Annotated in this window: 56 protein-coding genes, 1 tRNA gene and 1 pseudogene (2 of these 58 cut by a window edge); 32 read left to right on the top strand and 26 right to left on the bottom strand. The window is 69.2% G+C overall.

The window, feature by feature from the left end:
* The 3 genes from Asi03nite_RS11100 to Asi03nite_RS11090 all read right to left on the bottom strand — a co-directional run.
* On the bottom strand, positions 1-352 hold the beginning of the coding sequence (locus Asi03nite_RS11100) for an alpha/beta fold hydrolase (RefSeq protein WP_203678661.1). The gene continues 446 nt to the left of window position 1, outside the view; only the first 352 of its 798 coding nucleotides appear in the window; its start codon is at positions 350-352; its stop codon lies beyond the left edge, outside the window.
* Between the two features lie 77 nt (positions 353-429).
* Positions 430-2,331 carry a purple acid phosphatase family protein gene (locus Asi03nite_RS11095; protein WP_203678659.1) on the bottom strand — a complete coding sequence of 634 codons (1,902 nt, stop codon included), beginning with the start codon at positions 2,329-2,331 and terminating at the stop codon, positions 430-432.
* 10 nt (positions 2,332-2,341) lie between these two features.
* Positions 2,342-3,748, bottom strand: a complete 1,407-nt coding sequence (locus Asi03nite_RS11090; protein WP_203678657.1) for an acyl-CoA synthetase — start codon at positions 3,746-3,748, stop codon at positions 2,342-2,344.
* A 167-nt stretch (positions 3,749-3,915) separates the two neighbouring features.
* Between Asi03nite_RS11090 and Asi03nite_RS11085 the strand changes: the two genes are divergently transcribed.
* Together Asi03nite_RS11085 and Asi03nite_RS11080 are read left to right on the top strand one after the other, a co-directional pair.
* Positions 3,916-5,121 carry an RNA ligase RtcB family protein gene (locus tag Asi03nite_RS11085; protein ID WP_203678655.1) on the top strand — a complete coding sequence of 402 codons (1,206 nt, stop codon included), beginning with the start codon at positions 3,916-3,918 and terminating at the stop codon, positions 5,119-5,121.
* A gap of 155 nt (positions 5,122-5,276) precedes the next feature.
* Complete coding sequence (locus Asi03nite_RS11080) at positions 5,277-6,752, top strand: hypothetical protein (protein ID WP_203678653.1); 1,476 nt, start codon at positions 5,277-5,279, stop codon at positions 6,750-6,752.
* Positions 6,753-7,203: 451 nt separating this feature from the next.
* Here Asi03nite_RS11080 and Asi03nite_RS11075 read toward each other — a convergent pair whose 3' ends face one another.
* Positions 7,204-7,974: a hypothetical protein gene (locus Asi03nite_RS11075; RefSeq protein WP_239102603.1), complete on the bottom strand. Its 771-nt coding sequence runs from the start codon at positions 7,972-7,974 to the stop codon at positions 7,204-7,206.
* Positions 7,975-8,202: 228 nt separating this feature from the next.
* Between Asi03nite_RS11075 and Asi03nite_RS11070 the strand changes: the two genes are divergently transcribed.
* Positions 8,203-8,859, top strand: coding sequence for a nucleotidyltransferase domain-containing protein (locus Asi03nite_RS11070; RefSeq protein ID WP_203678649.1), 657 nt, complete (start codon positions 8,203-8,205; stop codon positions 8,857-8,859).
* 141 nt (positions 8,860-9,000) lie between these two features.
* Here the strand turns inward: Asi03nite_RS11070 and Asi03nite_RS11065 are convergent, their stop codons facing one another.
* On the bottom strand, positions 9,001-9,894 hold the full coding sequence (locus tag Asi03nite_RS11065) for a DMT family transporter (RefSeq protein ID WP_203678647.1): 894 nt from the start codon (positions 9,892-9,894) through the stop codon (positions 9,001-9,003).
* A gap of 182 nt (positions 9,895-10,076) precedes the next feature.
* Here Asi03nite_RS11065 and Asi03nite_RS11060 point away from each other — a divergent pair, with 182 nt between their 5' ends.
* The 4 genes from Asi03nite_RS11060 to Asi03nite_RS11045 all read left to right on the top strand — a co-directional run bounded on the left by Asi03nite_RS11060 (position 10,077) and on the right by Asi03nite_RS11045 (position 13,360).
* Entirely contained in the window at positions 10,077-10,613 is a 537-nt protein-coding gene (locus tag Asi03nite_RS11060; RefSeq protein WP_203678646.1) for a GNAT family N-acetyltransferase, read from the top strand.
* A gap of 505 nt (positions 10,614-11,118) precedes the next feature.
* Positions 11,119-11,799, top strand: coding sequence for a (d)CMP kinase (gene cmk / locus Asi03nite_RS11055; protein WP_203678645.1), 681 nt, complete (start codon positions 11,119-11,121; stop codon positions 11,797-11,799).
* Entirely contained in the window at positions 11,796-13,235 is a 1,440-nt protein-coding gene (gene der, locus Asi03nite_RS11050; protein WP_203678644.1) for a ribosome biogenesis GTPase Der, read from the top strand. The genes cmk and der overlap by 4 nt, the downstream gene beginning before the upstream one ends.
* 51 nt (positions 13,236-13,286) lie before the next feature.
* Positions 13,287-13,360: transfer RNA gene (locus Asi03nite_RS11045), tRNA-Pro, on the top strand.
* Between the two features lie 69 nt (positions 13,361-13,429).
* On the opposite strand, the gene Asi03nite_RS11040 is transcribed toward Asi03nite_RS11045, so the two are convergent.
* The 14 genes from Asi03nite_RS11040 to Asi03nite_RS10975 form a co-directional block, all read right to left on the bottom strand.
* Positions 13,430-14,578 carry a site-specific integrase gene (locus tag Asi03nite_RS11040; protein WP_203678643.1) on the bottom strand — a complete coding sequence of 383 codons (1,149 nt, stop codon included), beginning with the start codon at positions 14,576-14,578 and terminating at the stop codon, positions 13,430-13,432.
* Positions 14,575-14,781 (bottom strand): helix-turn-helix domain-containing protein, encoded by a 207-nt coding sequence (locus Asi03nite_RS11035; protein ID WP_203678642.1) that lies wholly within the window; start codon positions 14,779-14,781, stop codon positions 14,575-14,577. The genes Asi03nite_RS11040 and Asi03nite_RS11035 overlap by 4 nt, the downstream gene beginning before the upstream one ends.
* A gap of 28 nt (positions 14,782-14,809) precedes the next feature.
* Positions 14,810-16,594: a replication initiator gene (locus tag Asi03nite_RS11030; RefSeq protein WP_203678641.1), complete on the bottom strand. Its 1,785-nt coding sequence runs from the start codon at positions 16,592-16,594 to the stop codon at positions 14,810-14,812.
* A gap of 1 nt (position 16,595) precedes the next feature.
* Positions 16,596-16,889, bottom strand: coding sequence for a hypothetical protein (locus Asi03nite_RS11025; RefSeq protein WP_203678639.1), 294 nt, complete (start codon positions 16,887-16,889; stop codon positions 16,596-16,598).
* Complete coding sequence (locus tag Asi03nite_RS11020; protein WP_203678637.1) at positions 16,886-17,752, bottom strand: DUF2637 domain-containing protein; 867 nt, start codon at positions 17,750-17,752, stop codon at positions 16,886-16,888. The genes Asi03nite_RS11025 and Asi03nite_RS11020 overlap by 4 nt, the downstream gene beginning before the upstream one ends.
* A complete protein-coding gene (locus tag Asi03nite_RS11015) occupies positions 17,749-18,039 on the bottom strand; it encodes a hypothetical protein (RefSeq protein ID WP_203678635.1) in 291 nt (96 codons plus the stop codon). The genes Asi03nite_RS11020 and Asi03nite_RS11015 overlap by 4 nt, the downstream gene beginning before the upstream one ends.
* Positions 18,036-18,347: a hypothetical protein gene (locus Asi03nite_RS11010; protein ID WP_203678633.1), complete on the bottom strand. Its 312-nt coding sequence runs from the start codon at positions 18,345-18,347 to the stop codon at positions 18,036-18,038. The genes Asi03nite_RS11015 and Asi03nite_RS11010 overlap by 4 nt, the downstream gene beginning before the upstream one ends.
* Positions 18,344-18,643: a hypothetical protein gene (locus tag Asi03nite_RS11005; protein ID WP_203678747.1), complete on the bottom strand. Its 300-nt coding sequence runs from the start codon at positions 18,641-18,643 to the stop codon at positions 18,344-18,346. Before Asi03nite_RS11005 ends, Asi03nite_RS11010 begins: the two co-directional genes overlap by 4 nt.
* Before the next feature lie 23 nt (positions 18,644-18,666).
* Positions 18,667-19,122 carry a DUF6197 family protein gene (locus Asi03nite_RS11000; protein ID WP_203678632.1) on the bottom strand — a complete coding sequence of 152 codons (456 nt, stop codon included), beginning with the start codon at positions 19,120-19,122 and terminating at the stop codon, positions 18,667-18,669.
* Between the two features lie 271 nt (positions 19,123-19,393).
* Complete coding sequence (locus Asi03nite_RS10995) at positions 19,394-20,281, bottom strand: FtsK/SpoIIIE domain-containing protein (RefSeq protein WP_203678631.1); 888 nt, start codon at positions 20,279-20,281, stop codon at positions 19,394-19,396.
* A 64-nt stretch (positions 20,282-20,345) separates the two neighbouring features.
* Complete coding sequence (locus Asi03nite_RS10990; protein ID WP_203678630.1) at positions 20,346-20,705, bottom strand: hypothetical protein; 360 nt, start codon at positions 20,703-20,705, stop codon at positions 20,346-20,348.
* 19 nt (positions 20,706-20,724) lie between these two features.
* Positions 20,725-21,648 carry a hypothetical protein gene (locus Asi03nite_RS10985; RefSeq protein ID WP_203678629.1) on the bottom strand — a complete coding sequence of 308 codons (924 nt, stop codon included), beginning with the start codon at positions 21,646-21,648 and terminating at the stop codon, positions 20,725-20,727.
* A gap of 90 nt (positions 21,649-21,738) precedes the next feature.
* On the bottom strand, positions 21,739-21,987 hold the full coding sequence (locus Asi03nite_RS10980; protein WP_203678628.1) for a hypothetical protein: 249 nt from the start codon (positions 21,985-21,987) through the stop codon (positions 21,739-21,741).
* 168 nt (positions 21,988-22,155) lie between these two features.
* Positions 22,156-22,473, bottom strand: coding sequence for a hypothetical protein (locus Asi03nite_RS10975; RefSeq protein WP_203678627.1), 318 nt, complete (start codon positions 22,471-22,473; stop codon positions 22,156-22,158).
* Between the two features lie 194 nt (positions 22,474-22,667).
* Between Asi03nite_RS10975 and Asi03nite_RS10970 the strand changes: the two genes are divergently transcribed.
* Positions 22,668-23,807, top strand: a complete 1,140-nt coding sequence (locus Asi03nite_RS10970) for an NsdA family TPR-like regulatory protein (RefSeq protein WP_203678626.1) — start codon at positions 22,668-22,670, stop codon at positions 23,805-23,807.
* On the opposite strand, the gene Asi03nite_RS10965 is transcribed toward Asi03nite_RS10970, so the two are convergent.
* Positions 23,804-24,379: an NUDIX hydrolase gene (locus tag Asi03nite_RS10965; RefSeq protein ID WP_203678624.1), complete on the bottom strand. Its 576-nt coding sequence runs from the start codon at positions 24,377-24,379 to the stop codon at positions 23,804-23,806. The two genes, Asi03nite_RS10970 and Asi03nite_RS10965, sit on opposite strands and share 4 nt — an antisense overlap.
* 659 nt (positions 24,380-25,038) lie before the next feature.
* On the opposite strand from Asi03nite_RS10965, the gene Asi03nite_RS10960 reads away from it, so the two are divergent.
* Positions 25,039-25,854, top strand: a complete 816-nt coding sequence (locus tag Asi03nite_RS10960; protein ID WP_203678622.1) for a DUF559 domain-containing protein — start codon at positions 25,039-25,041, stop codon at positions 25,852-25,854.
* 151 nt (positions 25,855-26,005) lie between these two features.
* Here Asi03nite_RS10960 and Asi03nite_RS10955 read toward each other — a convergent pair whose 3' ends face one another.
* From Asi03nite_RS10955 to Asi03nite_RS10935, 6 genes and pseudogenes are all read right to left on the bottom strand, one after another.
* Positions 26,006-26,158, bottom strand: a complete 153-nt coding sequence (locus Asi03nite_RS10955; RefSeq protein ID WP_203678620.1) for a hypothetical protein — start codon at positions 26,156-26,158, stop codon at positions 26,006-26,008.
* A 26-nt stretch (positions 26,159-26,184) separates the two neighbouring features.
* The gene (locus Asi03nite_RS10950; RefSeq protein ID WP_203678619.1) at positions 26,185-27,399 is read right to left on the bottom strand and encodes a tyrosine-type recombinase/integrase; all 1,215 of its coding nucleotides are present in this window, start codon (positions 27,397-27,399) and stop codon (positions 26,185-26,187) included.
* A gap of 3 nt (positions 27,400-27,402) precedes the next feature.
* On the bottom strand, positions 27,403-27,612 hold the full coding sequence (locus Asi03nite_RS10945) for a helix-turn-helix transcriptional regulator (RefSeq protein ID WP_203678618.1): 210 nt from the start codon (positions 27,610-27,612) through the stop codon (positions 27,403-27,405).
* Positions 27,613-27,671: 59 nt separating this feature from the next.
* A pseudogene (locus Asi03nite_RS38870) lies at positions 27,672-27,830 on the bottom strand (site-specific DNA-methyltransferase); the annotation flags it as partial.
* A 35-nt stretch (positions 27,831-27,865) separates the two neighbouring features.
* Positions 27,866-28,786 carry a TRM11 family SAM-dependent methyltransferase gene (locus Asi03nite_RS10940; protein ID WP_203678617.1) on the bottom strand — a complete coding sequence of 307 codons (921 nt, stop codon included), beginning with the start codon at positions 28,784-28,786 and terminating at the stop codon, positions 27,866-27,868.
* Complete coding sequence (locus tag Asi03nite_RS10935) at positions 28,779-29,459, bottom strand: hypothetical protein (protein WP_203678616.1); 681 nt, start codon at positions 29,457-29,459, stop codon at positions 28,779-28,781. Before Asi03nite_RS10935 ends, Asi03nite_RS10940 begins: the two co-directional genes overlap by 8 nt.
* Positions 29,460-30,164: 705 nt before the next feature.
* Between Asi03nite_RS10935 and Asi03nite_RS10930 the strand changes: the two genes are divergently transcribed.
* The 23 genes from Asi03nite_RS10930 to Asi03nite_RS10815 all read left to right on the top strand — a co-directional run.
* Positions 30,165-30,968 (top strand): hypothetical protein, encoded by an 804-nt coding sequence (locus tag Asi03nite_RS10930; protein ID WP_203678615.1) that lies wholly within the window; start codon positions 30,165-30,167, stop codon positions 30,966-30,968.
* Positions 30,969-31,230: 262 nt separating this feature from the next.
* Positions 31,231-31,638, top strand: a complete 408-nt coding sequence (locus Asi03nite_RS10925) for a pilin (RefSeq protein WP_203678614.1) — start codon at positions 31,231-31,233, stop codon at positions 31,636-31,638.
* The gene (locus tag Asi03nite_RS10920; protein ID WP_307833996.1) at positions 31,626-33,674 is read left to right on the top strand and encodes a TrbL/VirB6 family protein; all 2,049 of its coding nucleotides are present in this window, start codon (positions 31,626-31,628) and stop codon (positions 33,672-33,674) included. The genes Asi03nite_RS10925 and Asi03nite_RS10920 overlap by 13 nt, the downstream gene beginning before the upstream one ends.
* Positions 33,671-34,609 (top strand): PrgI family protein, encoded by a 939-nt coding sequence (locus Asi03nite_RS10915; protein ID WP_203678612.1) that lies wholly within the window; start codon positions 33,671-33,673, stop codon positions 34,607-34,609. The genes Asi03nite_RS10920 and Asi03nite_RS10915 overlap by 4 nt, the downstream gene beginning before the upstream one ends.
* Entirely contained in the window at positions 34,606-36,354 is a 1,749-nt protein-coding gene (locus tag Asi03nite_RS10910) for a VirB4 family type IV secretion system protein (RefSeq protein WP_203678610.1), read from the top strand. Before Asi03nite_RS10915 ends, Asi03nite_RS10910 begins: the two co-directional genes overlap by 4 nt.
* A 27-nt stretch (positions 36,355-36,381) precedes the next feature.
* The gene (locus tag Asi03nite_RS10905) at positions 36,382-37,791 is read left to right on the top strand and encodes a hypothetical protein (protein ID WP_203678602.1); all 1,410 of its coding nucleotides are present in this window, start codon (positions 36,382-36,384) and stop codon (positions 37,789-37,791) included.
* Positions 37,788-39,359, top strand: a complete 1,572-nt coding sequence (locus tag Asi03nite_RS10900; protein WP_239102602.1) for a type IV secretory system conjugative DNA transfer family protein — start codon at positions 37,788-37,790, stop codon at positions 39,357-39,359. Before Asi03nite_RS10905 ends, Asi03nite_RS10900 begins: the two co-directional genes overlap by 4 nt.
* A gap of 68 nt (positions 39,360-39,427) precedes the next feature.
* Positions 39,428-40,243, top strand: coding sequence for a replication-relaxation family protein (locus Asi03nite_RS10895; protein WP_203678600.1), 816 nt, complete (start codon positions 39,428-39,430; stop codon positions 40,241-40,243).
* Positions 40,231-41,292, top strand: coding sequence for a M23 family metallopeptidase (locus Asi03nite_RS10890; protein WP_203678598.1), 1,062 nt, complete (start codon positions 40,231-40,233; stop codon positions 41,290-41,292). Before Asi03nite_RS10895 ends, Asi03nite_RS10890 begins: the two co-directional genes overlap by 13 nt.
* Before the next feature lie 151 nt (positions 41,293-41,443).
* Entirely contained in the window at positions 41,444-41,797 is a 354-nt protein-coding gene (locus Asi03nite_RS10885; protein WP_239102601.1) for a hypothetical protein, read from the top strand.
* Positions 41,798-42,175: 378 nt separating this feature from the next.
* A complete protein-coding gene (locus Asi03nite_RS10880) occupies positions 42,176-43,222 on the top strand; it encodes a winged helix DNA-binding protein (RefSeq protein WP_203678593.1) in 1,047 nt (348 codons plus the stop codon).
* A 79-nt stretch (positions 43,223-43,301) separates the two neighbouring features.
* Complete coding sequence (locus Asi03nite_RS37760) at positions 43,302-43,979, top strand: hypothetical protein (RefSeq protein ID WP_239102600.1); 678 nt, start codon at positions 43,302-43,304, stop codon at positions 43,977-43,979.
* On the top strand, positions 43,976-44,545 hold the full coding sequence (locus Asi03nite_RS37755) for a hypothetical protein (RefSeq protein WP_239102599.1): 570 nt from the start codon (positions 43,976-43,978) through the stop codon (positions 44,543-44,545). Before Asi03nite_RS37760 ends, Asi03nite_RS37755 begins: the two co-directional genes overlap by 4 nt.
* A gap of 178 nt (positions 44,546-44,723) precedes the next feature.
* Positions 44,724-45,716, top strand: a complete 993-nt coding sequence (locus tag Asi03nite_RS10860; RefSeq protein WP_203678591.1) for a DUF932 domain-containing protein — start codon at positions 44,724-44,726, stop codon at positions 45,714-45,716.
* A 236-nt stretch (positions 45,717-45,952) separates the two neighbouring features.
* On the top strand, positions 45,953-46,528 hold the full coding sequence (locus tag Asi03nite_RS10855; RefSeq protein WP_203678589.1) for a hypothetical protein: 576 nt from the start codon (positions 45,953-45,955) through the stop codon (positions 46,526-46,528).
* A 70-nt stretch (positions 46,529-46,598) separates the two neighbouring features.
* Positions 46,599-47,258: a hypothetical protein gene (locus Asi03nite_RS10850; protein ID WP_203678751.1), complete on the top strand. Its 660-nt coding sequence runs from the start codon at positions 46,599-46,601 to the stop codon at positions 47,256-47,258.
* Positions 47,255-47,584 (top strand): hypothetical protein, encoded by a 330-nt coding sequence (locus Asi03nite_RS10845; RefSeq protein ID WP_203678587.1) that lies wholly within the window; start codon positions 47,255-47,257, stop codon positions 47,582-47,584. Before Asi03nite_RS10850 ends, Asi03nite_RS10845 begins: the two co-directional genes overlap by 4 nt.
* Before the next feature lie 14 nt (positions 47,585-47,598).
* Positions 47,599-48,069: a hypothetical protein gene (locus Asi03nite_RS10840; protein ID WP_203678585.1), complete on the top strand. Its 471-nt coding sequence runs from the start codon at positions 47,599-47,601 to the stop codon at positions 48,067-48,069.
* On the top strand, positions 48,066-48,578 hold the full coding sequence (locus Asi03nite_RS10835; RefSeq protein ID WP_239102598.1) for a hypothetical protein: 513 nt from the start codon (positions 48,066-48,068) through the stop codon (positions 48,576-48,578). The genes Asi03nite_RS10840 and Asi03nite_RS10835 overlap by 4 nt, the downstream gene beginning before the upstream one ends.
* Positions 48,579-48,688: 110 nt before the next feature.
* Positions 48,689-49,237 (top strand): hypothetical protein, encoded by a 549-nt coding sequence (locus Asi03nite_RS37750; protein WP_239102597.1) that lies wholly within the window; start codon positions 48,689-48,691, stop codon positions 49,235-49,237.
* Between the two features lie 220 nt (positions 49,238-49,457).
* On the top strand, positions 49,458-50,108 hold the full coding sequence (locus Asi03nite_RS10825) for a hypothetical protein (protein WP_203678583.1): 651 nt from the start codon (positions 49,458-49,460) through the stop codon (positions 50,106-50,108).
* 280 nt (positions 50,109-50,388) lie between these two features.
* Positions 50,389-50,562: a hypothetical protein gene (locus tag Asi03nite_RS10820; protein ID WP_203678749.1), complete on the top strand. Its 174-nt coding sequence runs from the start codon at positions 50,389-50,391 to the stop codon at positions 50,560-50,562.
* A gap of 529 nt (positions 50,563-51,091) precedes the next feature.
* Positions 51,092-56,452, top strand: the 5' portion of a protein-coding gene (locus tag Asi03nite_RS10815; RefSeq protein ID WP_203678581.1) for an RHS repeat-associated core domain-containing protein. 735 nt of this gene lie beyond the right edge of the window; only the first 5,361 of its 6,096 coding nucleotides appear in the window; the start codon lies at positions 51,092-51,094; its stop codon lies off the right edge, out of view.

The following is a 56,452-nucleotide window of genomic DNA, read 5'->3' as shown; positions in this document are numbered from 1 at the left end:
GCACCAGCCCGGCGATCCGCTCCGGGAACAGCCGCCAGCACTCCATCACGATCTGCCCGCCCATCGACAGGCCGCCGAGCACCACCTCCTCGTCGATACCCAGGTGGTCGATCAGCGCGAACGTGTCGCGGGCGAAGGTCTCCAGGGTGGTCAGGCCGGGCACCACCGTGCTGCGGCCGTAGCCGCGTAGGTCGGCGGTGATCACCCGGTAGCCCTCGGCGGTCAGCACGGGCACCTGCGGCCACCACATCGAACGGTCGAACGGGTGGCCGTGCACCAGCACGAACGCGGGCCCGACGCCCTCGTCGTCGTAGCCGATGGTGATCCCGTTGATGTCTGCCGTGCGAGTCATGGCCACACCGTAGAAAAGCCGCCGGCGGATTGGGAAGATCCAATATCGGCGGGATGGACTCCCGGCGCGGGTGGCCGTCAGTGCGCGAGGAGTGCGCGGGACGTCCGCCGGAGCGTTATCCGATCGATCTCGGTGTACGGCTTCCGGCTGCCGGGCAGGGCGTCGGCGAGCGTGCGTACGGTCAGGGTGGTGCTGGCGCCGGCCGCCGCGGGCGGTTCCACGTCGACAGCGATGAACGCGTACCCGTCATAGCGCACCTGCGACCAGTCCACCGACTCCGGCACCCGCCCGCCGGTCGGCGCGCTCTTGCCCTTCTTCGGGCGGCCCTTGTCCTTCTTCCAGAAGTAGCTGTTGGTCACGACCGTGGAGGTGTTCTCCTTGCCGTCCGGCTTGTGCCCGCGGTACCGCTCGCCCTCGGGCAGCTTCTGCTCGCCCTTCGGGGTCACCCCGGCCGGCGCGGGGGCGTCCGCGCCGGGCGCGGGCCGGAACGGATAGCGCGGCCGTCCGCCGGACCCGACGCAGATGTAGATGGTGCCGTCCTCGGCCGGCTGCACGGTCGCCCCGTCCGGCGCGGACTTCGTGCGCCGGCCGTGCCGGATCGGGTCGGTCCGCTCGAAGAGGTGGTTGTGCCCCTGCACGGCCAGGTCCACGTGGTACTTGGTGAACAGCGGGTCGACAGCGGCGCGGACCCCGCCGTCGGAGGCGTGGTTGTGCGCGGTGGAGAACGCGCACTGGTGGAAGAACACGACGATGAAGTCCACCCCCGAGCCGGCCCCGCGCCAGCGCTTCAGCGTCTCGGTCAGCCAGGCGACCTGCGCGCCGCCGGAGTACCCGGTGTTCGACTGCAGCTCCCAGGAGAGCTCGTTGGCGTCCAGCGAGATCAGGCCCACGTTGCCGTAGACGAAGCGGTAGACCGACGGGCAGCCCTTCGGGCCGGTGTCCGGGAAGTCCAGGCGCTGCACGTGCCCGCCGTACCCGTGGGTCGGGCTGCCGCCCAGATAGGTGGTGTCGCCGTAGACCGGTTCCATGTCGTGGTTGCCGGTGGCGAACATCCACGGTGTGAAGGCGGCCTGCGGTTCGATCTGATTGAGGAACACATCCCAGACGTACGGGTTGTACAGGTTCTTCCCGACCGGGGCCCGCCTGGTGGCGAACACCGTGGTGTCGTCGGCCGGCAGGCCGGTCCCGGACGGGTTGGCGTAGCAGATGTCGCCGGCGAGCAGCGTGAACGCCGGGCGCTGGGTGTCCATCAGCCTCGTGATCGTGGCGGCGGGCGTCCGGTCCCGGCCGTGCTTGCCGGCGATCGGGTCGCCCGGACTGTACGCGTTGTTGTCGAAGACACCCTTCGGCCAGGCCGGCACGGGTTTCTTTCCCCAGGCGTAGGCCGGGTCGACAGGCGTGGTGTTCGTGCCGACGTCGGCGAACGCGGTGAAGGTGAACGGCTTCGCGGCGGCCGGCGCCGTGGTGAAGTGCGCGTCGCCGGTCACCGTCCCGTCGGAGAGCCGCACCCGGTAGTGGTGGACGGTGCCCGGACGCAGCCCGGTGACGCTCGCCTTGGCGTAGAACTGGCTGCCGACCGGGCCGCCCGGGATCGCGTACTGGCCGGTCAGGTGGCGGATCGAGGCCTCCACCCGGGTGCCGTACCGGCCCGGTGCGTCACCGACGTCGACGAACGCCCGCAGCCCACCAGGGAGCCTCCCGGTCCGGCTGACCAGCTGGGCGGTCACCGCCATGGCGTTCTTGGGGACGTCCCCGGCGCCGGGCACGAAGGACAGGTGTCTGCCGGAGACCACCACTCCCGCGGCGCCGGCCGTCCCGCCGCCCGCCGCGAACGCGCGCTGGGCCAGCCGGAACTGCGCGGCGGCGTACCCGCTCAGGCCGGTCGCGGCCGCGGCGAGCAGCAGGGACCGGCGGCTGACCGGCGCTCGGGAGAGCTGCTGGTGATTCCACTCGATGAACTCGTCGACCGATAACGTCACATATAGAAAGCTAATCCGCTTTTAGCTGCTTTTTCTGGATCTTCCCTAATGCGTTACGGGGCAGGCTGGGCACCAGGTGCACCACCCGCGGCCGCTTGTGCGCGGCCAGGCGCTCGGCGACGAAACCGATCAGCTCCTCCGGCGCGACCGGATCGGCCACCACGAACGCGGTGACCTGTTCGCCCAGGTCGAGATGCGGGGTGCCGATCACTGCCGCCTCGTGCACCGCCGGGTGCAGCAGCAGCGCGTCCTCCACCTCCCCGGCGCCGATCCGGTACCCACCGCTCTTGATCAGATCGGTGGAGGCGCGGCCGACGATCCGGTGCCAGCCGTCCGGGCCGATCGTCGCCACGTCCCCGGTCGGATACCAGCCGTCGATCAGCTCGGCCGGCCGGACGCCGCCGTCCCGCAGATATCCGTCGAGCAGCGTCGGACCGCAGACCTGCAGATTGCCGATGGTCACCCCGTCGCCGGGCAGCGGGTTGCCGACCTCGTCGACCAGCCGGGTGCGAATGTTCTCCAGCGGCAGGCCGACGTGCCCGGCGCGGCGTTCGCCGCCGGCACGGGCGCTGACCGTGATCAGGGTCTCCGTCATGCCGTAGCGCTCGACCGGGGCCTGGCCGGTCAGCTCGCGCACGGCGTCGAAGACCGGGACCGGCAGCGGCGCGCTGCCGGAGACGAGCAGCCGGGCGGCCCGCAGCTCGCGCGCCTGCGCCGGAGCGGCGGCGATGCGCGACCAGACGGTCGGGACGCCGAAGTACATGGAGCCGGGGTTCCCGGCGTACGCCGCGGGGGTGGGTCTGGTGGTGTGCCGCAGTGGCGAACCGATCCGCAGGGGACCGAGGACGCCGAGGACCAGACCGTGCACGTGGTAAAGGGGCAGGCCGTGCACCAGCGTGTCGTCCGGCGTCCACTGCCAGGCGCCGGCGAGCGCGTCCAGGTCGGCGGCCAGCGCCGCGCGGGACAGGACGACGCCCTTCGGCGCGCCGGTCGTGCCGCTGGTGTAGAGCACGAGACCGGGAAGGCCGGGGTCGGGCTCCGGCGGCACGCTGCCGGCCGTGCCGCGGCTCGCGCTCACCGATTGCGTCGGTACGGCGCAAGCCCCGCCCGCCCCGGGATCGTCGGACAGGATCAGCTCGGCGCCGGAGTCCCGCAGGATGTGCGCGCGCTCCAGCTCGCCGGCGTCCGGCGGGATCGGCACGACGGGGACCCCCGCGAGCAGGGCGGCGGTCACCGCGACCACGGTCGGCAGGGCCGGCACCGCGTGCACCGCGACGATCCGGCGCCCGGCCAGCTCGTTCGCCAGCGCGGCGGCCCAGCCGAGCAGTTCGTGGCGGCCGACCCGGTGGTCACCGGTGACGACGAAGTCGGCGCGGTCGGCTTCGTTTTCGCTGAGCAGCGCGGCGAGCAGAGGCATGGCTGGATCATGCCAGGGTTACCGGCCGGGCCCATCCCGCGTGGGGCGGTTCTTTTCCTGCGCGGGATGGGCTGTCCGCGGGCCGTTCTGTCTCACGCCGGCGGGCGGGGTGTTATTCGGTTGCGACCGCCGGGTGAGCCGGGGACGCTGGTCGCCATGACTCACTGATGCCTCCACCCCGGGTCCTTCTCTCTTCCGCGGCTTCCGCGGCGCTGCCGCCTGCCGTCTTCTCCTGTGGAGCATCTGTTTTGTCTGCGACTGTCTCTGTCTTCGCGTCCCCGTCCAGCTGGATCGAGTCCGGCGCGCTCGACCAGTGCCACCAGGTGGCCGCGCTGCCCGGCATGCGGCACGTGGCCGGCATGCCCGACCTGCACCCGGGCAAGGGCGCGCCGATCGGCGCCGCCATGACCTCGTCCGTGCTGTACCCGTTCCTGGTCGGCTCGGACATCGGCTGCGGGATCGCGGTCTTCCCGATCCGGCTCAAGCGCCCCGTGCCGGAGAAGCTGGCCGCCCGGTTCCCCGATCTGGACGTCCCGGACCACTCTTTTTTCGACGAGGCCGACGTGCCGGCCGGCTGGACCGACAGCCTCGGCACCGTCGGCCGCGGAAACCACTTCGCCGAATTGGCCCGTGTCGGCACCGTCTTCGATGCTGAGCACGCCGCCCGGCTCGGTCTGTCGGCCGGTGACCTCGTGCTGATCGTCCACAGCGGCTCCCGCGGCCTGGGGGAGCGGATCCTGCGGGCGCACACCGAGGCGCACGGGGCCGGGCCGGCCGCGGACCCGCAGGCCTACCTGGCGGCACACGACGACGCGGTGCGCTGGGGATCGCTGAACCGCCGGGTGATGGCGGCCCGGGTGGCCGACGCGCTCGGGGCCGCCGCCGAGCCGCCGATCGTCGACGAGTGCCACAACTCGGTGGAGGTCCGGGACGGGCTCTACCTGCATCGCAAGGGCGCGGCGCGGGGGGACGGCCGGGACGTCCTGGTGGCCGGGACCCGGGGCACGCCGTCGTTCCTGGTGGCCGCGCACGCCGGGGCGGAGGCCGGCTTCTCGGTCGCGCACGGGGCGGGACGCAAGATGTCCCGGGCCGATGCCCTGCGGCGCGGCAAGGTGAAGCACACGGTCGAGGAGCTCCGGCGTACGGCGGTGGGTTCGGTCGTGGTGTGCGGGGACCGTCAGCTGCTGTTCGAGGAGGCGCCGGGCGCGTACAAGCGGATCGAGCAGGTGATCGGGGATCTCGTCACGCACGGGCTGGCGACCCGGGTGGTGAGCACGGTGCCGCTGGTGACGTACAAGACGGCGGGCGTGCCACCCATCGCGAGCCGGCGCCGCTCCGGGCGCGGCCCGCAGAGCCTCGCCACCACCCCGTGACACCACCCGCCGCGGCCCGCCGCCGCAAACCTGCCCGTCTCCGCTCGCCCTCCGGCCCCTCCCATCGGCGATCGAACTCCCCCGACTGGCCCTGTCCCCGCCGGACTGGATCTGTCAGGCTCGATGGGTTGCCTGTGGACCCTTGGGGGTGTTCGTTGAGCGAGACCTCTCGCCCGGAGGAGCGGCCGGAGCAGCAGTCCCGTCCCGAGCCGCCCCGGCCGTCCCCGGTCGCTCCGGAGCAGCAGTCCCGTCCCGAGCCGCCCCGGCTGTCCCCGGTCGCTCCGGCCGGCGGATCTCGCGGCGAGGCGTTCGCCCCGCCGCAGCCGACGCCCGGCCGCGACGCACTGCCGTCCAGGATCGCCTCCGGCCGCGGCGAGGCCGACCCGTTCAGACCGGTCGTGCCCACCCGGGCCCCCTCACCCGCGCAGGACGAAGAGCCCGCCACCGCGCCGTCCTCCATCGAGATGCTGATCTTCCACCCGGGCTCCCGGGCACTCCGCACGAACCACTCCCACCCGGTACCTGGTGACCACCCGGCATCTGGTGACCACCCGGCACCTGGTGAGCAACCGGCGACCGGCGACGATCAGGCCGGCGACCTCCCGTCGGTGATCCAGTCGCCCCCGCGGGACCCGTCAGCCACCCGGCGGCCGGAGCCCGCCGCCCCGCCGGCGCCGCGACCCGCTCCCACCCTCTCCGCGGCCGACCACCTGCGGACGTTCGGCCTGCTCCGCCTGCTCCGCCAGGCCGAACTCGAAGAGCGGGGCTTCGACGTGGAGGCCCGCCTCCAGCGCAGCTACCGCCTCCGTTTCTCCAGCGCCGGCTCGGTCCGCCCGGAGTACCACACCGCCGTCCTGAGATCCGCCGACCGGGACCGCACCCGGACGTACGGCCTGGGCGTGATGTTCCCGCCCTACACCGTCCACGCCGGCACCTCGACCGGCCTCCCGCACACCGTCGGCGACAACTGCGAGCTCACCCAGGTCGACCACGTCCACGTCCGCCGGGCCGAGGTGCCCCGGGACGATGCCCTCCGCTCCGCCCCGATCCGGGAGATCCTCGCCCAGGCCCGTCCCGACCAGGACAACTCGAAAACCGTGCGGGCCCTGCGCGCCGCTCTGGCCACCGAACTGGAGACGCCACGCCTGGAGGGGTCCGTGCGCCTCGCCGTCGAAACGCGCCCGCTGCTCGGCGGCGGCCAGATCCGCTGGGGAAGGCGCGCCCACTGCGTCACCTCGCTCCACGAGGCACACACGGTCGTGCTGGGCGACGACGCCATGACCCGCCTCGACGCCCGGTTCGTCGTGGAACGGACCCTGATCCCGGCCGGTCTGCTGCTGGCCGCCGACGAGTCCCTGGCCCGGCGCTACGTCGAGCTGGTCGCCGATCCGCACGACGACCCCGCCGCCCTGGCCGCCTTCCTCAACGACCTGGTCGCCGCCGCGGCCGCCACCACCGGCGAGAACCTGCTCGGCCACGCCGACGGCCTGGCCACCCAGCAGCCCACGCTGCTCGGACTGTTCGGCCTGGTCTCAGCGACCGAGGCGACCAGCATCCTGCTCACCGTCCCGGACGGGCTCTACGCCGACCTCGGGTCCGCCCTGACTCAGGCCGCCCCCTCCCACCTCTGACACCCGGCTGGGCTCCTCGGCGACGTGCCGCACGCCACCGCACAGGGCGACGGAGGTGAGCAGCAGGACGAACATCGACCGCCGGCGGACGGCGGCCGGGTGGGACGGATGGCGGGGATGCATGGCTGTCCTCGAAGGTAGGAGATGTCTGTTTCGTCTCCTACGCTATGTCCATAATTGTGACCTTTCCAGAGATAAAGATCCGTTCTGCCGGGACAGCGGAGCAGGGACGGCCACTCGTCGGCCCCACCCCGCCGGTCCGGTTAATCCCTTCGTGTCGGCCTCTCGGCGAGAGCGCTGAGCCGGTAGCGTCCTTCCTCCGGTTGACCACCTGAGGAAGGACGCTACCGACCTGGCCGGCCCGCCACGATCCAGCCCGCGTTAGTCATCGGGGTAGTGCCAGCTCTACCCCGGATCCAGATCCACCGCTTTCCGGTACGACGTCAGCGGGTCACTTGCGCGCGGCCGGAGCCGAAGTGGCGGCTCCGGCCTCCTCCGCGCCCTGCTCGTCCGCGCCCTGGTCGCCGGCGCCCTGCTCGTCGGCGCCCTGGTCGCCGGCACCCTGGTCACCGGCGCCGGCCGCGACCACGGCCTTGGCGTCGGCGAGCGCCAGGCACGCCTGCAGCAGGCTCGCCTGAGCCGAGGTCACCGCGGCAGCCGCGGCGTCGTTCGCCGCCGCGCCCTGCTCGCCCGCGTTCTGGTCGTCCGCGGCGCCCTGTTCACCGGCGTTCTGGCCCTCGGCCTGCTGACCCGCCTTGCCGCCGGGCGCCTTGCCGGCGGGCGCCTTGCCGCCCTTCAAGTTCTTCAGGTACTTCTTGGCCAGCTTCTTGTTGTCGGCCCGGTTCTCCGCGGCGCTCTGCTGCGCGGCCTCGCCGGCCTGCTCCCCGTCGGCCGCCGCGGCGTCGGCCGCGAACTGGTCGCACGCCGCCTCCAGGGCCTGCGCCGAGTCCACCGCCGCCTCGCCGGCGCCCTGCTCCTGGACCGGCTTGAGCTCCTCGCCGTCGCAGACCACGCTCCCCGCGTCGACCCGCAGCTCCGTGCACCGCGAGACGTCGAACTGCTGACCGTCCACGCTGACCAGATCGGCCGCCTTGGGTTCCGTGCTCGCGTTGGCCAACTGGACCCCGGCCACTCCGGACACCACCAGCACCCCCGCGACCACCACCGCGCCGATCGCCTTCCGCCGGTTGCCCAAGTTACGTCGGTACGTGCGCGACCTCATGATCACTCCTCGTCGTTGGACGTCGATGTTCACCGGTTGGGGGGCCATACGGGGCCGGGAGGGCGGCCGGTTCAACGCGGTTCCGCCGGCAGCCCCCCGGCGGGAACGGATCATGGAGTGATCGCGCAGGTCAGAGCGGTGCCGGAGAAAGTTGGAAAAATGTGCTCGCATCGAGCAATCGGGTGGCGCGGTAGGACCGGAAACGGTCAGTGCGGCAGGATCACCGGCATGGATCCGGTGCAGGTGGCACGTGAACTGACCCGCGAGCGTTTTCCGGCCGCCCGCTGGGCGATGCTGACCGGCAGCGTGGTGGGGCCACACCGGACCGCCGGATCAGATCTGGACATCGTGGTGCTCGACGAGACGGACCCGGGGCACCGCGAGAGCCTGCGTCACGCGGGCTGGCCGGTCGAGTTCTTCGTCCACACCAGGGAGAAGCTCATCGGGTTCCTGGACACCGAACGCGCCCAGCGCAAGCCGAGCACGCATCGCATGCTGGCCCAGGGGGTGATCCTGTTCGGAGATCCGGGGGATCTCCCGGCCCGGTGCGCTCAGGTCCTCGCCGACGGGCCGGGGCCGCTGAGCGTCGAGCAGCGCGACTGGCTCCGTTACGGCCTGACCGACGGCCTGGACGATCTGCGGCACGCCACTGATCCGGGCGAGCGGGCCGTCATCGCCACCGGCCTGTGGACCGGCGCCGCCGAGGCGTTCCTGTCGCTGGCCGGCCGATGGGTGAGCGGCGGCAAATGGCTGCTGCGCGAACTGCGCGAACAGGACCCGGCATTCGCCGGCCGCTGGCTGGCCGCCCGGGACGACCCGGCCGCGATCGCCGCCGAAGTCCTGGAATCCGCCGGCGGACCGCTCTTCGACGGATACCGGGCCTGAGAACAATTCGCCGGGTACGCCCGTCGCCCGTCCCGCCACGCGGAAGTCGGGCGGCCTCCCGCGTACCGGACAGGGCTGTTTCTCAGGGCTGTTTCCCGATGTTTCGGATACTTCTGGGAACCCGCCGGGGAGAGCGCACGGTCAACGGCGCCGGGAGAGGGCCACGCCGAGCAGGGCGACGGCGCCGCCGGCGACCGCCAGGAGATGGGGAGTTTCGGACAGGACCGGCCAGGCGAGGAGGATGGTCAGCGGCGGTACGAGGTACGTGGTGACCCCGAGCCGGCCGGCGTTCATGTGGGTGAGCGCGTAGGCCCAGGTGCCGAACGCGAGAGCGGTGGGGACCAGCCCCAGATACACCACGCCGGCGATCGACCCGGCCGGCGCCGACCGCAGGTCGCCGATCAGCCCGCCGGTGAACGGCAGCGTGGCGATCATGCCCACGACGCAGGACATCTGGGTGACCTGCAGCGCGGGCAGGCGGCGCAGGGCCGGCTTCTGCAGGGTGACGCCGACCGCCCAGGCGGCCGCGGAGATCAGGCAGAGCGCCACCCCGAGCGGGTCGGCGGCGCTCCCGCCACGGCCCGCGAAGCCGATCAGGAGCACGCCGCAGAACGCCACGCCGGCGCCGGTCAGGAGGCTGCGGGGGAAGCCCTCGCGCAGGAACAAGCCCGCCAGGATGGCGATCAGAATCGGTCCGACGTTCACCAGCATCGCTGACGTGCCGGCGTCCAGGCGCTGCTCGGCGGCGTTCAGGGCGACGTTGTAGACGCCGAACCAGACCACGCCCACGCCGGTCACCAGCGCCCATTCGCGGGCGGTCGGGCGGACCCAGCCGCGGGTGACCAGCAGGGCGACGGTCAGGGCGACGGCGCCGGTGGCGAGGCGGCCCAGGGCGAGCGGGCCGGCGCCGAAGTGGGCGTGCACGGCCCGGATCGCGACGAAGGCGGACGCCCAGGCCACGACCGTGGTCACGACCGCGGCGAGAACGGCGAGGGATGGGCGGACGCGAATCTCGGGCACCGCGGAGACGGACATGGGGCCACCGTAGAGGTATGACGGTCCAGCGGCCGCCGCGCCGTCGTGTGACGCGTGGCGCCTCGCCGGAAAGGTGTGCCGCCCGCTGCATTCGGCGGACTTTTTCGTACCACCGAACAATGTTTTCGGGCGATATCCGTGGCGATTACCGAAAGCGTGCCGGAATCCTGGGACCATGCGGCATGACCGTTCTGCGCACGGTGCACACCGCCGACCTGAGCCCGAGTGACCGCAGCCGGATCCGGGATCTGCTCGACGACGCTTTCGAGGGCGGTTTCGACGATCACGACTGGGATCACGCGCTCGGCGGCCAGCACATCCTGATCTCCGTGGACGGCACCCTGATCGCACACGGATCGGTGGTCCAGCGTCGCCTTCTGCATCGAGATCGGTCGCTGCGATGCGGTTATGTCGAGGCGATGGCGGTACACCGGGCGCATCGGCGGCGCGGATTCGGCTCCGCGGTGATGACCGAGGCGGAGCGGATCATCGACCACGGCTACGCGCTCGGCGCCCTCTCCGCCTCAGCCGCGGGACTCGGCCTCTACCTGGGCCGGGGCTGGCGCCGGTGGCCCGGCGGAACGGCGGTGCTCGCCCCGTCCGGCGTCGTGCGCACCGCCGGCGAGGACGACAGCACACTGATCCGCCCGGTGGCCGGCTTCTCATGGCACGAAACCGCTCCGCTGATCTGCGACTGGCGCGACGGCGACGTCTGGTGACGCCGCCGCCCGGGAACGGCCGCCATCCGGCGTTCCCTCTCCGGAACCGGCAGAGCCGGATCGGCGGCGGCCGAACCGCGCAGTTCCGGGTCGTCGAGCGGAGCGACGCATCCGGCGGCGCGAAGTCAGGCCATCGGCGCTGCGCCTGCGGAGAACGTCTCCGGGCTGTGCCCGCGTACGTCAGGCCCCTGACGGATCGACGTGAATGCCGGCGTAGGCGGAAGAATGCGCAGGCCACGCGAGGGATTCACCCGATCGGTGCGGGGTTCGCCGCTCCGGTAGGCTGGATGGGACCTGCCGCGGCCGTACCCCTCAATCGACCAGGACCGCAGCGGGCCGTGACCGGCCCGCTGGTTTCCGGGTCTCGCCGCAGGTCAGCGTCGCCGCTGGATGGGGGCCTGTCGAATTACCGGCAGGTAGCGTGGGGTCGAGCCCCAGGTTCGTCGGGAGACGCGGCGGCGGGCACAATGGGAGGGTTGTTGCCGCGGTGACGTCAGGAGGAACGGTGGCTCTAGAGGTACGGCCGGAGAGGTGCGTCGTCGCGGTCGACGGCCCGTCCGGCTCGGGCAAGTCCACCGTCTCCCGGCGCCTGGCCATCGCGGTCGGCGGCGTCTACCTGGACACCGGCGCGATGTACCGGGCGGTGACCTGGGCGGTGCTGCAGGCGGAGGCCGACCTGGCCGATCCGGACGCGATCGCCAAGATCGCCCTGGAAACCGAACTGTCGATCGGCACCGATCCGGTTGCGCCACATTTCGCCGCGAACGGGACGAATGTCGACGAGCCGATCCGCGGTCCCGAGGTGACGGCCGCGGTCTCCGCCGTGGCCGCGGTGCCGGCGGCGCGCAGGCATCTCGTGCTGCTGCAGCAGGCGATCATCGCGGCGCACCCGCGGATCGTCGTCGAGGGCCGCGACATCGCGTCGGTGGTCGCGCCCGACGCCGACCTCAAGGTCTACCTGACCGCGTCGGCCGCCGCCCGCGCCGCTCGGCGCAGCGCCGAGGACGCCACAGACGTGGCGGCCACGCAGGCGGACCTGGCGCGCCGCGACGAACTGGACTCCAGCCGCGCCACCGACCCGCTGCGCCAGGCCCCCGACGCCATCGAGGTGGACACCACCGGAATGGGCATCGACGAGGTCGTGCAACATCTTCTGACTCTGCTGAACAGCAAGGTAAGTAAGTGACTGACTTTCCCGCCGGCCTCGACGTCAACGATTTCGAGGGCGGGTTCGACTTCTCCCCTCCCGACTCCGGTTCCGCCGAGGAGGAGTCCTTCTCCGGACCGATCCCCGTCGTGGCCGTCGTCGGCCGCCCCAACGTCGGCAAATCGACGCTGGTGAACCGGATCATCGGCCGCCGCCAAGCGGTCGTCGAGGACGTTCCCGGCGTCACCCGCGACCGCGTCCCCTACGACGCCCAGTGGAGCGGCAGGCGATTCACCGTCGTCGACACCGGCGGCTGGGAACCCGATGCCCGTGACCGCGCCGCGGCGATCGCCGCCCAGGCCGAGATCGCGGTGCAGACCGCCGACGTGGTGATCTTCGTCGTCGACGTCACGGTCGGCGCCACGGACGTCGACGAGGCCGCGGTGAAGATGCTGCGCCGCAGCCACAAGCCAGTGATCCTGGTCGCGAACAAGGCGGACAACCAGAACCTCGAACTCGAGGCGGTGTCGCTGTGGTCGCTCGGCCTCGGCGAGCCGCACCCGATCTCCGCGCTGCACGGCCGCGGCTCCGGCGACCTGCTCGACGACATCCTCGACGCGCTGCCGCCCACCCCGCCGGTGACCGAGGGCGGACCGCGCGGCCCGCGCCGGATCGCCCTGGTCGGCCGCCCCAACGTCGGCAAGTCCAGCCTGCTCAACCGGATGGCCAAGGAGGAGCGCGCGGTCGTCGACTCGGTCGCCGGCACCACTGTCGACCCGGTCGACAGTCTGGTCGAGATGGACGGCGAGATCTGGCAGCTGGTCGACACCGCGGGCCTGCGCAAGCGCGTCCACCAGGCCTCCGGCACGGAGTACTACGCGTCCCTGCGCACCGCCGGCGCCGTCGAGGCCGCCGAGGTGGCGGTCGTGCTGCTCGACTCCTCCGAGGTGATCAGCGAGCAGGACCAGCGGGTCATCTCCCAGGTGATCGAGTCCGGGCGCGCCTTGGTGATCGCGTTCAACAAGTGGGACCTGGTCGACGCCGACCGCCGGATCTTCCTGGACAAGGAGATCGACCGCGACCTCAAACGGGTGACGTGGGCCGTCCGGGTCAACATCTCCGCCAAGACCGGCCGCGCGGTCGACAAACTGGCCCCGGCGATCCGGCGCGCGCTGGCATCCTGGGAACAGCGCATCCCGACCGGCGCCCTGAACCAGTGGCTCACCGCGCTGACGCAGGCCACCCCGCACCCGGTACGCGGCGGCCGCGCCCCACGCGCCCTGTTCGCCACCCAGGCCGGCGTGGCCCCGCCCCGCTTCGTGCTGTTCACGACCGGCCCGTTCGACGCCGGGTATCTGCGCTTCATCGAGCGGAAGCTCCGGGAGGAGTTCGGCTTCGAGGGCACACCGATCGAGCTGTCGGTGAAGCCGCGGAAGAAGACCGGGCCGGGGGGCCGTGGGAAGGCGCATGGGTAGGGTTGGTAAGCTTTAGGAGATGTCGCGCCGGGCTGGGGTTCGGGGCGGGATCGGGCTGTAGCGCAGCTTGGTAGCGCACTTGACTGGGGGTCAAGGGGTCGCAGGTTCAAATCCTGTCAGCCCGACGCAGGTCAGAGGGCATATCCCATCGAAGGATATGCCCTCTCTGCATGCCTGGGTGACTAACTGGGTGACTAAGCCCCAGGAGTCTCCTCCGGACCGAAGATCCGGTCCATGGCCACCGCCCCGTTGAGCAGAACCGGGCGCAGTTGGTGGCGGTAAACGGACTCGGTGATCGAGGTGCCGGAATGCCCACACAGGTCGGCGATTTCCTCGATGCTCATGCCGTTGTCAGAGAGCAGCGAAACAAAGCTGTGCCGCAATTCGCGCGGGGTCCATTCGGCCGGGTTCATTCCCGGGACGGCCGCGATGATCGAGCGGAAGGCTCGCAGCACGTTATGCCGGTCGAGCTGGGTCCCGGCCTTGCTGGCGAAGACGAAGTCGTCCGGTCCGGGGTCGCCCTGCGCGGCGCGGTGCACGGTGAGGACACGGACGCAGCGGATGGGTAGCGCGAGCGAACGCCGAGACCTTTTGGTCTTGGTGTCGCCGTGGGCGCGTACGGAGTGCCATACGTGGATGGCCGGGGGAATGGGCGGGTCGACATCGGGCCGTCCGGCCAGGTCGACATGTTCCCATGTAAGAGGACGTAGTTCCTCGGTGCGTGCGCCGGTCAACAGCGACAGCACGACGTAAGCGTGCAGAGAGCTGGACTCGGCAGCGACCAGGAGCGCTTTGGCTTGGTCGTAGGTCAGGGACTTCGAGGGCCTGCCGCCGGTGCCGTGCGGCACGGTGCACAGCTCGACGACGTTGCGCATCACCTTGTTCCGGGCCATGGCCCGTTTGACGGCGCGGTTGGCGATGGAGTGCAGCAGCCGCAATGTGCGGGTGCTGAGCGTCTTGGCCTTGTCGGCAAGCCACTTGTCGATGTCCGTGGCGCTGAGGTCACGTAGCTTGCGTGCGCCGATCGCCGGTATGACGTGGTTGTTGGCCAGCACGGTGTAGTTCTTGACGGTTTCGCCGTCGATGCCGGTGAGTCCGTAGGAGAGCCAGTCGGTGACGGCGTCGGCGACCGTGAATGCGGTCGTGGCGATCGACAGGCCGTCTTCGTACTCTCGGATCTTCTGCCGGAGTTTGATGTTGGCTTCGGTCTTGGTCTTGCCGCTTGCCTTACGGACAATGCGTTTACCGGCCGGGGTGTATCCGACGGTGACCGAGGCGATCCAGCGTTGGCGCTGCTCGTCCCAGTGTAACCCGCCGTCTCCACGGCTGCGGCGTTTGGTCATGCGGCGACTCCTTTCCCGCTTTCCTGTTCGAGCAGGTCCACGTAGGCGATGATGGCGCTGGCGGGAACCAGCCGAGTCCGGCCCTCCTTGACGGTGCGCAACCGTCCAGACCGGATCAGTTCGTAGATGACGGAACGGCTCAAGCTCAACATCCGCATGGCTTCCGGAATGCGGTAGAGCGCCTTCTGGGTGATGCCGTCCAATGGGGTGACTCCTCCTCCGCGACTTCGATCAGGCAGCGTTCAAGGCGACGGGCAGGGATTGGCTCGCTTCGTGTGCGAGTTCCTCCCGGCCGATTGCTTGTCGCTCGCGGGCCTGGGCGGCAGCACTGTTCGCGAGGAGGGCATCGCCGGTGGTGTGCCAGCCGACGCCGGCAAAGGTCAGGGTGCCGACGATGAGGATGGTCTCGTCGAGGTGGTCGACGGTTCGAACGGTAACGCCGGCGGTTTCAGGTTCGGCGCGGCGGAACTCGATGCGGGTCTCGCGCAGTAGGCGGAAGGTGACGGAGTAGCGGCGGGCTTTGGTGAGGAAGTGACCGCCGAAGCCGAGCATGTGTGCCCACCGGCGTAGCCGTGCATACGGGGTGGTGGGGTTCGGGGTGCTGTGGCGTTTGGTGTCAAGGCTGGCTTGACGGTCGGCGACGCAGCGCGGGCAGGCGGCGTACCGGGTGCGGGTGCCGCATTCGGGGCAGTCCCAGGGCGTGTCGAAGGGACGCCTTTCGCCGGGTTCGGGGTGGCGTACGGGTCGTTCAGCGAGGGACTGGGGAGTGTGGGTAGGGCGGCCGAGGTCCCAGCAGGCGTCGATGAGCCGGGCGATGTGGTCGCCGTCGGGGTCGGCGTGCTGGTCGATGGTGTCGGTGGTGATGCGCATCGAGTTGTGGCCGGTGATCTCGGTGCTTTTGGTGGCGTACTTGGCGAGGTATCCGGCGACCATGCTGTCGGTGACTTCGCCGGTGCCGGTGAGGCTGATCGGGCGGATGTCGATCTGTTCGCCCCAGCCGATCGGCCAGCCGTCGCGCTGGTCGGGATGTTGCGGGGTGGTGAAGTCGATGCCGGTGGCGGCGTGGAGCGCGTCGACCAGGTCGCCGATGCCGATGCCGGACGGTGGCGGGACGATGCGGGTGGGGTCGCCGGGGTCGATGCCGTCGAGGCGGATCAGGGCGTGGAAGTGGACCGCGCCGCGGCGTTGCATCTCGGCGGCTTTGCCGTGGGCGAGCCGGACCGGTGGGATACGGCGGACTCGGTTGCCGGTGGTGATTTCGTGGAACGGGATGCCGCGGGCTTTGCAGAGTTTGGCGAGGCGGCGTTCGGCGTCCTGCTTGGTGCGGTGCCACAGTTCGCCGGAGAACAGGTTCCACACGACGTGGTGGTCGTGGTCGTAGCAGTCGAGGCACAGGGGTTGGCCGAGTTGGGGGTCGCCGGGTTCGTGGCGTGTCCAGCAGACGGCCGGGGTGTTGTGCGGGCAGAGGCCGGTGTCGCGGCGGGCGTGGCAGGGGTCGGGGCGGCAGGTGCAGCGGTTGCGGTCGCGGCAGGTGTGGTTGCGCACGTGTCGGGTGTGGACGGCGCCGAATGATGGTGCGGTGAGGGTGACGAAGGCGGCCGGGTGCCGGGCGACGGTGGCCGGGACGCCTTTGCCGCCGATGAGTCCCGCGCGCAAGATTTGGTAGGCGTCGCGCTGGTAGGTGTGGGCGCAGGAGGGGCAGACCGTGGAGCGCCGGTTGCCGCAGGCTTTGTAGATGACGGCGTCGGGGAGCTGGTCGGTGTGCCGGGAGTCGAGCAGGCGTCCGGTGGTGGCTTCGATGGTGTCGAGGGTGCCGGTCAGCCGGATCGGGCGGGTGCAGCCGGCGGCGGGGCGGATGTGGGTGAGCCAGTCGAAGTAGCCGGGCTGCGCGGCGCGGGTCAGGGCTTGACCGGCGGCGGTGTAGCCGGGCGCGGGTGGTGTCCAGGCGTCGGCGTTCGAGCCCGCACCCCGGGCAGAGTGATCCCGGGGTGCGAGGTCCAGCGTCGACGTGCTCATGTCAGGCAGCGATCCCGCTGGTGGGGTGCTGCGGGCCGTGGTGGCCGACGAATGTAGTGGTGATGCTCCGTTCGATGACGGTGACCTGGCAGGCCGGGCACTGCCGGTGGTGGGGTTCGTGACGGCCGCAGTCGATGATCGCGGTGGTGTCGCCGCAGCGGATCGTGTGCGGGTTGCGGCAGGGGCCGCCGTCGACGATGGCGACGATGGTGCGGCGCGTGTCGAACGGGTGAGGTTCGGGGTCGGCCGGGCAGGTGTGGGTGATCTGGTGGATGTCGACGTGGATGAAGGTCATCGGGCACCGCCGGTCAGGGTCGGCGTGTTGCCGTTGATCCGGGCCGTGGTCGGGTTGGTGGCGCGGATGGTGGCGATGAGGCTTGCGGCGACGGCCGGGGTGATGTTGAGCCGCAGGGCCAGTTCGTCAGCGGTGATGGGCTGGCCGGTGGTCTGCTCGTGCTGGACGATCGAGAACCGGGCCGTGGGCAGCAGGTGTGCCGGCGCTTCCGGGACGGGTTGCGATGCGGCCGGCTGTTCAGCCGAGACCGGGGTCAGCCCCGTAGCCGGGGCCGGGGCTGTCGTGGTGTTGGTGTGCGCCGGTTCCGGGGTGGCCGTGGGGTTGTTGGCCTTGATTTTATTGACGGCGGTCATGAGGTCGGCGGCTTGTTTGTCGATGGCGGTGAAGTCGGGCCGGATGCGTCCGGCGACGAGTTCGACGCCGATGACCAGGACGACGACCAGCGCGAAGACGATGCGCATGCCCAGGTCGCCGGGGGCGGCGAAGTTGACGGTGGCCGAGAGCAGGGCGGCGCCGATGAAGACGGCCATGGCCCAGCGCTTGGCGTCTTTGACGATGCCCGGGGTACGGACCACGATCAGCATGGACACCATGGCGGTGTCGAAGATCGCCGGGGGTAGGTAGGCGAACAGGCCCGCGCCTTTGCCGGCCAGGTAGTGGGCCTGGTGCAGGTAGCTGGTGATGAGCGCTCCGATGAGGGTGGCCCGGTTGTAGCGTTTGACGCTGTCGATGGCCTTGAGCATGTTAGGTACGGCGCTCTTGGCGTACTCGATGGCGAACTGTTCGGTAAGGCTGTGCCCGTCCGGGCTGCCCGTGGGGGGCTTGTCCGCAACCGGTGTCCGGTTCTTGCGGGAGAGTTTCATCGGATGCCTCCGTCGTTGGTGACGGGGATGACCGCGATGACACCGCAGCAGTGGCTGCACCAGACGGCGGACAGGCCGTCGTCGAACAGTTCGTTGATGCGGTCGTCGAGGGTCTCGTATTCGGCGGGGAACAGCGACAGACCGCCGCATTCGTCGCACCACCGTTGGGTGGGGCAGAGGGAGAGAACGGGACCGAGGTCGGGGTGGATTCCGGCGGGGCTCATGCCGCCGAGGCACCACAGGCAGTTGTCGGCGGCCAGGTGCGCGCCGAGGTCGATCAGGCTCATCGCGAGTACTCCTCGGGCAGCGAGGTGGACAGACGTTTGCCGGTCAGGTCTTGGAGTTGGTTGTCGGTCAGGACGTCGAGTGCGGCGGGGTTGCCGTAGCGACGACGGCGCAGCAGCGGCCGGGTGACAGCGGCGCTGGGACACAGCGGTGCCGTGCGGCTGTACTGGTGTCCGCAGGCCGGGCAGGTCAGAGGGACCGGAAGCTGTTTCGGTGTGTGGTCGGCCCAGATGGCGACCAGATCCGTGATGGTCAGGTTCATGCCGCCGGTCACCAGCCGACGATCCAGGCGAGGCGCGGAGGTGGTCATTTGTCGCCTCCCCACCGCTGGTGGGCGGCCTGGCGGGAGATGCCGAGCCGGTCGGCGATCTCGGCCCAGGAGTAGCCGTGGGTGCGTAGGCCGGTGACGGCGTCGCCGATGGCCTCGTCGAGTAGGCCGGACAGGTTGACCATGTCGCGCAGGGCTTCGACGTCGCCGGTGGCGACGCGCTTGGCGAAGGCGCGGATGATGCGCCGGACGAAGGCGGCGTACTCGTCGTTCTCGACGACGTCACGGCGGCGCGGCTTGGGCGGCCGGATGTCCCCGGTAGCGGTGTTGAGTGTCAAGGCGGTGTTGACGGGGAAGGCGCTCACCGGGCACCTCCGGTGAGGTGGGTACGGTCCCAGTCGTCGGCGGCGTCAGTGAGGGTTTCGATGACCTCATCGAAGGTGCGGCCGGCGTAGTCGTTCCAGTCACCGATCACGTCGATGGCGCTGGTCTCGTAGTAGCCGACCGGGGTGTACTCGAGGTCGAGCCAGGCGGCGAAGACGCGCAGGGCGCGGATGGCGGTGATGGTGTCGGGGTCCTCGTCGCCGTCGAGGGTGCAGATGCCGGAGGCCAGGCAGCGGCCGGTAGCGGCGGTCATGATCGCGCCGGAGGCGCAGGCGGGCGGGAACGGCCCGGTGGTGTCGGCGATCAGGTCGTAGAACTGGTGCTGGGTCCAGCCGTGGTGCTGGAGGTAGACGGCGGCGGCTCGCAGCAGCGCGGCCGGGGTTATCACCGGATCGATGTCGGATGAGGTGGTCGGTTGGCGGGTAGGCTTCATGGCAGCCACGTCCTTCCGAAGGGCTGTTGGTGGGTGGTCGGCAGAACCCGCGTGCTTGCAGGCTGGTGGGGTTCTGTCGACCGCTTCCGTTATGCGGTTGTGCGTCCCGGTGCCGTCGAGCGGCGGGAGCGGTGTGCTCGTGTGTGGGCGACGGTGAGCGCCAGGGCGAGCACGGCGACCGGTGCGGGGTGCCGAGTGAGGTAGCCGACGAGAAGGCCGGTGAGGTAGGCGGTCGCGGTGGCGGGTCCGGTGATCACGCGAGGGGGTTGGCTCATCCGGCCATGTCCCAGTCGAGGCGTGCGGTGGGCATGGTGAAGGCGGCCGGGGTGGCGTGGTTCGGCCGGCGTAGCCAGGCGGCGTAGTCCGCAATCGAGTAGATGTCGGCGTCGGTGAGGTAGGCGACCTTGATGCGCTTGGGGACGGTGCCCTCGCCGAGGAGCCAGGCGGCTCCGCGGTTGTCCATGTCGATGTCGGAGGCGGTGTAGCCGAGTTCGGCCCAGCCGGAGCCGAGGATGACGTCGGAGGAGCCGACGGTGGTGCAGCGGAACGCGCACCGGTAGCCGAACAGGTCGCGCAGGCTGGCGGCGATGATGTCCCAGGAGGGTCGCTGGGTGGCGGCGATCACGGGCATGCCGCAGGCACGGCCGATCGAGACGAGCCCGCGGAGCAGGCTTTCGAATTCGGCTTGTTGTTCTTTGGTGCCGAGCACCTTGAGGTACATGGCGAGTTCGTCGATGATCGTGACGATGGTGGACAGGTTGTCCGCGCGGGCGACCTTGCGGCGCCGGTGGGCGAGTAGCCACAGGTAGCGGTTGCGGGCGACGGTCAGCAGCCGCCGCAGGATGGACAGGGCCTTTTCGATGTCGTCGCCGACGAATTCGTCTGCGATGTCGATGTAGGGGCCGAGTTCGACCCACTTGGCGTCGAACAGCACGAGCCGGGTGTTCTCGCACAGCGCGGCGGTAGCCGCGATGTTGTTGATCAGTCCGGATTTACCGGCTCCGGGCTCACCGGCGGTGAGCAGGTTGTGGAAGACGATGTCCAGCGAGACGTGCTGGCCGAACTCGTCGATGCCGATGAACATGGGCTCGAACATCGACATGCCAGGCCCGACAGGCACCCGGTCGGTGCCGAGCGGGTGACGGGCAGGGGTGGACATGGGTATCGCCTCCTGGGCGGGTGGTGTGGCCCAGAACGTTCATGAGGGTTCTGGGCCAGCAGGGTTATGCCGGTTGCGACACGATCAGCGGGTCGTAACCGTCGGCACGGTCCGCGGGGCGGCGTTGGGCTTCCTGCATGAACAGGGCCGCGTTGTGTGCGCAGGTCGAGGCGGCAGCCAGAACCTGATGCCGATACGGCGGAAGACCCGCCTGACGGGTCGTGGCGGGCTGGAGAAGATCCTCGGTGTAGGCCTCGCTGAGCTTGCAGGCCATGGCCGACAGGTTGACGGCGGTCTGCACCAGGTACGCGACGACGTCGCGGGAGGTGCCGGTCCGGGCGACGGCTTCGGCCTTCGCGAAGACCTGCCGAGGGGTGTAGCAGTTCATGACCATGTCGCGGTCGACGGCGTTCAGATCGATCATCGGAATCGCTCCTTGGCGGTCAGATCCAGTCGTTGATGTCGTCGCCGTCGGTGGCGGCAGCAGTAGTGGCCGGTTTCCGGCTGTTGGTGCTACCGGTGGCTGCTCTGGACTTGTCCGGTGTGGTGGCCGGGACGTCGTCGACGTCGGGCAGGTCGAGGCCGGTGACGGTGGCCGGCTCTTTGTCATCCAGCGGGATGGCGGGGTCGATGACGTCGATCAGCGGGGAGTTCACGTCAGCGGTGAGGACTTCGCGGCGCTTGATGTCGAAGCGCACGAAGGCGGCGTTGCTGGTTCCGGCCATCTCGACCAGCACGGATTTGGCCTGGCAGGCCACGGCGATTTTGCCGAGCTGCTGGGTGAGGTAGTCGATGGACAGGCCGGGCCGCAGCAGGACCCAGACGCGTTCGCCGATCGGTGTGGGCCGGGCTCCGAGGATCAGCGGGAGGCTGCCGGAGCGGTTGGTGATGATGAACTGGGAGAAGCACACGCGCAGGCGGTGGCGCACGGCGACGCACCAGAACAGAGCGACGGTCCACCGCCGCAGGACCGGCACGGCGGCCGGGGTGCCGATGACGACGGCGAGGACGGCCAGGGTGATCAGGCCGGAGGTGTTGGCGGCCAGGGCGGTCCAGCCCCACGCCATCAGGACGGTGAAGGTGATCTCGGGGGTCCACCACCAGATCAGCCGCAGGACCGGCCAGCTACGGACCAGTCCCCAGACGAGCGCGCCGCACGCAGCGGCGATCGGAGCCGCAACGAAAGCGGCCAGCAGCGGATGCATGTGGCTCTTGGCCACGACCAAGGCGACCAGGAAGGTCACGATGGCGGTGAGGATGAACGCGAAACGCGCGTTCTCAGCAGCAGAGCGGTGAACCCGCTGCTCGATGACGGTGACAGTTCCGGAGCCTCGCCCAGAACGGCCAGGACGGGTAGATTTGGACACGACACGTCCTCCCTTGCGGGTTGGATGGGTTTGGGCGTGGGGCCGGCAGGTATGCGACCGTTACCGGCCCCGCGCTTTCCTACTGTTGGATCAGCGCCCACGCGGGGCGCGAGTGCCAGCGCTGCCGCGCTGAGGGTTGGGCTCAGTGTTCGGCTTCTTCGAGCCGTAGAGCGAGAAGCCCAGGATGGTGACGTTGGCGTGCTTCTTCTCGGCGAGGAACTGCTGAATGGGCTTGAGGTCGTCCATGTCGCAGATACGCTGCGGGGTGTTCCAGTCCAGAGCGCCCATGCCGACGCCCATCGGTCCTTGGAATGCGTAAGAGACGTAGTAACGGAACACGATAGTTCCTTTCAGATAGAAGAGAATTGGCCGCACAGAACGGCCAGAGGCCGGAACGAAATCTCGTCCCGGCCAGCCAGGATGAGCAGGGTGCAGCAGCGGTAAGGCTGCTCAGATCAGATGTGGCCCGGACACGTGGGCGGCAGTACGGATGGGGTTGCGAAGCGCCTACTTCGCCGAGGGAGCCTGGAGCGGCTTCAGCGACACCGCGCGGAACGCGACGCCGTTACGCCCGTTGGTCGCCCACGGAATGGCCTCCAACTGCTCGATGGCGACGAGCTGTCCCACCGTCACGTTCGGCTTTTCTCCCGCCGTCGTGATGGTGATGACCTCACCGCCGGTCTCGTCGAGCACGATGACCTGGGTGGACCACATGAGCCGGCCAGTGTTCTTCTCGGAACGCTGGTTGCCGTTCTGGTCGTTCTTCGGCTCGGTCTGCTTCGAGACCGTCACCTGCTTACCGGTCGTGTCCACGTACAGCTTCACGAAGGTCTCCTTCGCCTTGGGGGTCCTGCGACCCGGTTTTGGTGTTCGAGCCGATCGGCCCGCAAGACAAGGAAACGACATGGGTTAAGGCAGCGACAAAGAACAATAGTTAACAGTCATCTGTTAACCTGTACGAGGCGTAATCACATCAGTACCTGCTGATCAAGAAGTGTTGCCAGAACAGGAGATCGGACATGCCGAAGACTCGCTTGCAGGCGGCGCGTACGGCTCGTGGCCTCAAGCAGAGCCAGGTGATACAAGAGTTGACACGCCGTGCTGAAGTATCAGGGCTCCCGATCGCTAGCCCCAGCAGCCTTCAGATACTGCTGTCGAACTTCGAGAACGGGAAGCGGGCAGTCAACGAGCCTTACCGATCGCTTTTTCGAGCCATCTACGGTATGACCGACGATGAGCTCTTCGCGCCTGTCGGCGACCCCGGAGAGACTGACAACGAGAGCGCGGAGTACGCCGCTCTTGCAGCGAGAGTCGCAGCGGCGAGGCAGATCGACCACACCACAGCAAGTCTGCTCTCGGCCCAGACCGACTATCTACGAGCCATGGACTGCCGAGTTGGAGGAGCCGCGCTGGTTGACCAGATGAACGCGCACCTAACTACAGTCCAGGAGGCTCTATCCCACGCGATCCTTCCGTCGATTCGACGGCCACTCGCCGCGGTCCTGGCTGATGCGGCAGCACTTGCGGCATGGCAGGCTCTCGACGTCGGGGCAATCAGTCGAGCGTGGCGGCACCACGAGACCGCACGATACGCAGCATTGGAAGCCCGCGACACCGTTCTACTTGCGCATGCGATGGCTCAACAGGCGTTCGTTCTCGTCGATGTCGGTGATATTGCGTCGGCGGTTGAGCTCGTAGGGGAAGCTCTAAGCGAGGCTGGAACCAAGGTGCCAGCGCGTTTTCAGGCCTGGGTCTATGCCGCTAAGGCTGAGGTGCTTTCTGCCGCGAACGAAGTGACGGCCAGCAAAAAATGTTTCGATGAGGCGTCTCAGTTGCTACCTGCTGGACCCGACGCTGTTGACCCGGAAATGCCATTCATCGTCCTCAATGAGGCTCATCTGGCCCGATGGCGCGGAAACGCCCTGGCGACGCTTGGTGACGAGACGGCCATCAATCAACTCCAAGCCGCTGTTGATGGTGGTGGAATCGTAAGCACACGGGCGGCAGCAGCGTTGCACTGTGACCTGGCGAAAGCCTACTTGGCCCTCGACGACCGCTCTGAAGCGCGCGCTCATGCTACAGAGGGACGGAAGCTTGCCAAGCAGGCTGGGTCTATCCGCCAGAAACTTCGCATCGAGCGGCTGGCGCTGATGCCTTAACGAGGGCGCACACCAGAATCAGTTCGATTAGCGAGTAGGTACAGCAGTCCGACCATCGATCCTGATCCTAGGATCTGACCCTTTGCGATGAGTTCAGGTACCGAATCCAAAGGCACCCAATCAATTCGTCCAGCCTCTTCTAGGTCAGTGGGATCGCCGACCTTCACGGCATCAGTTCCGAGATAGATTTTATGCGGAGTATCTACCATCCCCGGCATAGGTTGAAAGGCTGCTATTTGCTTGACCCGGTCCGGTCGCCATCCAGTTTCCTCTACAACCTCGCGAACGGCTGTAGTAGCCGGATCCTCGCCCTTCTCAAGAATACCGCCAGGTACCTCCCAGCCCCACTCATCCGTAGCGAACCGATACCGCCAGAGCATGAGCACACGGTCGTGTTCGTCAATGACGACAGTAAGTACAACTGTTTGAAGGCGTACAACATGGTGCTCGAACCTGTGCCCATCAGGCGGCTCGATATCTACAAGGGTGAGACGTACCCACGGGTTGTCGTAGACGGTTCGCTCCCCAAAGACCTTGGTCCGGAGCGCGTCGGATCGATCAGGCTCATCCACGGCTCCCACGCTACCGGGTGGGAACTATTACGTCACGGGCGATCGGCGGGACCTGACCGTATCCGCTGCAGCAATGAGAGTCACCGACCAGAAGCCAAGGCCGGTCGGCTGCCGGATCTTGTTCAAACTTTCTGTACGTCTTCAAGGCGGCCCGAAACGGGCCGCTCACGCCGCCGCCTGGGCGCGAACTCGTGCCGCCGCTGGCGCTTAGCCCGAGCTCGCCGACGCCCGTCGGCTGGCGTGCAGGGCGGACGACCGAGGGCCGCCGAGACGTCGGGCGGTCGGGGGTAGTGAAGAGAGGTTACGGCAGCCGACCGGCGCGGCCAGGGCGACGCGGCCGAGCTGCCGCGCCGGCCGCAGCGCGAGTCACGGCCGTCGGTGCCGGGGGCGGCTGCGCGCAGTGTGTTCGGGCCGCCCCTCCGAGGTCAAGGGCGCTTCGCGTCGCAAGCGACGGCCGCGAGCGGCCGCCCTTGAGCCTCGGAGCCTCTGCGACCCTAGCGGTCAGGTGGTCAAGCGGCAGGCCGAGGGCCTGCCCGCATCGGGGCGCGCGCCACCACCCCCGGCACCGACTCTTTGGTACCGGGGCAGGCGTCAAGGCTCGCTTGACACCACATCGTTAGTCCATACTGGCCGGTGAAAGTGCATAGGGGAGGACCTTCTTGACATCACCAGAGCACGAGACGATCGACTCTATCCTTGCGAGCGACGAGCTTAGCGATGACGAAAAAACGCGTTGGCGAAACGAGAAGCTTCTTGGTTCTGCTGCACTCCTAGCGCAACGCCGAGGTCGAGATGACTTAGCGTCGGACATTCTCATGGTGAGCAAGCTTAACGTTGAGTGGGTCACTCAGGAATGGGATGACAGAGACGCCATCGCGATCATCGAGGTCGAAACGGAGAACATTACGCGTTTCACGGACCAGCTTCTGACGGACATTCTTGAAACATTAAAGTCCGTCGATCAAAACGACGATCGTGACCTGACGCAAATTGTTCTTAAGGAAAGGGTGCCGCCCGTACCCTTGAACTGGCGTGAACTTGTCCAGCAAGCGATATCAGAGCCGCCGAAGGCAAACAACCAGGGCCGTTCGGTTCGGCACAATGTCAAGCGCTTCGAAGAAGATGGCTTGCAATTCTCCAATGCACTTGAAGTTCGTTTCTACGGACTGCTTAAGGAAAAGCAAGAGAGTCTGCCGGAAACCGAATCTTTGTCGATATTCCCACTTCCTGCTCAGCGAATTGTGGGAAGAAATTTCGAGCCCGACTTTCTGGTTGTGTATGAAGGTAGGGCCGCGATTATTGAGCTTGATGGCGGCAATCACTCAAGGAGGGTCGCTGCTGACCAAAGCAGGGACCGCCTTATGAAAAATGCAGGCTTTCGTCTTATTGAGCGACTGGCGGTGGAAGATGTGCAAAGCGCCGATGAAGTAAGGGCTTTCATCGATAGTGTCCTCAAGCGTCTGGCGAAGAGCTAGCCTGCGGTTGATGCACAGACACTGCCTGAGTGACTAACTGGGTGACGATCGCCGGTGATCGCGGTGGACGCTCATGGACGATCGGGGACGCATCTGCGCAGCTCACTGACGTGTTGACCGAGCTCATTCAAGATCATGATTTGCCTGGGGGTCAAGGGGTCGCAGGTTCAAATCCTGTCAGCCCGACCATTGAAAAGCCCTGACCAGCAACATTGCTGGTCAGGGCTTTTGCTTTTGCCTGTTCTGTTTTGAACCGTCCCCCGAAAACCCCTGCTTTACCTGACTTGGCGGGCAGGTTCGTCACTGGTGATCAGTGGGCAGCGTTGGCGATCATTCGGTCGGTTGGCTGCGGTTGCGCGCCGGGGTTGCGGCGGTCGTCCGGTCGGCTCCGAGTCGTTCGAGGATTGCTGAGTTGTCCGGGGCGATCGCGGGTTTGGCGATGTAGTAGGTGGTGGTGACCTCCTCGCTGCCGTGGCCCAGTTGAGCTGCGGCGCTCTTGGTGTTTGCCTCGTCGTCGATGAGAGTGGCGACGGTCTTGCGGAAGGTGTGGGGCGTCACCCAGGTGAGGTCGGTGTCTGCTCGGGCCTGGCGCCACTGGCGGCGGACGTTGTTGGGCTGGAGCCAGGTGCCGTTTCTGGAGGCGAAGACGGCGTCGTGGTCGTTGTCGGCTGCGGTGAGCTTGCGGGCCAGGAGCATCCCGACCGCGAATCCAGGCAGGACGATCGTGCGATAGCCGGCTTCGCTCTTGGGCCAGTCCTGGCGGAACACGCCTTTGCCTTTGACGTAGACCAGCGTGCCGCTGATCGTCAGAATGCGACGGCTCGTGGTCAGGTCGAGGTCCGACCACCGAACGGCGAGGATCTCGCCGATGCGGGCGCCGGTCGCGAGCATGAGGTCGATGATGTCGGCGAGGTCGCCGGTGTGCCGAGGTCCGGGTTTGCCGGGGACGGGTTGCTGCCAATCCCGGATCGCGGTTCGGACGGCTTCGAGTTGCTCGGTGTCGAGGACGGTCACCTCGCGGCGAGGCTTGCGGAGTCGCCCGGTGTCGCGGACGGGGTTGGTGGGGATGGCGCCGTGGCGTACCGCGAGGGCGACCATCTGGCTGAGGGCGACCTTCGCGCCCTTGGCCTTGGAGGGGTGGTTCTTGGCTATCTCCCGGAGGAGCCGGTCGAGGCGTCCTACCGTCACTTCTCGGATCCGGAGTTCACCGAGGGCCGGAAGGATTGCGGTGCGCAGCGTGCCACGGTATCGGTCGATGGTCTGTGGTGCGATTCGCTGCTCGTCGGTGAGCTCGTCGATCCATTTCTGGCTCAACGTGGTGATGCGGGTGTCGCGATTGATCTCGTCGTCGTTGGGGATGGTGCGGTCACGCAGTTTGACTTTCAACGCTCGGGTGGCTGCCGGACCGCTGACGTCTGTGGCCTCCACGTCGCGGGTCTTGCCGTCGTAGTCGCGGAAGCGCGTTCGGGCGCGGAATCGGTTAGGCCCGAGCTGCTCGGTGCGGATCGTGCCGTAGGTGCCGATGGGTAGTGGGGGTCGGGCCAAGGCTCAGCGCTCCGGGTCGGTGTGGGCGTCGAGCCAGCGTTCGACCTCGCTGCGTCGGTAGCGCAGTGTGTTGCCGACTCGGATGGCGCGTGGTCCCTTGCGCCGGCTGTGCCAGGCGTAGAGGGTGTTCTTCGGTTTGCTCAGCCATGCCGCGACGTCGTCGATTGTCAGGAGCGGGTCGGGCTGCCAGTCGTCTGTGGCGGGCGCGCTCATGGGCGACCTGCCTCGGAGGACGCAGTGGCCTGTGAGCACAGCTCGCCGGGATTGGCGAGAGTGGAGTGTGGGTAGGGCGGGCACGGATGAGATGTCCTTTCAGCGTCCTGGCCGGGGCGCGGCCAAGGGGCGGTGGCGTTGCCACCGCGATCGGCGTTCGCGGCGCGCGCCGCGCGTGCCCGTCGATCCATCCGGAATGGGGTGAAGGGATCAAGCCGCGGGTTGTTGATGGTCTCCAGCAGGTCGGCGGAGGTCATCCAGTCACCGCCCCGGTTGCGCGAAGGATGATTACGTCTTCGTGCTGGCTGAGCCATACCGGATCTCCGTTGGCGATGGCGTCGCGAACGTTCGTCTGCTGAAAGAACGACGCCCGGGGTACGAGCAGGCCATCGCGGACGCCGGCCATCAAGGCGACGCACTCCTCGACCAGTTCCAGCCCTGCAGCTTCTCCGGCGGACACGACCATGCCCGGGATGTCGATGAGTTCGCCGTGGCGGCGGTACGGGCGAGCGGTCACGACGACGTGGCCGCCGGGGCGCACGATGGTCCGGCATCCGGTGAGGATTTCGGTGAAGCCTTCGGCGAGGGTGTCGTGGTCGCGGTAGGCAAGGTTGTCGCTGCCGCCGTACCGGTGGTGGATCTTGCGAACTTTGCCGCGCCGGGGGCCGGGGGTGCGGACGTGGCCGTGGGTGGAGGACCCGTACGGGGGCGAGGTCACCACGAGCGCGACGGTGCCGCGGACGCGTGCAGGCAGTAGCGAGGGCAGGTGTCGGGAGTCGCCGGTGTAGATCTCGCCGGTGCCGGCCGCGCCCTTCTTGGTGGCGAGGGCGACGTTCACGGCGGCCAGGGCTGCCCATCGATCCTCGTATTCGACGCCGATGCCGTGTCGGTTGAGGTGCATGGCTTCGACGACGGTGGTGCCGATTCCGGCCATGGGGTCGGCGACAAGGTCGCCGGGGTCGGTGTAGGTGTTGATGGCGTAGCGCGCGATGGTGGGCAGCATCTTGCCGGGGTGGGTGATCGACTCGGCGACGTAGCGGCCTTTACGCAACTCTCGGGAGGGCTGCTGGCCGGTGAGCCAGACCGAGCCGGGGTAGCCCTGGGCGAGGAGCCCAGCCACGGCGGGATTGCCTTTCTCGGCGCCACGACGAGAGGGGGACGGCGTGTCAGGCATCGGTGGCCTCCGGGGTAGTCGAGGCGAACGCGAGCAGGTCGCGGTGAGCGCGGACGTGCTTGCCGTCGAGCAGCGGCGGCCGGCTGGCGGCGTCGAGGCCGGTGCGGGGCTCGGCCTCCGGCAGCGGTGCGAGCAGCGCCGGGATGTGCTGGTGGTAGATCAGCCCGGCGGCGCGGGCGGCGGCGATGACGATCGAGCGATGCCCGATCGCGCCGGTTCCCGGCCCGGCGGTGAGCAGCGTGAGCAGGTACCCGCCGGGGCGCAGGTGCGCCCGCCACGCATCGATGGCGCGGCTGAGGGCCGGGGTGTCACGGCTGTCGACGTCCAGGCGCGGGAGGGTCGCGACGACCAGCCCAGCCGAGAGTCCGTCTGCCGCGATGTGCGGCTCATCGAGCTCGGGCGAAGCCTCACGCTGCGTGTGCGGAACGGCTGCGCGGCGGTGGAGGTGGCGGGCGGCTGCGGCGATAGTTGGGTGGGCGTCGAGGTCGAGCACGGTGTCGCCGTCGCGGGTGTAGCGGGCGATCAGGTGCGCGACGTGCTCGGGGTGGATGCCGTACCAGTCGGGCAGGGTCGCGCCGGAGTGCTTGCGCGGTCGGTGGGTGTGCGGCGGGACGAGCAGTAGGCCGATGGGGGCGCGAGGCGGGCGGTTATCGGTGGGCTCGGTCTGCGGCATGGGTGGTGGGCCACGTCCGCCGACGAACGCTGACATATAGAGATACAGATTTCGGCCCGGTTTTCGACATCGGGTCCTCGCGTCGGCTCCCGCACGCTGGTTCATGAGCGCAGTCATATCTCCTTGAACAAGATCGTCTAAAGGGGTTGAACACCCAGCTCACGCCGACGATGGCTCGTCTCGTCTCTCGCCGTGACGCTGGCCCACTCGGACTTTTCTGGCGGCGACGTGGGCTTCACGTCTCAGCCCGACTTGAACAAGATCATCAGAGCTGTTGAACAAGATCCGAAGCGACGTGAACAAGATCAAGGTGGATGTTGAACACGATCAGAGAGGGTGGGTGCTCCTCCAGAGAGGCTTGAACACGCCGCGCCGCGTCGTCTCACCAGAAGGCTTCTTGACGCCTTCACCGCTCACGGGCGCATCGATGTTCACGCGCGCCGTCGCCGCCTGGCTCGTACAGGTTTCCTACCGCCGAGAAGACGTTGAACAGCGAGGCGCGAGGCCAGCAACACGGGGAGACCGGTGGGCCAGATCGCCCCTCGTGCTCGGTGCGCCAGCCGTCATCGCATACGCAGAGTGACTCGTTGAACAAGATCAGCGTGTTCAAGATCTGTTCAACCCGAGTGGCGGGATGGGTGTCGTTCCCGCCGGGCGGCCAGCGAGCCGCCGGGCACTCGCCACCCACCTCTCGGGGGAATCCTGATGTCCAAGTCTGTTCGTTCCGCCGTGCCCGCCGGCGCGGATGCTCCGCGTCTGGTGCTCGGTGAGCAACCCTTCGACGTAGCTGCGACGGCGCTGCGCCTGCTCACCACGGGCCCGGAGCCGCTGTCGGTGGACGGCGCGGCGCTCGGCGGTGGCCTGCCGCGTCGCCGGATCGTGCTGTCGGAGCTGGCCTCGATACTGATGCACCCGTCGTGCGGCCACACCACCAGTGACCAGGTGTGGCGGCTGCTGATCGAGGGCGCCCGTACCGACGGCTCGGCCTGGGTGGTCGGCGCGGTCGGGGTGGCGCTGCCGGGCCTGCGGCAGGCCGCCTACCGGCTGCGCCACTACTCCGGTGACGTGCAGGCCGAGCTGCTGACCGGCTTCGTCGCCGCGCTGCGCACGGTCAGCCCGTCCGGTGCCCGGGTGGTGCAGCGCCTGCTCAGTGCCGCTATCACCACCGCCCGTGCCGAGCTGCGGGCCAGCGAGCCGCGCCGGGAGACCGATCACCTCGACACCATGGCGCTGTGGCCGGGAGCCGGGCACCCCGACGTTGTCCTGGCCCGTGCGGTCACGGCCGGGGTGATCACCGCCGCCGACGCGGAGCTGATCGGCGCGACCCGGTTGGCCGGGACGTCGGTCGCCGAGTACGCCGAGAGCCTCAGCAAGGGGGCCAAGGCGATCTACAAGGCGCGGGACCGCGCTGAGGGCCTGCTCGTGGCGGCCCTGCGTGCCGGGCTGCTGTCGGACCCGGACGCGGAGGTCATCGCCGAAGCGACCATGACCCTGCGCGCGGACTTCTAGCACCGGAGCTGACCTGCGGCTTGTCGAAAACAACGCCGAAATCTGTATCTCTTAGTGCGGGACTTTTCCGCACCTGGTGACCCCGCTCGACCGGCCCCGCTGACGGCGCTGACAACCCGTGACGGCTCGCCCCTTCCCTGATGAGGAGGACGGCCATCCGCGCCGGTCGCACCGGGATTCACCGCATCCCTTCATCCGTGCCGCCCCGGACCCCGCGCGCTCTGACGCCGGGGTCCGGGCCACCCGGAGGTGCCCACGTCTGATGAACCGCCACCCTCTGAAACAGCCCATTCCGCCGCCGCGCCGCCCCACCGGCGACCGCCGCCACCAGCTCACTCGTGCCGTCCGGCTCCTCGGTGCCGCCGCCATCGCCGCCGCGGTTCTGCTACTCGGTGCGGCGCCGGAGGCGGCCTTCGCCGCCGTGCCGGCCGACACGGTGCTCGCTGCCGACTCGATCGGCGCGGTGCTCATCAACGTCCGCGTATGGATGATGGGGTTTCTCGGCGCCTATGCCTCGTTGTGCCTGACCGTTGGCTTCCTTCGTTACACCAGCGGCGAGCCGGGCGAGGTGGAGAAGGGCAAAACGGCGTTCCGTAGCGCTGCTATCGGCTATGTCGGAGCGCTGCTGGTCCCGCTGCTGCTCACGATCATCGCGGCGTGGACCAACTGATGGCCCGCCACCGCACCGTCCGCCGCCTCATCGGGACCGCGCTCGTGTTCGTCGCCGCAATGCTCGTCGGGCTGGTCGCCGCGGAGGCGGCGTGGGCGGACCCGTCCCCGGTTCCCGCTCCGGCGCCGGGAACCTCGTCCCCGGCGCCGTCCCCTGCGGCGAACACGCCGTCCCCGATTCCGACGCCTCCGCCGAACGGACCGAGTCCCACCACGCCGTCGTCCCCGCAAATGCCACAGCCGTCCCCACAGCCGTCCCCGACTCCGGGCAGCGGGGACGATGACGATCCGGGGCTGTTCGACATCCCCGGGCAGATCCGCAAGGCGATCAACGACTTCCTGATCTGGGTCGCCAAGAAGACCATCGACCCGGTCCTGAAGGCGCTCGGCTCGACCGTGCTGTCCACGCCCGACCTCACCAGCAATCCGGCGGTAAGGGCGGTGTGGACCACGAGCATGGTTACCGCCAACGCCCTCTACGGGCTACTCGTGCTGGCCGGCTGCTTCATCGTCATGTCGCGCGAGACCGTGCAAACCCAGTACGGACTCAAGGAGATCGCACCTCGGGTCGCCGCCGGCGCCCTGCTCTCAAACCTGAGCCTGATCATCTGCGAAAAGATCATCGAGGTCGCCAACGCGCTGACCGTCGGCGTGATGGGCGAAGGCGTCGACCCGCAGGCCGCCGCTGACGCGATAGGCGAATACCTGATGTCGGCGCTGACCGGCTCCGCGGTCAACATCATGTTCGGGCTGCTCGGGATCGCCGCCGCCGCGCTGGGCATCGTCGCACTGATCACCTTCGTGGGTCGGGTCGGCGTGTTCATCGTGCTGGTCGGCATCGGTCCGATCGTGCTGGTCCTGCACGCCACACCGCAGACCGAAGGCATCGCTTACACCTGGTGGCGAGCCGTCGGCGCGTGCGCGGGCCTGCAGGTCGGCCAGGCCGCGATCGTGCTCGCCACGGTCAAGGTGTTCCTGACCCCGACAGGTATGAAGGTGCTGGGTATCCCGGCCAGCACGCAGGGCCTGCTCGGAGTCCTGGTCTGCATCACGATGCTGTGGCTGCTGATCAAGCTGCCCGGCCTGATGAAACAGTTCGTCCTCGCCCCGATCGGGCTGCAAAGCCAGGGCCGAGGGCTACTCGGGCAGCTCCTTCAGGCATACATCACCTTCAAGACCCTCGGCGCTGCCGCCGGGCTGCTCGGCGTGGGCCGCAACGCCCCATCGAGCCGGGCCGCCACGAGCACTGCCAGGGCGGGGACGACGACCCGGCCCGTCCCCACCCGCCGAGTAGCACCGTCCCCGGCCAGGTCACGACCGGGGACGGCCGCCCCCGTCCAGTTCAGCCACGCTCCGGCCGCCCAGACCCCGCTACCGGCACCGGCAGGGGTCAACGGGCCGCCCATGTTCAGCACCCTGGCGCCGCCTGCTACGCCCAGCCCGGCTCCGTCCGGTCCTGCTCCGGCCGCGTCGTTCTCCCATCCGCCCACGCCGGGCCCGAGCACTGCCCGGCCGAGCACGCCAGCCGGAAACCCGGCATTCAGCAACAGCAGTCCGCCGCCGTCGAGCCCGTCGCCGAGTGGGCCGCCACCTGCGGCAACGTTTTCCTCTGCGACAAAGCAGACGGCGCCGCGTCGGCCTCCGGCCCCGGTCACACCCGTGTTCTCCAACGCGCCGGCCGCGCGGCCGAGCCCGCCGAACACCTCGAAACCGGCGGCAGACCCAGCAACGACGAAGAAGGCACCCACACAGCGGCCGACCGCGGCACGGCGAGCCGCCGAACCGCCGGCCACGCCGAGTCCCGGCCGCTCCACCAGCTCACGGCGGCAGGCCCCTCCGGCCACCGGCGCGGCGTCGACACCGCCGCCCGCCTCGGCGACGCAGCCGCCCCCGCGACCCGCGGCGCGCGGCACCACCACCCCCGTTTTCCGTCCCGCTGCGCCGCCGCCGAGTTCGCAGGCCAGAGACACCGGGACGGAGTCGTCCCCGCCGTCCCCGCCGCCGGTGCGGCGCCGTCCCCGAGGAGGTAAATCGTGAGCCGCCATAGCGACGAGCCGCCGATGCGCGCCCGTATCCCCGCTGACGTCGAACGCGAAGATCGGGTCGCGTTTGGCCTCACCTGGCACCAGTTGGTCATCCTGACCCTCACCGGCCTGCTGCTCTACGCCGCCTGGACTGCCGTGGCCACGCTGGTCCCTCCGTGGCTGTTCCTCGTGGGCGCGGTCCCGATCGCTGGAGCGGCGTTTTTCCTGGCCGTCGGCCGCCGCGACGGCATCAGCCTCGACCGGTGGCTACTCAACGCGGTCCGGCACCGCCGGGCACCGCACCGGCTCGTCCCGGCCGACGGCCCGATCACCCCGGCCCCCGCCTGGGTTGCCACTACGGCCGGGCCGGGCGACCGGCTCCCGCTTCCCGCACCGCTACAACTTCCGGCCCGAGGCATCACCGACGATGGCCTGATCGACCTCGGCCCGGACGGCACAACCCGCCTGGTCACGGCTTCGACGGTGGCGTTCGGGCTGCGCACGGCCGCCGAGCAGAACGGCCTGGTCGCCGCGTTCGCCCGCTGGCTGCACAGCCTCGACGGACCCACCCAAGTCCACGTCCAGGCTCAGCGGGTGGACCTGACCCATCTCGCCGATCGGCTCCGCGCCGACGCGCCTGGCCTGCCGCACCCGGCCCTGGAGGAGGCCGCCCGCGCGCACGCCGCGTTCCTCGACGACCTCGCCGCCCGGTGGGAGCTGCTGCACCGGCAGGTCACCGTCGCCGTGCGCAGCACCCGCAGCCCCGGCCACACCGTCCACCAAGCCGCCGAGGCGGTCCGGGCGCTGTCCGGCTGCGAGGTCGCCGCCCGAGAACTCGGCCCCGAGGACACCGCCGCGGTGCTGGCCGGTGCCCTCAACCCGTCCGCCGCCCTCGGCCCGGCTGTCCACCGGCCGGGTGCCGACTTCGATGAAAGCGAGCAGCTTTGAACTTCTTGTCGCGTCGCCGTCCCGGCGCCGTCCCCGAGCCGGGGACGGTCGTCCCCGGCAGCCCGGACGCGGTCGAGGTCGGGGGACGATCCGTACGGGTCGGGGACGGCTACACCGCCACCTTGGCCGTGACCGGCTACCCGGCCGAGATCGGTCCCGGCTGGCTCGAGCCGCTGCTGTCCTACCCCGGCCGCGTCGATGTCTCGCTGCACATCGAACCCGTCCCGCCGGTCATCGCCTCCCAGCGTTTGCGCAAGCAGCGCTCGCGGTTCGAGGCATCGCGCCGGCAGGACGCCACCAAGGGCCGCCTCGACGATCCGGAGCTGGACGCGGCCGCGGCTGACGCCGCCGAGTTGGCCTCCCGGCTGGCCCGAGGCGAAGCCCGCCTGTTCCGCCTCGGTCTCTACCTGACGGTGCACGCCGACAGCGAACCGGAGCTCACGGACCGGGCGACCGAGGTCCGCGCCCTGGCCGCGTCGCTGCTGCTGGATGTGGCTCCGGCCACCTGGCGGCAGCTACAGGGCTGGATCACCGGCCTGCCCCTCGCCTTCGACGCCCTCGGCGTGACGCGGATCTTCGACACCGACGCGCTCGCCGCCGCGTTCCCGTTCACCAGCCCCGACCTGCCCAGCACCACCGGCGAAGGCGTGCTGTACGGGCTGAACCTGCACTCGCCCGGCGTGGTGGTCTGGGACCGGTGGGCCCAGCCGAACTACAACTCCGTCATCCTCGCCCGGTCCGGTGAAGGCAAGTCCTACCTGGCCAAACTCGACCTGCTGCGCAACCTCTACCAGGGCGTCGAGGCGTTCGTCATTGACCCGGAAGACGAATATGTGCGCCTGGCTGACGCGGTCGGAGGGACGATCATCCGGCCCGGCGTCCCTGGCGTGCGGATCAACCCTCTTGATCTGTCGGCAGGCGACGGCGAGGACGCGCTCGTACGCCGGGCGCTGTTCATGCAGACCTTCGTTGCGGTGCTGACCGGTGGGGCCGGGGTGTCGCCGGAGGAGGCCGCCGCCCTCGACGTTGCGGTGTTGGCCGCGTACCGGGCGAAGGGCATCACGTCCGATCCGCGTACGTGGCGGCGGCCCGCGCCGCTGCTGGCCGACGTCGTCGCCGCCTTGGACGAGTCCGGCGAGGCGGGCCGCGTGTTGGCCGCCCGGCTCTACCCGTACGTTGCCGGGTCGTTCAAGGGCCTGTTCGACGGCCCGACCAGCACGGCCGCCGCCGGGCACCTGGTCGTGTACGCGATCAAGGACCTGCCGGAGGAGCTGAAGCCGGTCGGGACGCTGCTGATCCTGGACGCGATCTGGCGCACCGTCAGCACCTCCCACCAGGCCGGTGCCCGACGCAGGCGTCTCGTCCTGGTGGATGAGGCGTGGCTGATGCTGCGCGCGGGCCTCGGGGCGCAGTTCCTGTTCCGGCTGGCGAAGTCGGCCCGCAAGTACGAGGCAGGGCTCGGCGTGATCACCCAGGACGCTGCCGATGTCCTTTCGACCGAGGTGGGCCGGGCGGTCGTCTCGAACGCGGCCACGCAGGTGCTGCTGCGGCAGGCGCCGCAGGCCATCGACGCGGTCACCGAGGCATTCGGGCTTACCAGCGGCGAACGCGCATTCCTGCTGTCCTGCCAACGCGGCGATGCCCTGCTCGCGGCTGGGGCGTCGCGGGTGGCGTTCCACAGCATCGCCTCTGACGACGTCGAACACGACCTGGTCGTCACCGGCCCGGCCGCGCCGCGCCGCTGATCCCTTCTCCCGGATCGGAGACCCGCCATGATCTTGTCCGCTCTGTCGTCCCCGCTCATCACGATGTCGTCTCCGCTGCTGGGACCGTCGTCCCCGGCGTCGTCCCCGTCCCCGCAGCCGTCCCCACTCGGCTGCGTCCCGGGCCAGAACGGCATCCCCGGCTCGGTGATCGGCGAGCTGTTGTGCGGCACCTGGGGCCAGAACGCCCCCGAAGTGTTGTGGCACAGCCTGCGCGACGGGTGGCCGCTCTGGGCGGCCGGCATCGCCGTCCTCATCGCGCTCAGGGTGGCGTGGCGAGCGTGGAAGCGCCGGGTGTGGCGCACACACGTCCGCACGGCGCGGTGGCTGGAGATCATCCCGCCGGTGTCCGCGAGCCCGGCCGCCACCGTCGGGCTGTGGCGGCTGCTCGCCACGCTGCTGCCCGCACCTCGCCGGTGGTCGCTGCGCCCGGCGCGGCTGGTGTGGGAAGTCCGCGCCGACGCCCATGGCATGCGGTGCGGCCTCTGGCTTTCACCTGGCATCACCGCGACGGCCGTGCGCCGCAACCTGGAGAGCGCCTGGCCCGGCGTCCGTGTCCAGGAAACCGCCGCCCCGCGCGTCGCGATCACCGAGACGTCGACCACCGTGGCGCTACGGCCCACCCAGCCCGACTCGCTACCCCTCGTCGAGGACCCGCCGACCGCGACACCGCGCTCCTGGGCGAACGCCCAGCCCGACGAAGACCAGCTCCGCGCGGTGTACGAGGGTCTCGCCGCAGCCGGGCGTACCGGCGGCGGGCTGCTCCAGGTGCATCTCAGCCGCGCTCCCGCCTACCGGCTGCGGGTGCTGCACCGGGCGATGACCCACCCGGAGCGCGCCCGTCGCCCCAGCGGCACCCTGTGGTTGGCCGTCCTGCTCACCGACGGCCTGCGCAAGGCGTTGCTGGGCGTGGCCAGCGTGTTCATGCCCGGCTCATCGAGCCATGCAAGCCGAGCGAGCCATCCTCGGACCACGGTGACCGATCTGTACCTGACCGAGCTGGCCCGCCGGGCTCGGCTCAAGTACCAGGCTGGTCCGCACTTCCTCGTGGCCGTCTTCGCCACCGCCGGCGGCCCGACGAAGGAGGCCGCGCGCTCGGCCGCTGCCGCGATCACCGGCGGGTTCGGGCTGCTGTCGGCGCACTTCAGCCGGCGGCGCCTGCGCCGAGGCGCGGCTGCTGCGGCCGATCGGTGGGTGCGCCCGCAGCAGATGAGCCTTGCCGGGGTGGATGAGGTCGCGGCGCTGGCCGGGCTGCCGATCGAACCGGCCGTGCACGGGCTTCCGGCTGCCGCGTCGCGGCGGCGGCCCGGTGGCCGCGACGTCTTCCGCGCCGGACCGGCCGTCGAACCCCGGACTGCCCGGACCCGTCCGCAGCCCCGGCGCGACGACGGCGAGCCGACCGTGTGGAGCGCACCGTGACCAGCACCGCGGCGAACCACGAGCGGCGGCTCCAGCTCGTGCCGCTCGATCAGCGGCATGGACTGGGTGGCAAGGTGATCGGAGTCGCCAACGCTGGCCCGCCCACGAGGATCGGGATCTCGCTGGCGGACTGCCGGTATCACCTGCACGTGCTCGGCCCGACCGGCACCGGCAAGACCACCCTGCTGATGCGGCTGATCCTCGACGACATCGAGGCCGGGCGCGGGGTCGCCGCGTTCGACCCGGCCAAAGGCGACCTCATCCGAGACCTGCTGGACCGGATGCCCGCCGACGCCGGAGACCGCCTCGTCCTGATCGACCCGGACGAACGGCACGCACCCCCGGCGATCAACCTGCTGGACCCGAGGGTGCACGGCGGGACCCCGCATGATGTGGCCGCCAATGTCACCGCTGTGATGTCGAAGGTGTTCGCCCGCTGGTGGGGGCCACGCCAGGCCGACCTCTGCTATCACGGCCTGCTCACTCTCGCCTACCTCGAGGGCTCCACCCTCCCGCAACTGCCCCGGCTGCTTTCGGATGCCAAGTGGCGCGCCGCCCGGGTCAAGGCGGTGACCCGCGGCCTGAACGCCTGGGAGGGCAACACCCTCGGCGAGTTCTGGGAGGGATTCGACGCCCTCTCGGTCGGCCAGCGGGCCGGGCTCGCCGCGCCGCTGCTGTCCCGCCTTCGGCTCGTACTCGCGCATCCGTTCGCGATGGAACTTTTCGGGGCGCCGGCCACCACCTTCTCGTTCGGCGAGATCCTCGATGGCGGCATCCTGCTCGCCCGCCTGCCCAAAGGCGTGATCGGGGAAGACGGGGCCCGGCTGATCGGGTCGCTGCTGCTGGCCGGACTGTGGCAGGCCACCACCGCCCGCGCCCGCATCCCCGAGGACCAGCGGCCGGACGCCAGTGTGGTCCTGGACGAGTGTCACAACTTCCTGCACCTGCCGATCGGCATCGACGACGCCCTCGCCGAATCCCGCGGCCTGCACGTCTCCTGGCTGCTGGCCCACCAGTTCCTCGGCCAGCTGTCCGGGGAGATGGTCGAGGCGATCGACGCCAACGCCCGCAACAAGGTGTACTTCGCGCTCGCCCCGCGCGACGCCATCGACCAGGCCCGCCACCTACGCCCGTACCTGGACGACGGCGATCTGATCCGGCTCGGCGGCTACGAGGTGGTTCTCCGTCCGGTGGCCGGCGGCCGTGCAGTCCCACCGGTGACCGCGGACACCCTGCCGCCACCCGACGCGATCAAAGGCCGGGCGAGCGAACTGCGGGAGGCAGCTCGGGAGCTCACGGGCCTTCCGCGGGCTGAGCGTAAGCGGCTGCTCGGTCAGGCGACGGTGGCAGCCGGCGCCGACGCGGAGCCCGCCGAGCAGGCTTCGGTGCTGCCGCTGGTGGGTCGTAACACCTTCGCTGTTCAGGGCGAGGGGTCTAACGAGACCTCTAACGAGCGGTCCAACGAGGAACCCAACGAGGCCGAACACTCGCCTGAACCCGCCCCCATGAACACGCCACCTGCCCTGGTGGACGACGGTGTGGAGGACTGGTGGACCGGAACCGACTGATAAGAGACATCCCTCCTACTAGCGCCACCGGCGCTGCCTCCACCGGAGGCCGACTCGCCGCCTCCGTCGTGGCCGGCGAACTCACGAGACTCACACCCCGAGACCGTCACCTGCTCGACCTGCTCGACCAGCACAAGACCTTCACCACCGAGCAACTCGTCGACCTCGCCTTCGGCTCCATCGGCCGCGCCCGCAACCGGCTCAACACCCTGCGCGCACGGGACATCCTCGACCGGTTCCGGCACTACCAGCGCCCCGGCTCGCAATCATGGAGATGGACCCTCGGCCCGGTCGGCGCGGCCATCATTGCCGCCGCCAACGGGGCCACGCTGCCGCGCCCGTCCGCCGTACGCGACGCCACGGCCCGACTCGCCATGTCCCCGACACTGGCCCACCTGCTGACCGTCAACGGGTTCTTCGTCGCGCTGACCGGGCACGCCCGCACCCACGACGGCGCACGCCTGATCCGGTGGTGGAACGAGGCCCGGTGCCGGGAAGCCGTCGGCGCGGTCGTGCGCCCGGACGGTCACGGCGTGTGGCACACCGGCGGGCGGGCGGTGCCGTTCTGGCTGGAGGTCGATCTCGGCACCGAAACGCTGTCGCGGGTCGCGGGCAAGCTCACCGGGTACGCCGCGCTACCGCCGGGCCGGGCGTATCCGGTGCTGTTCTGGCTACCCACGGCGGCCCGTGAGCTGAATTTGCATGCGTACCTCACCCGGTCCGGGGTGCCCGACGGGCTGACCGTGGCGACCGCCGCCGCCGCCGATGACGCGGCCGGGGCCGGTGGCCCGGCCGGGCCGGTGTGGCGGGTCGCCGGGCGCGGCGGTCGGGTGAGCCTGGCCGATCTCACCCCGGCCGGGGGCGGTGCCCGGTGGGACGCCTAACAGCCGGTGTCGCGGTCGCGTTCCTGGCGGTCGTGATCGTGATCGCCGCCGGTACAGCCGGGGTGATCGGGGCCGTGTTCGGGTGGGGCGGCGGGTACGGCACCGGGTGCGCCACGACGGTGACCACAACGGGCGCGAGCCCGGCCGGGCTGACCGCCGAACAGGCCGGTAACGCTGCGGTGATCGTTGTCGTGGGTGAGCGGATGCGGGTACCGGTGCGCGGGTGGGTGATCGCAGTCGCCACGGCGTTGCAAGAGTCGGACCTGGCCAATCTAGGCGACTTGGGCGCGGCCAACGATCACGACTCGTTGGGCCTTTTTCAGCAACGCCCTAGTCAGGGGTGGGGCACCCCGGCACAGATCATGTCGCCGGACTACGCCGCCGGGAAGTTCTATGAACACCTTCTGACGGTGCCGGGGTGGCAATCGCTGCCGCTCACCGTGGCCGCACAGCGGGTGCAACGGTCGGCGTACCCGGACGCCTACGCCAAACACGAGGCGCGCGCCTCGGTGATCGTGGCGGCGTTCACCGGCGGGACGCTGCCCGCGTGCGACGGCGCGGCGCTGAGCCCGGCCGGGTGGACACGGCCCGTGACCGGTGACGAGGTCGGTTCCCGGTTCCGCACCGCCGACCGGCCGGGACACGACGGGGTGGATCTCATCGTCGGCCGGGGAACCGTGATCCGGGCCGCCTCGTCCGGGGTCGTGGTCCGGGTGCGGTGCAACGTCGCCGGGCAATCGTGGGACGCCCCGTTTCACGCTGCCATGCCGTGCGACACCGACGGACGTCCGGGCCTCGGTGGGTGCGGCTGGTATGTGGAAGTCCGGCACGCTGGCGACATCGTGTCGCGGTACTGCCACATGGTGCGCCAACCGATGGTGAAAGTCGGCCAGTCCGTGACCGCCGGTCAGCCGATCGGCTATGTCGGCACCTCCGGCAATTCGTCCGGACCCCATTTGCATTACGAGATCCACACCGGCTATCCAGCCACGGAAAGTAACGCCATCAACCCGGTTCCATTCATGATCAGCAAAGGTGTTCACCCGTAAATCAGTGAAGTGATTCTTCACACATTCATGGATTTGACTTCATGGCGGCACCGAGGGTCCATGGACGCGTAAGCAATTCCCGCCAGAAAGGAAGCCGGAAATGACGAACACTGCCGGAACCGCTATCGCTATCAGCCCCGTTCGAGCCGCTGTGAAAGTCGTAGCGGCCACGTGCGACGCCCCCGCGCTGGTCGTCCTGACCGGGGACGGTGACAGCGTCACCGGCGAAACGGTGGCCGTTCCCGGCGGCCCGCTCACCGCCGACACCGCCCCCGCCGCGCTGGCGGCCGTGGCCGCGCTGATCGGCCGTCACCCCGTCCTGTTCCCCGCCGACGTGTACGGATACGCGGTCATCCTGCCTGGTGAAAGAGCCGCATTCGCCGCCGACCGGTGCGGCATCACGCACCACATTCTGTTGCCGGGCATCAACACCGAACCGGTACGCCCCGACCGGTGGGGCGCGATCACCGACGGACTCACCGCCATGATCAACGCCGCACACTGACTTGCCCGGCCCCGCACCGCGCGCCCGGCCAATGGCCGGGCGCGCGGTGCGTTTTCCGACCAATTCCCGGCCGCCCGCCCATGGCCCGCTACGCGCGCCGACACGGGAAACCCTGACCGCGCTACCACCCCGGCCTAGAAATCGGCGAGCGGCCACGGTAGGCCGGTTAAATGCGGTTCCGGTTGCCTGCTGTCGGCACGTAACCGAGGCAAATTGGGTATCGGTCGCCGGATCGCAAAGAGTCTTGAAAACGGGGGTTGACATTCCCCTGGTGCGGAGCGTCCATGGACGTGGGCAACAAAACGCCCCACCAAACAAAAGCGCACCGCGCATTGCGGGAACGCTATTCCCATCCCTATTTCCGGAGGTTCCTGCGCCATGACCACCACCGCCACCCCGGCCGCCGTCGAGTCCATCACCGCCGCCCTGACCAGCTACCCGGACGGCATGACCACCCGCGACCTCGCCGACGCCACCGGCCTCACCGTCACCGTGGTCTCGAAGACCCTGGCCACCATGGAAGCCGACGGCACCGCCCGCCGCGAGCCTGACCCGAAGGGCCGCAAGACCGCCGACACCTGGCACCCCGTCACCCCGGCGGACGAGGCCACCGACGCCCCGGCCGACGACGCCACCCCGGCCCCGGCGGACGAGGCGGCGCTGCCGGAGGCCCCGGTGTCCGCCCCGCCGGTCGCCCCGCGTAAGCCCGACCTGAAGGTCATGATCATGGCCGGGGTGCTGGGCGACCACGAGGACGGCATCACCGCCGACGCGGCGATTGACGAGAGCGGCCTGTCGGTCGCCATGGGCGAGGTCATCCTCGCCGCTATGGAGGTCGCCGGTGCCGCCCGCCGCCTGCCGATCACGCCCGACGGCACCGAGTTGTGGGTGCCCGGTGAGAATACCGACCTCGCCACGGTAGACCCGGCCAACGCGCCCACCAGCATCGCGTGCCCGACGTGCGGTCACGAGCGCAAGATCCGCCGTGTGTCGGCGTTGCGGCGCACCACCGGAGTTCCCGCCCGTGTCACCGCCGAGGTCAACACCGATGGTGCGCCGAAGCTGGCCAAGGGTGAGTTGGAGCGCATCGTGGAGGCGTTCCACCGCGACCGTGGCCCCGCCCACGAGCTGACCCCCGGTGCGATCGCGAAGGAGATCGGGCGCAGCTCCGGCGCGATCGTGAACGCGCAGCGCAAGCTCACCACGCGCGGCGTGCTGATCATGACCCGCGTAGCCCCGGAGACGTACGCCGTTGCCGACAACGCCCCCGCCCCGGCCGCCGATGTCCGCGCCCTCATGGCCCCGCCGGTGACCACCCCGGCCGCCGACGACACCGACACCGACGGCGCGGCCGGTAGCGACGCCAGCGACGACGTGACCGGCACGGACAGCGCCGACACGACCCCCGCCGCCGACGCGGCCTGACAGCAAACCCCACCGGGGCTGGGCATCACGCCCGGCCCCGGGCAGCACTCAATCCCCATCCCGGACGGAGGCAGATTTCATGACCCCGCAACCGCGCCGCCGTGGCCCCGGTCGCGCCCGGCGCTACGAGGTACGTCGACTCAACGGATACCGCAAGGGTGATCGGCGCTGGGTCGTGTGGGACCGCGAACTCGGCGGTTGGGCCGACGACGCGCACCGCACCCGCCGCGCCGCGCAAGACGTATGCGACGAACTCGAATCGCAGGCCGACGCCACCCCGGCAACCGCCGATCCCACGACAACCCCGGAAGGACAACACGCGATGAACACCCAGCCCCGCCCCGTCCTATTGCGATGCCCCGAGTGCGGCGAGCCGGCCCGCACCGTCGCCCCGTCGGAACCGCCCATGCCCGAGGCCATGCCGCGCCCGGCCGCATCGCACCAGGACGGCACCCCGCTATGCCCGGTCCCCGGCCCGCACGGCTCACAACCGGCCGACCCGATCACCGACCCGGCCACGCCGCCGCCGGACGGCCTCGTGCACCTCGTCGCGGGCGGTGACATGGTCGCCGTGTTCGACCACGCCGACTCCGCCGCGATGCAACAGGCCGTCATGGAGGCCGCCGGACTCGACACCGTCACCGCCCGGATCACCCCGCAACAGTGGGACGCGGCCCGCCCGCTGATCCTGACCGTCAACCCCGGTCTCGTCATCACCGACGTACGGCGCGGCCCGGCAGAAGGCGGCGCGGCGTGACCGGCCACCCCGGCACCCCCGCCGAGCCGACCCCGCCGGACATGCCCGCATCGCTGGCCGCCCGGCCCCACGACGAGCGGCGCGGCCTACCGATCCCGCCGGTCAACATGCACCCGTCCCCGGACGGCCACATCGGCCCGCGCGTGGACTTCACCACGATCAACACGGTGACCTCGACCGAACTCGCCGCCGCGCGCCGGTGCTCGCTGTGCGGAGACCCTATGGGCTACTGGGTGGCTTTTCTCGGCACGCCGCGCACAGCGGAATTGCTGCGGTTCACCGACCCGCCGGGGCACCCCGACTGCATGCGCGCGGCACTGACGCTGTGCCCGCACATCGCGATTGCCCGGCACCGTCGCGTCCGCGCCGACCGGCCCGGCGCGGGCGTGATCCCGCCCGGGTCGCACGGCGACAAACCCGCCGGGTGGACCCTGGGCATCACCCGGCACTACCGGATGGTGCCCGCCGCCGGGTTCACCGTGTACCTACCGGCCCCGTTCCGCACCGCGCACACCTACCTGTACGGCCCGGACGGGCGTCTATCCGGCCCGGCGGGTGCGCCGTAGTGGCCACGCCGTGCGGGGTCGCCAGATTCGCTGGAGAAACCTCGATCGACTCCAGCCGGCGGCCTTGAACCACTCGTCTGGGTAGGAAACATTGACATTGACCGCACGCCGCCGGGGTCGCAAATCCTCGGCGGCGTGCCGCACCCCATTTCACCAGCACGGAAAGGGAACACAAGTCATGGCACACGAGCTCGAAACTCTGGCCAACGGGCAGACCGCCTTCGCCTCGGCCAATGTGTCGGCCTGGCACCGACTCGGCCAGATCACCGAGGGCTGCATGACCGCGGAAGAGGCCATGAAGCAGGCGTGGCTTGGCGGCTGGAACGTCCGCAAGATCGCGCTGTCCGGCATGGAGGTCACCGAGAACGGCATCACCCGGATCGACTCGCCGGACAAGTGGATGACCGTGCGGACCAATCCGCAGACCGGGGCCACCGAGTACCTCGGGGTGGTCGGCGACGACTACACCTGCGTGCAGAACGAGGAAGTCGCCGAGGTGCTCAACCTCCTGGTCGACGAGTCGGGCGCCCACTTCGAGACGGCCGGCTCGATGCGAGGCGGCAAGAGTGTCTTCGTCACCATGAAGCTGCCGGAGGCGATGAAGGTGGCCGGGGTTGACGACATCGACCTTTATCTGGCCGCTACCACGAGCCATGACGGCACCGCTTCGCTGCGCGTGGACGCCACTCCGGTCCGGATCGTGTGCGCGAACACGCAGCGCATGGCCTATAAGCGGTCGAAGGGCTCGTACACCTTCCGGCACACCTCCAACGTCAAGACCAAGATCTCCGAGGCGCGCGAGGCGATCGGTCTGGTGTGGAAGCACTTCACGGCGTTCGAGGCCGAGGCCGAGGCCGAGAAGATGATCAACGAGACGCTCACCATGGGCGAGTTCGAGAAGATCGTCGCCCAGGTCTGGCCCCTCGCTGATGACGCCTCGGACGTCACGAAGAACAGCGCGAAGCAGCGGATGAGCACGCTGCGCTACCTCATCCGGGACGCGGACACGCAGAAGGCGATCAAGGGCACCCGGTGGGCCGGCTACCAGGCGATCACCGAGTACCTGGACCACTTCGCCCCGGCCAAGAGCGACGAGGTCCGCGCGACCCGAGCGCTGACCAGCGCGGGCACGGACATCAAGGGCCGTGCGTTCGAGCTGCTCACGGTCTGATGAACCGCCGTAGGTACCGGGGCCGCCACCACCCGGCCCCGGTCCCGGCCGGCGTCGCGCACACCGTCCGCCATGCCGCGCCGGACGCGGCACCGGCCCGGCCGCCGACCACCCCCGGCCCGCGCCCCATGCGGCACCGGCCCGCCCCGGCGATACCGCCCCGGTACACCGCCGCGCCGGTGCCGACGCCTTCACCCCTGACTCGAACGATCTCGCCTTCCAGGGAGAGCCGCACCATGACCAGCCGAGACGACATCCTCGCCGTCATCAATAACCTGTGCATAACGTGGGCGGACGCGCAGGTCGCGTACGAGCGGTCCCGTACCGCCGCCACCCCCGAGGTCCACGCCGCCCAGTACGCCCGCGCGCAGCACGCCAACGAGGTGACGCAACGGCACTACGCCGCACTCGTGGACCTGCTCGCCGACAGCGTGCCGGACGACGTGAGCGCGGAGGCGTTCCTGCCGGTGCAGCCGCTGCCGACCGGCGAGGTCGCCATTCACGCTCGCGATGACCGAGCGAACTCCGTGCGGCTGCGACTCACCGGCGCGCAGGCCCTGACGGTGGGCGCGCACTTGACCGCGTACGCCGCGATCAGCCTCGACCGCTCCGGCTTGAAGGTCGCCGAGGCGCTGCCGCAGCTCCCTACCGATCAGGCCACGCCGATGCACCCGGCTCCGGTCGCGCCCTCGTCGCCCGCTCCCACCTCGGCACCGGCCCCGGTCCCGTCCCCGTTGCGGGGCACCGGGTCGGCCCCGGTGGTGCCCGGCACGCCGCCGCCCGCCGCCGTGGCATACCCGGCGACCCGCTGACCCGCCATCGGCGCGGCCGGGCCGACGGCACCCGGTCACGGCCGCGCCATCACCTCCATGGAGATAGCTCATGCCTTTGATTGCCATACCTGACACCGCCTTCACCGCGCTCTCGCGTCGCGCTCACGCCGACGGCATCGATCCGGCCGACCTCCTCGACGCCCTCTTCCGGCCCCTCATCACCGAGGACGCTGACGCCTCCAGCCCGGCACCGGCCGCCGCTGAAGTCGAGCACGACTCGACCAGCAACCTCGGAGCGCAGCATCTTGGCGGCAAGCTGGCCCTGCTGATCGAGCAGTACGCCGCCGCCTACGCCCTCACCGAGCAGGCGAAGGCACATGCCCAGCGAGTCGACGGGGACGACCGCGAGCGCGCCGACGCGGACGCGGCCCGTGCCGGGGAGGAGACGCTGCGGCGCAGCGCCGCACTCCTGACCGCGATTGACGCGCTGGCCACCGGCACCGTGAAGGCGGTTCCCGACACGCGGCTCCCCGTCTGTACCTGGCGGCGCGGCGTCGTCGACGTTCGCGCCATCACCAGCGACAACAGCCGCCCGGTACGAGTGCGCTACACCCCGGCGCAAGCCATCGCGGCCGGGGCCGCCCTCATCGCCTGCGCCGCCGTCTCCGACAGCGACTCGCACGCCCAGCTCACCCCGATCCTCCCGCCATTCCCCGAGCGCCTCCCGACCGGAGACCCCGCCGCGGCCGGCACGAGGAGGACTCGATGACCGACTCAGCCGAGACACACGAGGGGACCGGCGAGATACAGCACTACCTCGACGGAGCCCGGCTCATCGACGCGCTCACCGCACACGATCCCGCCGCGCTACTCGTTCCGGCCATCGCCGCCGTACTGCGCGATCTCAACCTGCGCGTCTACCCGACGTCGAGCGACCTCAGCGACTACATGGTCCTCGACCTTCACGGCGCCTCTATCGCCGTGCAACGCCGCCCCGACGCCCTCTACCTGCACGTCGACACCACCGAGACCGCCGACCAGCGCATCGCCTTCGAGGTCAACGGCTGCGGCGAATTCGACCACGACCTCTTTTAAGGAGGAGTCCCTTCATGCATTTCGACCTGATCGACTCCATCATCGTCGAGCCGCTGCCGCGCTTGCACGACGTCGTGACCAGCCAGGGCCTCGAACCCTTCGAGCAGCGGCCCGGCGTCGTCACCTGCGTCTACCGTCAGCCGCACATCGAGCAGGGCGACCGGTACCGCGTCGAGTACCGCGACGGCAGCACCGAGTGGTACGGGGCCCACGAGCTGACCGTCATCACCGACGCCTTCAGCCGCGTTGACCTCATCGCCGACCTCACCTCCGTCCGCGTCCTGCTCTTCCAGGCGATCACCAACGCCGGACGACACGACGTGCTCAACGCCAAGCTCAGCGCCCTCTTCGACCAGCTGACCGCAACCGCGCGGACCTACCTCGGCACCGACCTCGACCACGGACCAGACCACCCCGGAGACACGAACGCCGACAACCAAAGCCAGCCCGAACACCCGACCGCCGAAGAAGGCGACCAGGCATGACCGCCGACACCTCAACCCACCGGCCGCCGCAGCCCGGCGGCGTGGCGACCACGACCGACGACCTCGCGCCCTACGACGAGAGTCCACCTGCGCCTCGACCTGGACAGGGAGGAGATGTACCCGTGAAAGCGACCTGGACGCACGGCCGAGCCGCCCGGCACCCCGGCGCGGTATGCGGGGCCGACGACGGGCCGGGTACCGGCGTCACCGGCGAATCGAGCCTCGTCACCTTCCCGGACTGCCCCGACGCCGCCGAGACCGAACTCATCCCGGACGACGCCAGCACCGGCGACCCGCACATCATGCAGCCGCTGCGAGAGGCGGCAACAGGAGACACCCGCAAGATCGACGGCGTCGTGGTGGACGCCACCACCCCCTCCGCGATCCTCACCGTCTACGACGCCGCCACTCCGAAGACACAGGTGAAGATCGCGAGCCTGCCGCCGACCCTCATGGCGTCGCTGGCCTGGAACATCCTGAACGCCGAGCGGGTCGGAGCAGCCCGATGACCCTCACCCCCGCCTGGACGTCACCGACGCCTGGCGAGATGCCCTTCCACTGCCGCACCTGCCGCCGGGCACTACACCGCCACCAATCGACGAGCGGTGCGCTCACCTTCTTGCACCCGGCCGAAGTCCGCGGCGGCGAGGTCGACCACCCGGCTCGGCCGGCGCCGGTAACCGAGATCGAGAACCCGATCATCGAGTGCGACTTCTGCTCCGGCCCGGACGCGGCCTGGATCTACGTGTGCGCCGACCAGGAGAGCGACGTCCGGTACGTCACCCGGCGCACCGTGGACGTCGGCGACTACCAACGTCGCCACCACGCCGCCCGAACCCGCAGCGTCGAGACGGCCCTCGGCCCGGTGCAGATCTGGGGTGAACGATGGGGCGCCTGCGACGGCTGCGCCAACCTGATCGAGGACCGTGACCTCTACGGCCTGATCGCCCGGGTCACCGACGCCATGCCGGCCAAACGCACGCGCGGCAAGAAGCTCGCGAACGTGCGAGGCCACCTGCACGGCAACTACAGCACCGTGCTCGACACGCTCCAACCCGGCCGCCATCGGATCACCCCACAGCACCCGCTCGGCGTGTGGCAGGCCCCGCCGCAATCGCCGAGCGCGAGTGCACAGCACGACGCCAGAACGAATCCCACGCCCGAGTAACCCACCCCTGGCACGCTGATTCACGGCTCGGCGGCGGCCGGTCAGGGCACGCTCTCGACGGAGAGCGCGCGCAAATCCCCGACCGGCCGCCTCGCCGTCCGAAGCCACCCACGGCCACCAGCAGCCATAAAGACCCGGAGCAGCGTGCCGCCGATGCTATCCCCGGCATCAACGCCGTTCCGGCACCGTCAGCGCGCTCGCGACCCGGAGACCCGCGACAATGACCATCGTGGCTCGCCGTATCTTCAACGACCGTGTAGCCCTCGACCGCGAGGGCGTAGCCGCGCACACCGGCACGGCGCGCACCACCGTCCTCAACTGGATCCAACAGCGAGCCCGGTTCGGCTTCCCGGACGCCTTCACCGACGCCTCCGGCCGCGAATGGTTCTGGGCCGACGACATCGACGCCTTCCACACCGCGCATAAAGCCGCGAAGCTCGCCATCCTCACGGAAGTCGACCGCAGCGGAGACCCCAACGAACTGGTGACCTCCGGCGAAGCCGCACGGATCCTCGGCTACAGCTCGTACCGCAACCTGCCGGACGAGTTGACCGAGCACCCGGACGACGTCGAAATCCTGTCCGACGGCCGAAGACGGCGGTTCTGGTACCGGCGCACCGTATGGGCACACGCCGACGCCCGCACCGGCCGCCAGTCCACCGGTCACGCGCCACGCACCACCGGCCCCCGCAAACCCCACCCCTACGCCAACGACCCCCGCCTGCAAGCCGCCGCCGACCTTCTCGCCGAGGCAAGGGCTGCGGGACGAGATCGGCGTGGCCTAGGTGCCGAACTCGCCCGCCGCCTCGGCATCGTCCCGCGCACCGCCCGACGACTGCTGTCCGCCGCCGAAGGCGATCAACCGGGTTAGACGCGGAAGGATAACGACGCCGCCGGACGAAGACGCGGCACCGCAGCCAACGCGGCTCGCGGGCATATGAGCCCTATCCCGCGCCAACAGTAGGGTGACCTACGGGTCGAGGGCGTCTTACACCCACGCAATGGGGCCCTCGGCCCGCCCGCCAGGACTTGTGACGGACGAGCAGGTGACCCGGCACGTCTCCCTACCGCCGCTGCCGCCAGTGTGAAGCCGGCGCTCGAGCTTGCCGCGCAATGGCTGGCCAGCCCAAAAGGTCGGGTTCACCCGAGGCGTGCCGGCCGGCACGACGATGTGGCGGCTGCTGACCCGCCTCGACGCCGTCCTGCTCAGCGCTGTGCTGGCCGGCTGGCACCGCGTCAACGGCGGCACCAACATCGCCTGCGCCAACCGCCGATCACACGACCTCATCGACGCCGTGACCAGTAGTTACATCGAGACGCAATGACCCTGTCCCGCGAATACGCAGCTCAGAGCCTGTCATCAGACTACGCAATGGCCCTGGGACGCCGTGCGGCTACACTTTGCGCGATCGAATCAGTAGATTTAGGCGCAAATGCCGCATAAGCTGTGCAGTGCACAGCTGCCCTATGCCTAAAAACTATCCAAACGCTCTCTGGCCCGCTAGGCATCTCAACCGTTTGGACCTCAGGTCTGCCAGATGGGCGAGTGTTGGCTGATCGTGGGGCGAGCTTATTGCCGGGTCACTTCGATTACCTGGCTGTTCAGTTGTATTTTAACGATCGAATCTGGACACGGGTGATCTTGGTGTTTTCGCGGCACAAAATCGCTGTGGAGAAGTTTTCAGGAGATTGCCAGATTTTCCGAGGAGCTATAAATTCCTCGCCGGAAAACCAGCAATCGTCCCGGGAGGACACGTGTCTCGATTTTCTGCGCGTTCGCGCAGAGGCGGGGCATTGTGGCGGAAGCCACAATCGCCTTTATCTCGAATGCTTTCTATTGGTCTTCCTCTGCCCTTGACCTTGGCGTTCGTCGGTGTGCCGTCGTTGCCTGCCGCCGCAGCTGAGGCGAAGCCCAAGGCGCCGGCATGCCCGTCATCGCTTGCGGACGAGTCGGCGGCGCTGATCACCGCGCGGCTTTGCGGCGGGCGGATCCTTGTGGCAAATGCGACCACGGAGACCTCGACGACTTGGGCCAATGCTGACGGGACGCTGACCTCTCAGATTTTTGCCGGCCCGCAACACGTCAAGCAGGGCAACAAATGGGTCGACATCAACTCTGTACTGCAGCCGAAGGCGGATGGAACGGTACAAGCGACGGTTCCGTCCTCGGACCTTGCGCTCTTCGGCGGAGACACCCCGGCCAGCGCCGGCAAGTCCGGCGACCGCCCGCTCGTGCACGCGAAGCGGCCAGGTGGCGAAGAGTTGACGCTCGGATGGCGCAGCAAACTGCCGAAGCCGGTTCTGCAAGACGACACAGCTACCTACCGTGACGTGACCCAGGGCACTGACGTGCAGGTGCAGCTGACCGCGACTGGCTTCCAGCAGCACATGGTGCTCAAGCAGAAACCGAGCACACCGATCTCCTACACGGTGCCGCTGCGCTTGACCGGCTTGACCGCGCGCAAAGCCGCTGCCGGTGGCGGTGCGGAGTTCGTCGACAAGGCCGGCAAGGTCGTCGGGACCATGGCGGCTCCTTCCATGTGGGACTCCGACCTCGACGCCGTGTCTCAACTGCCCACCCACACGGCCAACGTGAGCTTCACGCTGACGCCCCGTGACTATGGCGTTGACGTCACGCTCGAACCCGACATGAAGTTCCTGGCAGACCCGGCCACGAAGTACCCGGTGACAGTCGATCCGGACGTCAGTCTGCACGGTACCTTCGACACGTACGTGCGTAACGGCATGACCACCGATGGCTCCACGAGCACCGAGCTCGTGGTCGGCACGGACGCCAGCGGCAACCCCGCCCGCTCCTTTATCAACTGGGATCCCGCACCGCTACGCGGCAAGCAGATCGTCGAAGCACACATGGGGTTGTGGAACTCCTATTCGTCCACCTGCGCTATCCGGGCGATCAATATCCACTCCGCGGGCCTGGCCAGCGCGGCGACCCGCTGGACAGCGCAGCCGACAGTCGCGGCGACCAAGTCCGGGGCAACCGACGGCACGATGGCAGGGCCGTCCTGCGCCGAAGAGGGCTACATCCGCACGCCCGACCACGGGCTCGACCAGCTGGCGCAGACCTGGGCGAACACCACCAGTGGCCAGGTCGGCATGGCGCTGATCGCGCCGTCCGAGACGGACGTGCGCTACTTCAAGCGGCTCCGCTCCGGCAACGCGACGTCCGGCCAGCCCTGGATGTACGTCACCTACAACTCCTACCCCGTACTCGGTGCACGCTCGACCAGCCCGTCCTCGAGCTGCGTCACCGGCGCGGGCCGTCCCTACATCAACTCGGCTACCCCGACGTTGAAGGCAGTGGTCTCGGACGCTGAGACCAGTCCGGTCGCAGGTGTGTTCGAGTGGTACGCCGTCGGTGGGGCCAAGATCGGCGGTACTACGACGGCCACCGCAGCGTCCGGGGCGACGGTCAGCGCGGCGGTGCCCGCTGGCGCCTTCGGCAACGGCTCGTCGTACTCGTGGCGGGTAGCAGGCAACGATGGCACGGTCAACGGAACCTGGTCGTCGTACTGCGAGTTCACGATCGACACGACGGCTCCGACCGCGGTTCCGACCGTGTCCTCGTCAACCTTCCCAGCTGGTGGCGGCGGCGGTAACGCCGGAGCTCCAGGCGCCTTCAGCTTCGCCGCGAACGGTGTCAGCGACGTCGCGGCCTTCCTGTACGGCCTGGACACCAACCCGCCGACCACGGTGGTCAACGCCAGCTCCATCGGCGGCAGTGCCTCGGTGTCGATCACGCCGGCGACCGCTGGTGACCACACCCTCTACGTGCGCTCGCGTGACCGGGCAGGAAACCTGTCCGCCATCACCTCCTACGTGTTCACCGTCGGCAGCGCACTCGGCGCCATCTCGTCGCCGATGGAGAACGACCTCAGCGCAGGCGTGGCCGTCCTGAGCAGCACCGGTGGATCCACCTCCACGGGCGTGACCTACCAGTGGCGTCGCAGCGAGACCGACGCCTGGACCACGATCCCCACGGGGAACGTCACCACCACCTCCGGCGGTGCGGTCAGTTGGCCGGTCACCACCAGCGGAAGCGGCACCTTCCCGCCGTTGAACTGGAACGTCGAGACCACAGTCAACGCCGCCGAGGCCGGCCCGGACGCCCTTGACGGGCCGCTGCAGGTGCGTGCTTCCTTCAGCGGCGGCACAGCCGGGCAGAGCCAGCCGGTGCGGTTCGAACTCGACCGCAGCCGCGCTCAAGCTCCGACCAGCAGCATCGGCCCCGCCGAGGTGAACCTGCTCACCGGCAACGCCATGGTTCCGGAGAATGACGCCAGCGCTGCTGGCGGGCTGGGTGTCACGCGGGTCTACAACACACGCCAGTCCGGTGTGTCGGACGCCCTGTTCGGCCCGGGTTGGGTTTCCAGCCTGAAGGTGCCGACCGGTGACACCTACCGCAACGTGACGGTGACCGGAAGCCTCGTCCAGGTAGGCCTGCCCGACGGCGGCACTCTGGGCTTCACCAAGAAGGCCACGACCTCGACCGGTGCTACCTTCGAGGGCGAGGCCGACAGTGCCGACCTGGCGCTGGAATACTTCAGTGCCTCGAACAGCTACGTGCTGACCGGGCAAGACGGTGACAGCACCACCTTTACCCGAAGCAGCACCGACCCGGCCGGGGTCTACACCCCGTCCTCGTCGGTCACCGGCGGGACTGGTGCCAGCACGGCAATCACTTGGCAGAACACGACCGTCAGCGGCAGCACGGTCGTCCGCCCGGTTCGTGCGGTCGCTCCGGCGCCTGCCGGGGTCAGCTGCAGCAGCAGCCCGCTGACCACGCGTGGTTGCAAGACCCTGACCTACACCTACGCGACCAGCACCACCGCCACCGCGTCCGTGCCGGGCGACTACCTTGGCCGTGTCAAGGAGCTTGCGTACACGGCGTACAACCCGGCTACATCGACGATGACCACGATCGTCCTGGCTCGCTACAGCTATGACACCAACGGGCGGCTGAACGCCGCGTGGGACCCTCGTCTGGACTACGCAGGCCTCAACGGCACCGAACACCAGGCGACCACGTACGCCTACGACACCGACGGCATCCTCAACACGGTCACACCGCAAGGCGAGCTGCCCTGGCAGCTGTCCTATACCACCGTTCCCGGTGACGCCGGCAAGGGCCGTATCAACAAGATCAGCCGGTCGGCGCTCAGCGCCGGAAACGCAGTCGCCACCGTCGTTTATAAGGTGCCGACCACAGGTTCCAGCGCGCCGTTCGACCTGTCGGCAGGGAACACCGCGCGGTGGGGGCAAAGCGTGACCCCGGTGGACGCCACCGCCGTCTTCCCTGCGACACAGGTCCCGGGCGGCAACCAGGCCACCGGGGCATTGCCCTCGAACTGGGAGCACGCAACCGTCACCTACCTCGACGGCAACGCCCGCGAGACCAACATCCTGGAACCGGGCCAGCATCTGTCTGCCACCTGGTATGACGCCTACGGCAACATGGTGCAGGAGCTCAGCCCTCTCAACCTGGACCGCGCGTTGTGGGCATCGGCTTCCGACACCGCCAGCGCTGAGGCCACACTCGCCGCGAACCTGTCCGCCATCACGCAGTACAGCAGCGATGGACAGCGCGTCACCGACGAGTTCGGTCCTGAACACGACGTTTCCCTGAACGACCGATCTGAAGTCCGAGGCCGGAGCCACACCAAGTACACCTACGACCAGGACGCCCCCGCCTCCGGCGAGTCCTATGACCTGGTCACGACGCAGGTGGAATCGGTGCGGTACTGGGACAGCAAGGGAAAGGCGGTGGACGCGGACAGCCAGGCCACCCGCACCTACTACGACTGGGACCTGCGGCAGCCCATCAGCACCGTCGTCGACCCGGACGGTCTGGCCCTGACCACCAGAGCAACGTATGACTCCGTGACCGGCCAGACGTCCTCGACCACGCTGCCCGCCGGCGACGGCAGCACAGCGGCCACACGCAAGGTCGTCTACTACCGTGCCGGGACCGGATCCGGCGTCGACGAATGCGACAACACCCCGGAATGGGCGGGCCTGGCCTGTCTGGTGACACCGGCCGCGCAAGCCGATTCCGGCTCTGAACTACCTGAGACACTCACCAGCTACAACATGTTCGGGCAGCCGGTTAAGACGGTAGAGAGAAACAGCTCGGGGACGGTCCGGACCACCACTATCACCTACGACGCAGCAGGCCGACCAGCCACGCAGACAGTCTCCGGAGACTCCTCGCTGGGCACCGCGGTTGGCACACGTCGCCTCGTCTACGACGCCGCGAGCGGACAGCCGGTGCGCACCGAGCAGCTCAACACCTCAGGCACGGTTGTTGCACAGGTTACCCGTGCTTACGACACTCTGGGGCGGGTTACGTCGTACACCGACGCCGACGGCGCAGTGACCACGCGCACCTACGACATTGCCTCGCGGGAAGTCAGTGTGAGCAATGGTAAGGGCACCCAAACCTACACTTACGACAATCGAGGTCTGATCATCAACGTAACGGACAGCCAGGCAGGTACCTTCGCCGGCACGTACGACTCTGACGGGCAACTGCGCAGCGAGGTTCGCCCCGACGGCGTCGTCGTCAAGCACTACTACGCCGAAGACGGCGTTAAAAATGGCATCCAATACGAGGAAAGCAACGGCACGGAGATTTATGGAGACTGGACTGGTGTAGATGCCCACGGACGAACACGGTGGTACGTCGACACGATGTCGTCCAGCGGCTATGCCTATGACAATGCGGGTCGCTTGGTCGAAGCCGATCAGAGTGTCTCTACTCAAGGCTGCTTCGTGCGGTTCTACAACCACGATAAAAACAGCAATCGCACCTCGCAGAGTACCTACAACGCTGCGGCGGACGGAAGCTGCCAATACTCGAACGTGGCAAATACCCAAGACTGGTCCTATGACTCCGCTGACCGCGTCACTAACACCGGCTACAACTATGACAACCTCGGCCGCACTCTCACAGTGCCCGGCGCCGACACCACCGGCGGCAGCGGCGCTGTCACGCTGGACTACTACACCAACGACATGACCCGCGCCATAACGCGAGGCCAGGCGTCCAACACCAACGAGCTCGATGTACTCACCAACCGATTCCGGTCGAGCACCACTGCCGACAACGGCACCACCGCCACGTCGATCAACCACTACAGCGACGACACTGACAACCCGTCGTGGACGGCATCAACGAGCGGATACACCCGCGTC

The organism is Actinoplanes siamensis (assembly GCF_016862395.1).
GTDB lineage: Bacteria > Actinomycetota > Actinomycetes > Mycobacteriales > Micromonosporaceae > Actinoplanes > Actinoplanes siamensis.
This window is presented reverse-complemented; position numbering and strand designations above follow the sequence as displayed.

What these genes read in the sequence shown, in the direction of transcription:
- Asi03nite_RS11090 (WP_203678657.1), bottom strand. Translation starts at nt 3,748, where the DNA reads ATGCCTCTGCTCGCCGCGCTGCTCAGCGAAAACGAAGCCGACCGCGCC.
- Asi03nite_RS11085 (WP_203678655.1), top strand. Translation starts at nt 3,916, where the DNA reads ATGCCTCCACCCCGGGTCCTTCTCTCTTCCGCGGCTTCCGCGGCGCTG.
- Asi03nite_RS11075 (WP_239102603.1), bottom strand. Translation starts at nt 7,974, where the DNA reads ATGAGGTCGCGCACGTACCGACGTAACTTGGGCAACCGGCGGAAGGCG.
- Asi03nite_RS11070 (WP_203678649.1), top strand. Translation starts at nt 8,203, where the DNA reads ATGGATCCGGTGCAGGTGGCACGTGAACTGACCCGCGAGCGTTTTCCG.
- Asi03nite_RS11065 (WP_203678647.1), bottom strand. Translation starts at nt 9,894, where the DNA reads ATGTCCGTCTCCGCGGTGCCCGAGATTCGCGTCCGCCCATCCCTCGCC.
- Asi03nite_RS11060 (WP_203678646.1), top strand. Translation starts at nt 10,077, where the DNA reads ATGACCGTTCTGCGCACGGTGCACACCGCCGACCTGAGCCCGAGTGAC.
- Asi03nite_RS11040 (WP_203678643.1), bottom strand. Translation starts at nt 14,578, where the DNA reads ATGACCAAACGCCGCAGCCGTGGAGACGGCGGGTTACACTGGGACGAG.
- Asi03nite_RS11030 (WP_203678641.1), bottom strand. Translation starts at nt 16,594, where the DNA reads ATGAGCACGTCGACGCTGGACCTCGCACCCCGGGATCACTCTGCCCGG.
- Asi03nite_RS11025 (WP_203678639.1), bottom strand. Translation starts at nt 16,889, where the DNA reads ATGACCTTCATCCACGTCGACATCCACCAGATCACCCACACCTGCCCG.
- Asi03nite_RS11020 (WP_203678637.1), bottom strand. Translation starts at nt 17,752, where the DNA reads ATGAAACTCTCCCGCAAGAACCGGACACCGGTTGCGGACAAGCCCCCC.
- Asi03nite_RS11015 (WP_203678635.1), bottom strand. Translation starts at nt 18,039, where the DNA reads ATGAGCCTGATCGACCTCGGCGCGCACCTGGCCGCCGACAACTGCCTG.
- Asi03nite_RS11010 (WP_203678633.1), bottom strand. Translation starts at nt 18,347, where the DNA reads ATGACCACCTCCGCGCCTCGCCTGGATCGTCGGCTGGTGACCGGCGGC.
- Asi03nite_RS11000 (WP_203678632.1), bottom strand. Translation starts at nt 19,122, where the DNA reads ATGAAGCCTACCCGCCAACCGACCACCTCATCCGACATCGATCCGGTG.
- Asi03nite_RS10995 (WP_203678631.1), bottom strand. Translation starts at nt 20,281, where the DNA reads ATGTCCACCCCTGCCCGTCACCCGCTCGGCACCGACCGGGTGCCTGTC.
- Asi03nite_RS10990 (WP_203678630.1), bottom strand. Translation starts at nt 20,705, where the DNA reads ATGATCGATCTGAACGCCGTCGACCGCGACATGGTCATGAACTGCTAC.
- Asi03nite_RS10970 (WP_203678626.1), top strand. Translation starts at nt 22,668, where the DNA reads ATGCCGAAGACTCGCTTGCAGGCGGCGCGTACGGCTCGTGGCCTCAAG.
- Asi03nite_RS10945 (WP_203678618.1), bottom strand. Translation starts at nt 27,612, where the DNA reads ATGAGCGCGCCCGCCACAGACGACTGGCAGCCCGACCCGCTCCTGACA.
- Asi03nite_RS10940 (WP_203678617.1), bottom strand. Translation starts at nt 28,786, where the DNA reads ATGCCTGACACGCCGTCCCCCTCTCGTCGTGGCGCCGAGAAAGGCAAT.
- Asi03nite_RS10935 (WP_203678616.1), bottom strand. Translation starts at nt 29,459, where the DNA reads ATGCCGCAGACCGAGCCCACCGATAACCGCCCGCCTCGCGCCCCCATC.
- Asi03nite_RS10930 (WP_203678615.1), top strand. Translation starts at nt 30,165, where the DNA reads ATGTCCAAGTCTGTTCGTTCCGCCGTGCCCGCCGGCGCGGATGCTCCG.
- Asi03nite_RS10925 (WP_203678614.1), top strand. Translation starts at nt 31,231, where the DNA reads ATGAACCGCCACCCTCTGAAACAGCCCATTCCGCCGCCGCGCCGCCCC.
- Asi03nite_RS10905 (WP_203678602.1), top strand. Translation starts at nt 36,382, where the DNA reads ATGATCTTGTCCGCTCTGTCGTCCCCGCTCATCACGATGTCGTCTCCG.
- Asi03nite_RS10880 (WP_203678593.1), top strand. Translation starts at nt 42,176, where the DNA reads ATGACCACCACCGCCACCCCGGCCGCCGTCGAGTCCATCACCGCCGCC.
- Asi03nite_RS37760 (WP_239102600.1), top strand. Translation starts at nt 43,302, where the DNA reads ATGACCCCGCAACCGCGCCGCCGTGGCCCCGGTCGCGCCCGGCGCTAC.
- Asi03nite_RS10860 (WP_203678591.1), top strand. Translation starts at nt 44,724, where the DNA reads ATGGCACACGAGCTCGAAACTCTGGCCAACGGGCAGACCGCCTTCGCC.
- Asi03nite_RS10855 (WP_203678589.1), top strand. Translation starts at nt 45,953, where the DNA reads ATGACCAGCCGAGACGACATCCTCGCCGTCATCAATAACCTGTGCATA.
- Asi03nite_RS10850 (WP_203678751.1), top strand. Translation starts at nt 46,599, where the DNA reads ATGCCTTTGATTGCCATACCTGACACCGCCTTCACCGCGCTCTCGCGT.
- Asi03nite_RS10845 (WP_203678587.1), top strand. Translation starts at nt 47,255, where the DNA reads ATGACCGACTCAGCCGAGACACACGAGGGGACCGGCGAGATACAGCAC.
- Asi03nite_RS10840 (WP_203678585.1), top strand. Translation starts at nt 47,599, where the DNA reads ATGCATTTCGACCTGATCGACTCCATCATCGTCGAGCCGCTGCCGCGC.
- Asi03nite_RS10835 (WP_239102598.1), top strand. Translation starts at nt 48,066, where the DNA reads ATGACCGCCGACACCTCAACCCACCGGCCGCCGCAGCCCGGCGGCGTG.
- Asi03nite_RS10825 (WP_203678583.1), top strand. Translation starts at nt 49,458, where the DNA reads ATGACCATCGTGGCTCGCCGTATCTTCAACGACCGTGTAGCCCTCGAC.